At 61.9% G+C, this 57,671-nt stretch carries 49 protein-coding genes; 19 read left to right on the forward strand and 30 right to left on the reverse strand.

The annotated features are described in order from the left end of the window. Positions 1-28: 28 nt before the first annotated feature. Positions 29-1,321: an urea ABC transporter substrate-binding protein gene (gene urtA, locus ACODTZ_RS18010; RefSeq protein WP_037186085.1), complete on the reverse strand. Its 1,293-nt coding sequence runs from the start codon at positions 1,319-1,321 to the stop codon at positions 29-31. Positions 1,322-1,538: 217 nt separating this feature from the next. Between urtA and ACODTZ_RS18015 the strand changes: the two genes are divergently transcribed. The 3 genes from ACODTZ_RS18015 (at position 1,539) to ACODTZ_RS18025 (ending at position 7,096) form a co-directional block, all read left to right on the forward strand. Continuing rightward, positions 1,539-4,925 carry a hybrid sensor histidine kinase/response regulator gene (locus ACODTZ_RS18015; protein WP_489027063.1) on the forward strand — a complete coding sequence of 1,129 codons (3,387 nt, stop codon included), beginning with the start codon at positions 1,539-1,541 and terminating at the stop codon, positions 4,923-4,925. Beyond that, positions 4,918-5,814 (forward strand): response regulator transcription factor, encoded by an 897-nt coding sequence (locus tag ACODTZ_RS18020; RefSeq protein WP_112536734.1) that lies wholly within the window; start codon positions 4,918-4,920, stop codon positions 5,812-5,814. Before ACODTZ_RS18015 ends, ACODTZ_RS18020 begins: the two co-directional genes overlap by 8 nt. Before the next feature lie 97 nt (positions 5,815-5,911). Then, on the forward strand, positions 5,912-7,096 hold the full coding sequence (locus ACODTZ_RS18025) for an acyltransferase family protein (RefSeq protein ID WP_489027064.1): 1,185 nt from the start codon (positions 5,912-5,914) through the stop codon (positions 7,094-7,096). Positions 7,097-7,186: 90 nt separating this feature from the next. On the opposite strand, the gene ACODTZ_RS18030 is transcribed toward ACODTZ_RS18025, so the two are convergent. The 6 genes from ACODTZ_RS18030 to ACODTZ_RS18055 form a co-directional block, all read right to left on the reverse strand. Beyond that, positions 7,187-8,311: a branched-chain amino acid ABC transporter substrate-binding protein gene (locus tag ACODTZ_RS18030; protein ID WP_047514557.1), complete on the reverse strand. Its 1,125-nt coding sequence runs from the start codon at positions 8,309-8,311 to the stop codon at positions 7,187-7,189. 119 nt (positions 8,312-8,430) lie between these two features. Continuing rightward, positions 8,431-8,784, reverse strand: a complete 354-nt coding sequence (locus tag ACODTZ_RS18035; protein WP_018897088.1) for a DUF6867 family protein — start codon at positions 8,782-8,784, stop codon at positions 8,431-8,433. Between the two features lie 24 nt (positions 8,785-8,808). Then, a complete protein-coding gene (locus ACODTZ_RS18040) occupies positions 8,809-9,537 on the reverse strand; it encodes an ABC transporter ATP-binding protein (protein WP_018897087.1) in 729 nt (242 codons plus the stop codon). Next, on the reverse strand, positions 9,537-10,409 hold the full coding sequence (locus ACODTZ_RS18045; protein ID WP_026282746.1) for an ABC transporter ATP-binding protein: 873 nt from the start codon (positions 10,407-10,409) through the stop codon (positions 9,537-9,539). Before ACODTZ_RS18045 ends, ACODTZ_RS18040 begins: the two co-directional genes overlap by 1 nt. Further along, positions 10,409-11,800, reverse strand: a complete 1,392-nt coding sequence (gene livM / locus ACODTZ_RS18050) for a high-affinity branched-chain amino acid ABC transporter permease LivM (protein WP_209191359.1) — start codon at positions 11,798-11,800, stop codon at positions 10,409-10,411. The genes ACODTZ_RS18045 and livM overlap by 1 nt, the downstream gene beginning before the upstream one ends. A 4-nt stretch (positions 11,801-11,804) precedes the next feature. Then, complete coding sequence (locus tag ACODTZ_RS18055) at positions 11,805-12,707, reverse strand: branched-chain amino acid ABC transporter permease (RefSeq protein WP_018897084.1); 903 nt, start codon at positions 12,705-12,707, stop codon at positions 11,805-11,807. Positions 12,708-13,086: 379 nt separating this feature from the next. On the opposite strand from ACODTZ_RS18055, the gene cysQ reads away from it, so the two are divergent. Both cysQ and ACODTZ_RS18065 read left to right on the forward strand, forming a co-directional pair. Then, the gene (cysQ, locus tag ACODTZ_RS18060; RefSeq protein ID WP_413395644.1) at positions 13,087-13,869 is read left to right on the forward strand and encodes a 3'(2'),5'-bisphosphate nucleotidase CysQ; all 783 of its coding nucleotides are present in this window, start codon (positions 13,087-13,089) and stop codon (positions 13,867-13,869) included. A gap of 126 nt (positions 13,870-13,995) precedes the next feature. Next, the gene (locus ACODTZ_RS18065; protein WP_489027065.1) at positions 13,996-15,033 is read left to right on the forward strand and encodes a DUF2793 domain-containing protein; all 1,038 of its coding nucleotides are present in this window, start codon (positions 13,996-13,998) and stop codon (positions 15,031-15,033) included. A gap of 5 nt (positions 15,034-15,038) precedes the next feature. Here ACODTZ_RS18065 and ACODTZ_RS18070 read toward each other — a convergent pair whose 3' ends face one another. Next, positions 15,039-15,788 carry a helix-turn-helix transcriptional regulator gene (locus ACODTZ_RS18070; protein ID WP_489027066.1) on the reverse strand — a complete coding sequence of 250 codons (750 nt, stop codon included), beginning with the start codon at positions 15,786-15,788 and terminating at the stop codon, positions 15,039-15,041. A 399-nt stretch (positions 15,789-16,187) separates the two neighbouring features. Here ACODTZ_RS18070 and sciP point away from each other — a divergent pair, with 399 nt between their 5' ends. Further along, on the forward strand, positions 16,188-16,463 hold the full coding sequence (sciP, locus tag ACODTZ_RS18075) for a CtrA inhibitor SciP (RefSeq protein ID WP_007533628.1): 276 nt from the start codon (positions 16,188-16,190) through the stop codon (positions 16,461-16,463). 313 nt (positions 16,464-16,776) lie between these two features. Then, positions 16,777-17,055 (forward strand): GNAT family N-acetyltransferase, encoded by a 279-nt coding sequence (locus tag ACODTZ_RS18080; protein ID WP_489027067.1) that lies wholly within the window; start codon positions 16,777-16,779, stop codon positions 17,053-17,055. Positions 17,056-17,166: 111 nt separating this feature from the next. Here ACODTZ_RS18080 and ACODTZ_RS18085 read toward each other — a convergent pair whose 3' ends face one another. Further along, on the reverse strand, positions 17,167-17,517 hold the full coding sequence (locus ACODTZ_RS18085; protein WP_018897078.1) for a hypothetical protein: 351 nt from the start codon (positions 17,515-17,517) through the stop codon (positions 17,167-17,169). Between the two features lie 440 nt (positions 17,518-17,957). Between ACODTZ_RS18085 and ctrA the strand changes: the two genes are divergently transcribed. Beyond that, a complete protein-coding gene (gene ctrA / locus ACODTZ_RS18090) occupies positions 17,958-18,659 on the forward strand; it encodes a response regulator transcription factor CtrA (protein ID WP_003542362.1) in 702 nt (233 codons plus the stop codon). Between the two features lie 135 nt (positions 18,660-18,794). Here the strand turns inward: ctrA and ACODTZ_RS18095 are convergent, their stop codons facing one another. Further along, entirely contained in the window at positions 18,795-19,157 is a 363-nt protein-coding gene (locus ACODTZ_RS18095) for a response regulator (RefSeq protein ID WP_018897077.1), read from the reverse strand. 127 nt (positions 19,158-19,284) lie between these two features. Then, complete coding sequence (gene chpT / locus ACODTZ_RS18100) at positions 19,285-19,935, reverse strand: histidine phosphotransferase ChpT (protein WP_026282744.1); 651 nt, start codon at positions 19,933-19,935, stop codon at positions 19,285-19,287. Positions 19,936-20,120: 185 nt separating this feature from the next. Between chpT and ACODTZ_RS18105 the strand changes: the two genes are divergently transcribed. Both ACODTZ_RS18105 and ACODTZ_RS18110 read left to right on the forward strand, forming a co-directional pair. Beyond that, positions 20,121-20,717, forward strand: a complete 597-nt coding sequence (locus tag ACODTZ_RS18105) for a DUF1134 domain-containing protein (protein ID WP_209234770.1) — start codon at positions 20,121-20,123, stop codon at positions 20,715-20,717. A gap of 116 nt (positions 20,718-20,833) precedes the next feature. Further along, the gene (locus ACODTZ_RS18110; protein WP_112980414.1) at positions 20,834-21,994 is read left to right on the forward strand and encodes a coiled-coil domain-containing protein; all 1,161 of its coding nucleotides are present in this window, start codon (positions 20,834-20,836) and stop codon (positions 21,992-21,994) included. Between the two features lie 19 nt (positions 21,995-22,013). Here ACODTZ_RS18110 and ACODTZ_RS18115 read toward each other — a convergent pair whose 3' ends face one another. Further along, positions 22,014-22,835, reverse strand: a complete 822-nt coding sequence (locus ACODTZ_RS18115; protein WP_209234771.1) for a TrmH family RNA methyltransferase — start codon at positions 22,833-22,835, stop codon at positions 22,014-22,016. A gap of 5 nt (positions 22,836-22,840) precedes the next feature. Next, on the reverse strand, positions 22,841-23,227 hold the full coding sequence (locus ACODTZ_RS18120) for a hypothetical protein (protein WP_111564122.1): 387 nt from the start codon (positions 23,225-23,227) through the stop codon (positions 22,841-22,843). Between the two features lie 43 nt (positions 23,228-23,270). Between ACODTZ_RS18120 and ACODTZ_RS18125 the strand changes: the two genes are divergently transcribed. Then, complete coding sequence (locus tag ACODTZ_RS18125; RefSeq protein WP_111564121.1) at positions 23,271-24,305, forward strand: RluA family pseudouridine synthase; 1,035 nt, start codon at positions 23,271-23,273, stop codon at positions 24,303-24,305. A 162-nt stretch (positions 24,306-24,467) separates the two neighbouring features. Continuing rightward, positions 24,468-25,376: an RNA polymerase sigma factor RpoH gene (gene rpoH, locus ACODTZ_RS18130; RefSeq protein WP_018897070.1), complete on the forward strand. Its 909-nt coding sequence runs from the start codon at positions 24,468-24,470 to the stop codon at positions 25,374-25,376. A gap of 52 nt (positions 25,377-25,428) precedes the next feature. On the opposite strand, the gene ubiA is transcribed toward rpoH, so the two are convergent. The 3 genes from ubiA to ACODTZ_RS18145 form a co-directional block, all read right to left on the reverse strand. Then, the gene (gene ubiA, locus ACODTZ_RS18135) at positions 25,429-26,343 is read right to left on the reverse strand and encodes a 4-hydroxybenzoate octaprenyltransferase (protein WP_209234772.1); all 915 of its coding nucleotides are present in this window, start codon (positions 26,341-26,343) and stop codon (positions 25,429-25,431) included. Between the two features lie 114 nt (positions 26,344-26,457). Further along, positions 26,458-28,938 (reverse strand): hypothetical protein, encoded by a 2,481-nt coding sequence (locus ACODTZ_RS18140; RefSeq protein WP_209234773.1) that lies wholly within the window; start codon positions 28,936-28,938, stop codon positions 26,458-26,460. A gap of 60 nt (positions 28,939-28,998) precedes the next feature. Further along, positions 28,999-30,294: an adenylosuccinate synthase gene (locus ACODTZ_RS18145; RefSeq protein ID WP_047514597.1), complete on the reverse strand. Its 1,296-nt coding sequence runs from the start codon at positions 30,292-30,294 to the stop codon at positions 28,999-29,001. A 199-nt stretch (positions 30,295-30,493) separates the two neighbouring features. On the opposite strand from ACODTZ_RS18145, the gene ACODTZ_RS18150 reads away from it, so the two are divergent. Then, positions 30,494-31,405: a DMT family transporter gene (locus ACODTZ_RS18150; RefSeq protein WP_489027068.1), complete on the forward strand. Its 912-nt coding sequence runs from the start codon at positions 30,494-30,496 to the stop codon at positions 31,403-31,405. On the opposite strand, the gene ACODTZ_RS18155 is transcribed toward ACODTZ_RS18150, so the two are convergent. After that, positions 31,402-32,247: a GNAT family N-acetyltransferase gene (locus ACODTZ_RS18155; protein WP_489027069.1), complete on the reverse strand. Its 846-nt coding sequence runs from the start codon at positions 32,245-32,247 to the stop codon at positions 31,402-31,404. The genes ACODTZ_RS18150 and ACODTZ_RS18155 overlap by 4 nt on opposite strands. A 333-nt stretch (positions 32,248-32,580) precedes the next feature. Here ACODTZ_RS18155 and ACODTZ_RS18160 point away from each other — a divergent pair, with 333 nt between their 5' ends. Next, positions 32,581-34,443 (forward strand): SGNH/GDSL hydrolase family protein, encoded by a 1,863-nt coding sequence (locus tag ACODTZ_RS18160; protein ID WP_489027070.1) that lies wholly within the window; start codon positions 32,581-32,583, stop codon positions 34,441-34,443. Between the two features lie 11 nt (positions 34,444-34,454). Here ACODTZ_RS18160 and ACODTZ_RS18165 read toward each other — a convergent pair whose 3' ends face one another. From ACODTZ_RS18165 to ung, 9 genes are all read right to left on the reverse strand, one after another. Continuing rightward, complete coding sequence (locus ACODTZ_RS18165; protein ID WP_489027071.1) at positions 34,455-35,042, reverse strand: LbetaH domain-containing protein; 588 nt, start codon at positions 35,040-35,042, stop codon at positions 34,455-34,457. Then, a complete protein-coding gene (locus tag ACODTZ_RS18170; RefSeq protein WP_489027072.1) occupies positions 35,039-36,367 on the reverse strand; it encodes a hypothetical protein in 1,329 nt (442 codons plus the stop codon). The genes ACODTZ_RS18165 and ACODTZ_RS18170 overlap by 4 nt, the downstream gene beginning before the upstream one ends. Further along, positions 36,364-37,602, reverse strand: a complete 1,239-nt coding sequence (locus ACODTZ_RS18175) for a polysaccharide biosynthesis protein (protein ID WP_489027073.1) — start codon at positions 37,600-37,602, stop codon at positions 36,364-36,366. The genes ACODTZ_RS18170 and ACODTZ_RS18175 overlap by 4 nt, the downstream gene beginning before the upstream one ends. Positions 37,603-37,658: 56 nt before the next feature. Next, the gene (locus ACODTZ_RS18180) at positions 37,659-38,633 is read right to left on the reverse strand and encodes an NAD-dependent epimerase/dehydratase family protein (protein WP_489027074.1); all 975 of its coding nucleotides are present in this window, start codon (positions 38,631-38,633) and stop codon (positions 37,659-37,661) included. Positions 38,634-38,649: 16 nt separating this feature from the next. Further along, positions 38,650-39,858, reverse strand: coding sequence for a glycosyltransferase family 4 protein (locus ACODTZ_RS18185; RefSeq protein ID WP_489027075.1), 1,209 nt, complete (start codon positions 39,856-39,858; stop codon positions 38,650-38,652). 218 nt (positions 39,859-40,076) lie between these two features. Beyond that, complete coding sequence (locus ACODTZ_RS18190; protein WP_489027076.1) at positions 40,077-41,924, reverse strand: polysaccharide biosynthesis tyrosine autokinase; 1,848 nt, start codon at positions 41,922-41,924, stop codon at positions 40,077-40,079. A 155-nt stretch (positions 41,925-42,079) separates the two neighbouring features. Continuing rightward, positions 42,080-42,688 (reverse strand): alpha/beta hydrolase, encoded by a 609-nt coding sequence (locus tag ACODTZ_RS18195; protein WP_489027077.1) that lies wholly within the window; start codon positions 42,686-42,688, stop codon positions 42,080-42,082. A gap of 15 nt (positions 42,689-42,703) precedes the next feature. Next, on the reverse strand, positions 42,704-43,636 hold the full coding sequence (locus ACODTZ_RS18200) for a VOC family protein (RefSeq protein WP_489027078.1): 933 nt from the start codon (positions 43,634-43,636) through the stop codon (positions 42,704-42,706). 139 nt (positions 43,637-43,775) lie between these two features. Next, positions 43,776-44,477, reverse strand: a complete 702-nt coding sequence (ung, locus tag ACODTZ_RS18205) for a uracil-DNA glycosylase (protein ID WP_489027079.1) — start codon at positions 44,475-44,477, stop codon at positions 43,776-43,778. A 160-nt stretch (positions 44,478-44,637) separates the two neighbouring features. On the opposite strand from ung, the gene ACODTZ_RS18210 reads away from it, so the two are divergent. From ACODTZ_RS18210 to ACODTZ_RS18225, 4 genes are all read left to right on the forward strand, one after another. Further along, entirely contained in the window at positions 44,638-46,062 is a 1,425-nt protein-coding gene (locus ACODTZ_RS18210) for a phosphomannomutase (RefSeq protein ID WP_489027080.1), read from the forward strand. Between the two features lie 35 nt (positions 46,063-46,097). Next, positions 46,098-47,525, forward strand: coding sequence for a mannose-1-phosphate guanylyltransferase/mannose-6-phosphate isomerase (locus ACODTZ_RS18215; RefSeq protein WP_489027081.1), 1,428 nt, complete (start codon positions 46,098-46,100; stop codon positions 47,523-47,525). Positions 47,526-47,621: 96 nt separating this feature from the next. Next, positions 47,622-48,935, forward strand: a complete 1,314-nt coding sequence (locus ACODTZ_RS18220) for a UDP-glucose dehydrogenase family protein (protein WP_112980708.1) — start codon at positions 47,622-47,624, stop codon at positions 48,933-48,935. A gap of 18 nt (positions 48,936-48,953) precedes the next feature. Next, positions 48,954-49,976 carry an NAD-dependent epimerase gene (locus ACODTZ_RS18225; protein ID WP_489027082.1) on the forward strand — a complete coding sequence of 341 codons (1,023 nt, stop codon included), beginning with the start codon at positions 48,954-48,956 and terminating at the stop codon, positions 49,974-49,976. A 3-nt stretch (positions 49,977-49,979) separates the two neighbouring features. Here ACODTZ_RS18225 and ACODTZ_RS18230 read toward each other — a convergent pair whose 3' ends face one another. From ACODTZ_RS18230 to denD, 3 genes are all read right to left on the reverse strand, one after another. Next, positions 49,980-51,746, reverse strand: a complete 1,767-nt coding sequence (locus tag ACODTZ_RS18230) for a putative bifunctional diguanylate cyclase/phosphodiesterase (protein WP_489027083.1) — start codon at positions 51,744-51,746, stop codon at positions 49,980-49,982. Positions 51,747-51,919: 173 nt separating this feature from the next. Next, positions 51,920-52,816: an NAD(P)-dependent oxidoreductase gene (locus ACODTZ_RS18235; RefSeq protein WP_489027084.1), complete on the reverse strand. Its 897-nt coding sequence runs from the start codon at positions 52,814-52,816 to the stop codon at positions 51,920-51,922. Further along, entirely contained in the window at positions 52,813-53,799 is a 987-nt protein-coding gene (denD, locus tag ACODTZ_RS18240; RefSeq protein ID WP_489027085.1) for a D-erythronate dehydrogenase, read from the reverse strand. Before denD ends, ACODTZ_RS18235 begins: the two co-directional genes overlap by 4 nt. Before the next feature lie 175 nt (positions 53,800-53,974). Between denD and ACODTZ_RS18245 the strand changes: the two genes are divergently transcribed. After that, positions 53,975-54,307, forward strand: coding sequence for a DHCW motif cupin fold protein (locus ACODTZ_RS18245; protein WP_489027086.1), 333 nt, complete (start codon positions 53,975-53,977; stop codon positions 54,305-54,307). A 70-nt stretch (positions 54,308-54,377) separates the two neighbouring features. Here the strand turns inward: ACODTZ_RS18245 and ACODTZ_RS18250 are convergent, their stop codons facing one another. Continuing rightward, positions 54,378-57,581 carry a multidrug efflux RND transporter permease subunit gene (locus ACODTZ_RS18250; protein WP_113197508.1) on the reverse strand — a complete coding sequence of 1,068 codons (3,204 nt, stop codon included), beginning with the start codon at positions 57,579-57,581 and terminating at the stop codon, positions 54,378-54,380. Positions 57,582-57,671 lie beyond the last annotated feature (90 nt).

Raw genomic sequence — 57,671 nt, forward strand, 5'->3', positions numbered from 1 at the left:
GGCTTTAGAGTGACGGGGTGGTCAGCACTCAGGAGCCCTTGCCGCCGCACTTGCCCGTGGCAACGTTGAAGTTGCCGCAGTTCATGGGCTTGCGCCAATCGGAGATCAGGTCCTTGGAGTCCGGCAGGAAGTCCGACCATTCGTCGCCGACGACAGCAGGGGTCTGCTGGACGATTTCGAACTGGCCGTTCGCCTGGATTTCACCGATCAGCACCGGCTTGGTGATGTGGTGGTTCGGCATGACGGTGGCGTAGCCGCCCGACAGGTTCGGAACCGTGGTGCCGATGATCGTGTCGAGAACCTTGTCCGTGTCGGTCGTGCCGGCAGCCTGGACCGCCTTAACCCATGCGTTGAAGCCGATATAGGCAGCTTCCATCGGGTCGTTGGTCACGCGCTTGTCGTTTTTGGTGTAGGCATGCCATTCCTTGATGAACTTCTTGTTCGCCGGGCTTTCGACCGACTCGAAGTAGTTCCAGGCAGCGAGGTGGCCGACGAGCGGCTTGGTGTCGAGACCGGCAAGCTCTTCTTCGCCGACCGAGAAGGCGACGACAGGAATGTCGGTTGCCTTGACGCCCTGGTTGCCGAGTTCCTTGTAGAACGGAACGTTGGCGTCACCGTTGATGGTGGAGACGACGGCGGTCTTCTTGCCCGCGCCACCGAATTCCTTGATCTTGGAGACTTCCGTCTGCCAGTCGGAGAAGCCGAACGGCGTGTAGTTGACGATGATGTCTTCCTTCGGAATGCCCTTCGAGATGAGATAAGCTTCCAGGATTTTGTTGGTCGTGCGCGGATAGACGTAGTCGGTGCCTTCGAGAACGAAGCGCTTAACGCCTTCCTTTTCCATCAGGTAGTCGACAGCCGGGATCGCCTGCTGGTTCGGAGCGGCACCCGTGTAGAAGATGTTGCGCGAGGACTCTTCGCCTTCATACTGAACCGGGTAGAACAGGATAGAGTTGAGCTCTTCGAAAACCGGCAGGACCGACTTGCGCGACGAGGACGTCCAGCAACCGAAGACGGCGGCGACCTTGTCCTTTTCGATCAGCTCGCGTGCCTTTTCGGCAAACAGTGGCCAGTCGGAAGCCGGGTCGACGACGACGGCCTCGAGCTTCTTGCCGAGAAGACCGCCCTTCTTGTTCTGCTCGTCGATGAGCATCAGCATGGCGTCTTTCAGCGTCGTTTCGGAGATCGCCATCGTGCCGGACAGCGAATGCAGGACGCCGACCTTGATGGTGTCGTCAGCCGCAACGGCTCCATGGAATGCGGCCGTGGCCGACATGACGGCGCCGAGCACGGCACCGGAAACATATGATCGCAGATTCATCTGGTTGATCCCCTCTTCTTGTTCCGACAACAGGCCTGAAACGGCGATTAACTGTTGCTTAAGGGACTATCCGGTGCTGCACTGCGAAAGCGTATACGCGAAATGACGTAGGTGACGGGGCGAAATGTGCAGTTTTGCGTTGCACCGCACTCTTAATCCCCGCACTGTTCCATGTTACGAACGCATGACAAGGGGAACGAAGGGGCCGATTACGGGCATGGCAGCGCGGCAACGCATTATTCCGGTCAGGCGCGAATATAATCGCTGGGTCGCCAACCAGACGCTGGAAGACTATGCGCTGCGCTTCACCGCCAAGAGCGCCCGGCAGTTTTCCTCTCAGCGTATATCGCAGACGGCAATCGGCGCCATCTCCTTCCTGGCGCTGGAGGCGATCGGCGGCGCCATCACGCTGTCATACGGCACCACCAACGCCTTCTACGCCATCATCGTCGCCTCGATCGCCATGCTTGCCATCGGCCTACCGATCAGCCGCTACGCCATCCGCCACGGCGTCGACATCGATCTTCTGACCCGTGGCGCGAGCTTCGGCTATATCGGCTCGACAATAACCTCGCTGATCTACGCCAGCTTCACCTTCATGCTGTTTGCGATAGAGGCTTCGATCATGTCCGGCGCGCTGGAGCTGACCTTGGGCATACCGCTCTGGATCGGCTACATCATCAGCGCCGTCATGGTCATCCCGCTCGTCACCCACGGCGTTAGGCTGATCAGCCGCTTCCAGCTTCTAACGCAGCCCTTCTGGATCGTCCTCAACATCCTGCCCTTCCTCTTCATCGCCGTGATGGACTGGGAGAAGTTCGATCTCTGGCGCGCCTTCTCCGGCATCCGCCATGCGTCAGGCCCACCCGGCACCATCGCCCCATTCGATCTCGTCGAGTTCGGCGCCGCCTCGGCCGTCATCTTGGCGCTGATGTCGCAGATCGGCGAACAGGCCGACTTCCTGCGCTTCCTCCCCCCGGAAAAGCAGACCAAGTGGCGCCACCGCCTCGCCGTCTTCCTCGCCGGCCCCGGATGGGTCATCATCGGCGCACCGAAGCTGCTGGCCGGCTCCTTTCTCGTCGTGCTCACTTTTGCTTCAGGAGTGCCCGCCGACCGCGCCGCCGATCCGGCGCAGATGTATCTCACCGCCTTCGGCTACATGATCCCCTGGCACAACGCCGCGCTGCTGCTAATGGCCGCCTTCGTCATGGTCTCGCAGCTGAAGATCAACGTGATGAACGCCTATGCCGGATCGCTGGCATGGTCGAACTTCTTCTCCCGTTTGACCCACAGCCACCCCGGCCGCGTCATATGGCTGGTGTTCAACGTGGCGATCGCGCTGCTGCTGATGGAGCTCGGCATCTACCGGCTGCTCGAAGAGACGCTCGGCATCTTCTCGATCATCGCCATGGCCTGGCTCTGCACCATCTCGGCCGATCTCTTCATCAACAAGCCGCTCGGGCTTGCTCCTCCGGGCATCGAGTTCAAGCGCGCCCATCTCTATGACATCAACCCCGTCGGCCTCGGCGCCATGACGCTGTCCGCAACCATCGCGCTCATCGCCCATTTCGGCGCCTTCGGCACGGTCGCGGCGTCGCTGGCACCATACATCACCCTCATCGTCGCCCTCATCGCCTCACCCGCGATCGCCTGGGCGACGAAGGGCAAGTTCTACCTCGCCCGCAAGCCGCGCCAGAGCTGGAAGAACCTGACGAACATCACCTGTTCGGTCTGCGAACACCCCTTCGAGCCCGAGGACATGGCCTGGTGCCCTGCCTATGCCGCGCCTATCTGCTCGCTCTGCTGCTCGCTCGACAGCCGCTGCCATGACATGTGCAAGCCCAATGCGCATCTGAACGCCCAGGTCGGCTATGTGGCGAGGGCGGTGCTGCCCGAGACCATCGTCCGGAAGCTCACGACGCGCCTCGGCCGCTACGGTATCGCCGTCATCCTGGCGCTCACCGCCGTCGGCGCCATCCTGGCGATGATCGCCCACCAGGTTTCCGCCGCCTCGCCGGAGACCGCCGAGGTCGTCAACGGCACGATCCTCATCGTCTTCTTCGTCTTCGCCGTCATCGCCGGCGTCGTCTGCTGGTTCTATGTGCTGGCGCATGACAGCCGCGTCGTCGCCGAGGAGGAATCCTCGCGCCAGAACACGCTGCTCCTGAAGGAAATCGCCGCCCACAAGAAGACCGACGCCGCCCTGCAGGCCGCCAAGGAAACCGCCGAGGCCGCCAACCGCGCCAAGAGCCGCTACGTCGTCGGCCTCAGCCACGAGCTGCGCACGCCGCTCAACGCCGTGCTCGGCTACGCCCAGATCCTCGAGCGCGACGAGACCATTCCGACGCCGCGCCAATCCTCAATCAAGGTCATCCGCCGCTCGGCCGAACATCTCTCCGGCCTCATCGACGGCCTGCTCGACATCTCGAAGATCGAGGCTGGCCGCCTGCAGGTCTATTCCAACGAGATCAACATCCAGGATTTCCTCGACCAGATCGTCGACATGTTCCGCCCGCAGGCGCTCGCCAAGGGCCTGACCTTCAACCACCAGCGCGCGCCTGCCCTGCCCCAGTTCGTGCGCACCGATGAAAAACGCCTCCGCCAGATCCTCGTCAATCTGCTGTCCAACGCCATCAAGTTCACCGACGAGGGCACCGTCACGTTCGACGTCGCCTATCGCAGCCAGGTCGCGACCTTCACCGTGACGGACACCGGCCGCGGCATCGCCGAGAAGGACCTGAGCCGCATCTACGAGCCCTTCCAGCGCGGCGAAGCCGACAGCATCCGCCCGATGCCCGGCCTCGGCCTTGGCCTGACGATCACCCAGCTTCTGACCAACACGCTCGGCGGCGAAATTTCGGTGACCAGCGAAAAGGACAAGGGCTCGACTTTCCGCGTGCGCCTGATGCTCTCAGCCGTGCTGCGCGAGATGGCGGCCCCGCCGCAGGAAAAGAAGATCGTCAGCTATGACGGCCCGCGCCGCACCATCGTCGTCGTCGACGACAACGAGGACCACCGCGAGATGATGCGCGAGATCCTCGTGCCGCTCGATTTCGTCGTCCTGACGGCGGCAAGCGGCACGGATTGCCTGACGCTGATCGAAGGCATCCAGCCCGACCTCTTCCTCGTCGATATCCTGATGCCGGGGATGAATGGCTGGCAGCTCGTCTCGCGCCTGCGCGAAGCCGGCCAGACCGCACCGATCGTCATGCTCTCCGCCAACATCGGCGACGCCGCCGCCCATGGCGACAGCGACGACAGCCACAATGACGCGATCGGCAAACCGGTCGATATCCGTCGCCTGCGCGACAAGCTCGCGCTGCACCTCGGCCTCAAATGGCTCTACGCCGAAGCGGCACCCGCAGCACCCAAGAAGACCGAGCAGATCCTGCAAAGTCCCGGCGACGCGCATGTTCAGGAACTGCTGCGCCTCGGCGAGATCGGCTATATCAGGGGCATCGAGGCCAAGCTCGCCGACCTTGCCAAGGTGGAGGCAAATCAGCCATTTACCGAGGAACTTCGATCCTATGTCGCCGCCTTCGACCTGAACGGCTTCATGGCCTTCCTGCACCGCTTCGACGAAAAGGTGGAACACATTGGCTGAGCTCCCGCGCGACATCGTTCTCTTGGTCGACGACTCGCCGGAAGCGCTCGGCTTTCTCACCGATGCGCTGGAGCAATCCGGCTTCTCCGTCCTGATCGCGACCTCCGGTTCGGCCGCACTCAACATCGTCGAGCGCATCACCCCCGACCTGATCCTGCTCGACGCGGTGATGCCCACCATGGACGGCTTCGAGACCTGCCGGCGGCTGAAGGCCAACCCGGCGATCAGCCAGATCCCCGTCATCTTCATGACCGGTCTCACCGAGACCGAACACGTCGTCCACGCGCTCGGCTCGGGCGGCGTCGATTATCTCACCAAGCCGATCAACATCGATGAACTCCGCGCCCGCATCGGCGTGCACCTAAAGAACGCCCGCTCCGCCCAGAGCGCCCGCGTGGCGCTCGACGCCGCCGGCCGCCATCTGCTGGCGGTCAAGGGCGACGGCAACATTCACTGGTCAACGCCCCAGGCCACCCGCCTCGTCAACGCCGCCATGGGCAGCGACGATGGCATGGACACCGTAATCTCGACCATCGCTGCCTGGATGAAGGACCGCACCGCCGCCACCATCGCCGTCGCCCATGGCGGCCAGGACGTGCTGCAGCTCGCCTTTCTGGGCACCATCGGCCCCGACGAATATCTCTTCCGCCTCACCGCCAGCCAGCGCGCCGACGACCAGGTGCTCCGCCAGCGCTTCGCGCTCACCCACCGCGAATCCGAGGTACTGCTCTGGATCGCCAAGGGCAAGGCAAACCGCGACATCGGCGAAATTCTCGGCCTCTCGGCCCGCACGGTGAACAAACATCTCGAGCAGATTTACGTCAAACTCGGCGTCGAAAACCGCGCCTCGGCCGCGGTCAAGGCGGCGCATGTGTTGCATGAGACGTAGGTGAGCGAGCCGCTCACACTTTAGAAAGCACACATGGATATCCTTGGAGGCAACGCCCGCAAGCCGGGCATGGCATCAAGATGATATCCGGCAGGTCATGAAGGACAGGCTTTATTACGTGGATCGGCTGCGGATTTCCGCCTTCGCGATCCTGATCCTCTATCACTCTTCGGCGGCCTTCTTCACCGACATGGGCTGGCTGATCCATAGCGACCGCACCAGCCCCGCGCTCTCGCTCATCATGGAATTCCCACGCGCCTGGCGGTTGGCGCTGCTGTTCTTCGTCTCCGGCATGGGGGCGGCCTTCTCTTTCCGCTCCGATTCCAGCCTTTTGTTCCTGCGCAAGCGCACCATCCGCCTGCTCATCCCCCTGCTCTTCGCCATGGCCGTCCTCGTCGTGCCGCAGGTCTGGTACGAGCGCATGTACGAGACCGGTTATGACGGCTCGCTCATCAATTTCTGGCTGACGCGCTATTTCACCGAGGGGCGCTATCCGACCGGCAATTTCACCTGGGCACACATGTGGTTCGTCGCCTATCTCCTTGTGATGTCGGTGATCTGCTACCCGATCTTTCTCTATGTCAGCCGACCGGGCAACGCGATCATGGCCTGGTTCGAGCGTGTCGCGAAGTCGGGCGCCATCTATCTCTTCTTCCTGCTGCCGCTGGTGCTGAACCTTGCTCTGTCGCCGTTCTATCCCAAGGAAACCAATGCGCTCTACAATGACGGCGCCTGGTTTGCTGTCTGGGCAAGCTGGTTCGGCCTCGGCTTCCTCATCGCCCGCAATCATCGCAACCTGATCGAGTCGATCATCGCCAAGCGCTATCTGAGCGCCGCCATCGCGCTGGCTGTGACGGTCTTCCTCTACGCCTTCGCCTGGCTCGCCCCTGCCGAACGAGCGATCGGCAGCTATGCCGATGAAACCCCGCTCTTCAAGGCCGCGATCTTTCTGCTTGCCTGGTCGATGATCCTGACGCTGATCGGCTTCGCCGCCCGTCATTTCAACCAGCCGGACGCGCGGCTGGTCACGGTCAACCGGCTGGTCTTCCCGCTCTACATCATCCACCAGACGGTGATCGTCGGCGCGCTCTATTATGTGCTGCCGCTCGGCCTGCCCGCCGTGCCGAGCTTCATCATCATCGCGGCCGCAACCTTCGTGTTGTCGAGCCTCTTCGCCATCATGGTGGACCTCATCCCCGGCCCCGCGCGCCTGCTCTTCGGCCTTGAGGTCAGACCATCAAGCAAACCAAGCGGTCGAAAGACGGTCAACGCAGAACGTTAGCGCCCACCTGCACCAGGCGGTTGGGACAGGGTGCCCGAAACGAAAGAAGCCCGGTGCGAGACCGGGCTTCCAAGGTGAGAACGAAAGTTCTTACTTCGCGTCCTGCGGGAAGTAGGAGAACTTGCCGTCTGGACCCTTCTTCCATTCGTACATGACGTAGCCTGGGATCTTCGGGTCGCCCTTTTCGTCGAACGAGATTTCGCCGAGAACGGTCTTGAACGGACCCTTGGCCTTCATCGCTGCGGCAACGGCTTCAGCGTCGGTCGAAGCAGCTGCCTTGGCAGCTTCAGCGATCGTCTGCATCGCGGCGTAGGAGTACAGCGTGTAAGCTTCCGGGTTGAAGCCGGCAGCCTTGAACTTCTCGACGAGTGCCTTGTTGTCGGGGTTCAGCGTTGCGTCCGGGCCGAACGTGTTCAGCGTGCCGGCGACTGCGTCACCAGCGATCGATGCCAGTTCGTTCGAAACGATACCGTCACCCGATACGAGCGTTGCCTTCAGGCCCTGGTCGGCGGCCTGGCGGATGATCAGACCAGCTTCGGTGTGGAGACCACCCCAATAGATGATCGAAACGCCGGCTTCCTTCATCTTGGCGATGAGGGCCGAGAAGTCCTTGTCGCCGACGTTGATGCCTTCGTACATGACTTCGGTGAGACCAGCGGCATTCATGGCCTTCTTGGTTTCGTCAGCGAGGCCCTGGCCGTAAGGTGTCTTGTCGTGAACGACAGCGATCTTGGCGTCCTTGAAGTGGTCGGCCAGATACTTGCCGGCGATGCCGCCCTGCTGGTCGTCGCGACCGCAGGTACGGAACGTGTTCCACAGACCACGCTCGGTGAACTGCGGGTTGGTCGCAGCCGGGGTGATTTCGAGGATGCCGTTTTCAGCGTAAACTTCGGAAGCCGGGATCGAAACGCCCGAGTTGAAGTGGCCGATGACGAACTTGACGCCGTCAGCTGCGAACTTGTTGGCAACCGAGATACCCTGCTTCGGGTCGGACACGTCGTCGCCGAGCACGATCTTGATCTGCTCGCCATTGATGCCGCCAGCAGCGTTGATGTCGGCAGCTGCCTGCTCGGCACCCTTCTGGAGCTGTGCGCCGAACGCAGCGTTCGGGCCGGTCAGCGGACCAGCAACGGCAACCGTGATGTCGGCCCAAGCGTTGCTGCTGAAGGCGACCATCGCCGTCAGAGCCACTGCCGACAGAAGAGACTTCTTCATTATGTTACTCCCAGTTTTTTAGCGGGTTCCGTTCCATTACCCAGCGCATCACCCACTTTACTGCGCCGGGAAACCTGTTCCACTCGGAGAGGTAATTTGTCCCTAGATTCAACCGGCTGTCAATGTTTTGCCTTCCAGGAGAAGGGCGACGTCTTTTCGTAGAGCCAGTAGTAATTATTGACCATCTGATTGGTCCGGCGATAGCGGTATCCCGCCGTCGCGAAGATTAAGAGAAGGACGAAGTCGATGGCGTAGTAGAACACGCTCAGGACAGGCCCGTCGAACAGCGCGTGATGCAGGAACTGCATCGCGGCCGCCAGAAGCACGCTGTAGCCGATGACGATAGGATAGTCGCTCCAGCCATCGGCCGCAGCCTTGCCGGAACGCCATGCCGTCCAGAAGCCGATCAGCACGACGATCAGGCGGATGACGCTGCGAACGCCGGTATCGCCTTCAAAGAAAAGTCCCTGCATATCAAAGTCTCCCCTTCGTCATGCTCAATGCCGTCCGCCTTCGAGATAGGCGGCGCGGACTTCAGGATTGGCGAGCAGTTCCTGGCCGGAGCCCGACATCGTCACCTTGCCGTTGACCATGACATAGGCCCGGTCCGACAGCTTCAGCGCCGCGAATGCGTTCTGCTCGACGAGGAACACGGTGAGCCCCTCATCCTTGTTCAGCTTCTTGATCGCCTCGAAGATGCCCTTGACGATCAGCGGCGCGAGACCCAGCGACGGTTCGTCGAGAAGCAGAAGCTTCGGGCGGGCCATCAGGGCGCGGCCGATCGACAGCATCTGCTGCTCGCCGCCCGAAAGCGTGCCGCCGCGCTGCGTCTGGCGCTCCTTCAGGCGCGGGAACATCGCGAAGATCTTCTCGACGTCTTCCTTGAAGTATTTCAGGTTATCGAGGCCGGCGCCCATCTGCAGGTTTTCCATCACGCTCATGCGCGGGAAAATGCGTCGCCCCTCGGGCGACTGCGCGATGCGCAGGCGGGCGATTTCGTGGGTCGGCATCTTTGTGATGTCGCGGCCTTCGAAGATGACCTTGCCGGCGCGCGCCTGCGGGCTGCCGCAGATCGTCATCATCAGCGTCGACTTGCCGGCGCCGTTGGCGCCGATCAGGCTGACGATTTCGCCCTGGTTGACGTGGACATCGATGCCGGCGAGCGCGCGAATGTTGCCGTAATAGGTTTCAACACCCTCGACCTTGAGAAGTGGCTGACCGGTCATCAGTGCGTACCTCCTTCGAGGTTTTCGACGTCTGCGATCACCTGTTCCACTTCCTCGTCTTCGACACCGAGATAGGCCGCGATGACCTTCGGATCGTTCTTCACATGGTCTGGCGTGCCATCGGAAATCTTCTGGCCGTATTCGAGCACGACGACGTGGTCGGAAATCTCCATGACCACGGACATGTCATGCTCGATCAGGAGCAGCGACGTGCCCTCATCGCGAATGCCGCGCAGAAGCGTGTTCAGCGTCAGCGATTCCTTCGGGTTGAGACCGGCGGCCGGCTCGTCCAGGCAGAGCAGCTCCGGTCCCGTGCACATAGCGCGCGCGATTTCCAGACGACGTTGAGCGCCGTAAGGCAGGTCACCGGCGGGATCGTCGGCGCGATCGATCAGATCGGCCTTCTCCAGCCAGTAGCGGGCAAGCTCGATCGCGTTCTTCGCTTCCGCGCTGTAGCGACCGATCCCGAGCAGGCCGAGAATGGTGTAGCCCGATGCCAGCATCAGCTTGTTGTGCTGCGCGACCAGAAGGTTTTCGAGAACCGTCAGGCCGGAGAACAACCGGATGTTCTGGAAGGTACGGGCGACCTTGGCTTCACGGGTGATGCGAAAGTCCGGCAGACGCTCAAGCAGATGTTCCCTGCCATCCTTGTGGCGCATGGTGATCATGCCCATGGTCGGCTTGTAGAAACCGGTGATGCAATTGAACACGGTGGTCTTGCCGGCGCCGTTCGGGCCGATCAGCGCGGTGATCTCGCCGCGCTTGGCCTCGAACGAGAAGTCGTTGATGGCCATCAGGCCGCCGAACTTCATCGACAGGTGCTCGACCTTGAGCAGGGTATCGCTGGACATGTTGGTTTCCTGAGGGCTCATCAGCCGTGGCCCTCCTTGGTGAAGCTTCCCGATACCGATTTCCGTTCTTTCAGGAACGCCGTCGGTTCACGCGATCCAACGAAGCCGCGCGGCTTGATCAGCATGACGACGACCATCGCCAGACCAAAGAGCAGCATGCGGTAGAGTTCCGGCGTGAAGTCGGGTCCGAAGATGAGCTTCAGGAACTCCATCTCGCGCAGCATCTCGGTACCGCCGATCATGACGATCGCCGCGATCGCGATGCCGGTCAGCGAACCCATGCCGCCGAGAACGACGATGGCGAGGATGACGGCCGATTCCAGGAAGACGAAGGATTCAGGCGAGACGAAGCCCTGGCGAGCGGCGAAGAAGGAGCCGGCGAAACCGCCGAACATCGCACCCGTGGCGAAAGCCGTGAGCTTGGTCGTCACCGTGTTGATGCCGAGCGAACGGCAGGCGATTTCGTCTTCGCGGAGCGCTTCCCAAGCTCGGCCGATCGGCATGCGGCGCAGGCGGATCGTCACGTAAGCCGTCAGCAGGCACAGCGCCAGGATCAGATAGAAGAGGAAGATCTTGTAGTAGGCCGACGAGATCGGCAGGTGGAACAGCTTGGCGAAGCCGTGCGGGCTGGCATCGAAGGGGATGCCGAACAGCGTGGCCTTCGGAATGCTGGCGATGCCGAACGTGCCCTTGGTCAGATCCGTCCAGTTGATGATAACGAGGCGGATGATTTCACCGAAGGCCAGCGTCACGATCGCCAGGTAGTCACCGCGCAGACGCAGGACCGGGAAGCCGAGGATGATGCCCCAGAGACCGGCGAGAATGCCCGACAGCGGCAGCAGAACCCAGAAGGACAGGCCGAAATAGCTGGAGAGCAGCGCGTAGGAATAGGCGCCGACGGCGTAGAAGGCGACGTAACCGAGATCGAGCAGACCGGCGAGACCGACGACGATGTTCAGGCCCCAGGCCAGCATCACGTAGATCAGGATCTGGATACCGAAGTTGTCGACCCACTTCAGCGAGCCCTGCGCACCGACCAGCGCCACGATGACGACGGGATAGAGCACAAGCGCCAGAAGCGCGATCTTCAGGAAGTGGGCGTGGAAGAAGCCCTTCTTGTCGGAGATATCGAGCTCGCCGCTGCGCGCCTTGGCAAGCTTGCGGGCATCGAGATGCGGACGCAGGAACACCACGATCGCGAACCGGCCGACCGCCGCGATGGCGACGAAGACCGCGAGCAGGCCCCAGCGCTGCACCACGACGAGTTCGTTGCTGATGTTCTGCTGCGTGCCGAGACCGACATAGAGAACGAACATGCCGAAGGAGATAACGGCTGCGAAGATAGCTTCTTTAATACCCTTCTGGACAAGTCCGGATGCGGGCTTGCCAGGGGCGTTTTCAACATTTGCCATGACGTTAAACCTTCTCGACTTCCGGCCGGCCCAGGATACCTGTCGGCTTGAAGATCAGCACGAAAGCGAGGATGGCGAAGGTCGCCACATCCTTGTAGGCGATGGTGAAGTAGGCCGACCACAGGCTTTCGATCAGGCCGATCATCAGACCACCGAGAACGGCGCCCGGAAGCGAACCGATACCGCCGAGAACGGCCGCCGTGAACGCCTTCACGCCAGGCACGAAGCCGTCGTTGAAGTTCACCACGCCGTAATACATCAGGTACATCGTGCCGGCGACGGCAGCGAGTGCGGCGCCCATGATGAAGGTCACCGAGATCGTCTGGTCGACATTGACGCCCAGCAGCGCCGCCATCTTGCGGTCCTGCTCGGTGGCGCGCTGCGCGCGGCCAAGCGCCGTATGATTGACGAGGTACCAGAAGACGGTGAGCAGCACGGCCGTGATGATGATGATCACGATCTGCTTCAGCGAGATCGTGACACCACCGATATTGTAAACGCTGCTGATCAGCGGCGGGATCGGCTTGTTGCGCGGACCCTGCGTCACCTGGATGAAGTTGGACAGCGTGATTGACATGCCGATCGCTGTGATCAGCGGCGCCAGGCGGAACGAACCGCGCAGCGGGCGATAAGCGACGCGCTCGATCGTCCAATTCCACAAACTCGTCATCAGCATCGCGATAAGCAACATCAGCAGCAGCAGAACCGCGACCGGCAAACCAGCAAAAATCGATGTGAGGACGAGAAAGACGATAAGGGCGGCGAAGCCACCGATCATGAAAATATCGCCGTGGGCGAAGTTGATCATGCCGATGATGCCGTAAACCATCGTATAGCCGATAGCCACAAGGCCATAGATGGATCCAAGAGTCAGCCCATTGATGAGCTGCTGGACAAAATATTCCATATGTCTTTCCCCTGGACACAGAACCGTGAAAAGCCTGCGTCTCTTGTTATTAGAGCCCTTGTTGAGCCCTTGATTAAAGATTTCATACTGCTTTCAAAGCAAAAGGGAAGCGCAAAATTTCAAAGCTCCAAAGTTCTTTGCCGTTTTGGTGAAAATGACTTTTTGTCGTTCAGAAAGTTGATTTTTTCAACACAATCCGGCCTCTGACGCCACTTTTCACCGCAAATTCACTTTTCCCTGGGATCTTTAGCCTTCGCCGATGGATGGAAAATCGTCAAAGCACACCTGCGTCCTTTTGCGACGGCGGACAAGCCGTGCAATGAAGCGTGAAAACGACTATATGAGAAGCATGATGGAGAAGGGATCGAACCGACCCGCGATGCTCGAAACATTTGAACGCGCCGCCCTTGAGGCTGGCAAAGCGATCATGGATGTGTACCGCGCCGGCTGCACTGCGGCCAGCAAGGCTGACAACAGCCCTGTCACGATCGCCGACGAGCAGGCCGAGCGGATCATTCTGGCTCATCTCTATCGCGATTTTCCCGATATTCCCGTCATCGCCGAAGAATCGGTCGCGGCCGGCATCGTGCCGGCGGTCGGCTCGTCATTCTTCCTGGTCGATCCCCTGGATGGCACGCGCGAATTCGTCGACAAGCGGCCGGAATTCACCGTCAACATCGCCTTCATCGTCGATGGCCACCCAGCTGCCGGCATCGTCTTCGCACCGGCCCTAGGCGTCGCCTTTCTAGGCGAGAACGGAACGGCCGAGAAGCTGCATATCGGCCCGGACTTCCGCGTGGAAAAGCGGCTGCCGATCAACGTTCGCCTCGCCAAAGCCGAACGCACAGCACTCGCCAGCCGTTCGCACGACAGCCCGCAGACCGCGCGTTTCCTGGCCGAGCAGGCCATCTCGGAGTGCAAGAATATCGGCTCGTCGCTGAAATTCTGTCTTCTGGCGGAAGGAGAAGCCGACGTCTATCCGCGCTTCACCCGCACCATGGAGTGGGACACCGCGGCCGGCGACGCCATCCTGCGCGCAGCCGGCGGCTGCACCGTAACCCTCGACGGCCGACCCCTCACCTACGGCAAGACGCGACAGGCCCACGATGCGGATTTCGCGAACCCCGATTTCATCTCCTGGGGCAACGCCCCCCGGCTCTGAGCGCGGGGATATCTTTTGCAAATATCCATGTGAAATCAGCGCCCGGCCCCGCGCGCTGTCCCCGTTTCCCGACGGGCCTCTACGATTTGCGGCAGTGAAACCTGCCGCGAACACCGGAGCTCGATCGTGTCGGACCAGACCAACAACCTCGCCTTGCCATACATCCTGCCCTCCCAGGCGCAGAAGCACGTGCCGCATAACGAGGCGCTGCAGCGCCTCGACACCGTGGTCCAGCTGACGATCATCGCCGAACGGCAAGGACCACCCGAAACACCAGCCGAAGGCGACCGCTACCTCGTCGGCGCCGATCCCGAGGGCGCGTGGCTCGGCCGCCACGGGCTCATTTCCGTTTGGCAGGACGGCGCATGGGCCTATCTCTCGCCAAACCCCGGCTGGCGCGCCTTCTTTCTCGATACTCGCCAGCTCCGCGCTTTCGACGGCACGAAATGGAACGTCATCTCGCTCGATGCGGATGGCGCGCTTCCGATGATTGGCATCAACGCGACGGCAGATGAGATCAACCGGCTGGCAGTCGTCTCCGAGGCCAGCCTCTTCAGCCACGCAGGACAAGGCCATCAGCTGAAGATCAACAAGGCCGACCCGTCTCAAACAGGCACGCTTCTCTTTCAGACCGATTGGTCGGGCCGCGCCGAGATGGGGCTTGCGGGAAGCGATGCCTTTTCGATCAAGGTCAGCGGCGATGGCAGTGATTGGTCGACAGCGCTCGTCGTGGCGCCTGACGGCGTCGTGCGCATGCCCTCGCGGCCGATCGTGCGGGCATCGCCCGCTGCAGGTATCACCTCCCCGCCACCGGCAAGCCGCACCGGCTTTACGGATCTCCATGCGGGACAAGGCGGCTTTGAGCTCGGCACCGCCGTGCCATCTGGCTCCGGCGCGCGGCTGATCGTGCCTGCCGACGGCTTCTATCTGCTGTCGCTGTCGGTCAGCACCCTCACCTCATCAGGCCACAGTGTGGCGATCGAAATCAACGGTGCCACGGTGATAGCCAGCGCGAGCGGCCCGGCCTCGGCATCGCCGACCGGGCAAAGCACGACGACGATCGCTTGGCTGAACCAGGGCGACTGGCTCGCATTGCTTCACACCGGCACTGCGCAATATGAATTTGGACCGGCGAAGACCGAACTCTGCGCCGTCATGCTCTAGGGATGTTAAAGCAGGCGGTAGCGAAAGGCCCGGGCAACCGCCTGCATCCGGTTGACGGAATCGAGCTTGCGCATCGCGCTCTTAAGATATCCGACCACGGTGTGCGGCGAGAGCTCAAGTATGATGGCGATCTCGTCGCTGCTCTTGCCCGCAGCCGACCAGCGCAGGCATTCGATCTCGCGGCTGCTGAGGTTCTCCAGCGGCTGCTCGGTCACCTGCATGCGCGCATAGACATCGAGAAACTCCATGGCGCTGAACACATGCGCCATCGCCTCCTCGCGCGAAAGATCCGCCCGTGCGCCCGAAAACGCGAAAATATAAGGCTGGCGATCGGCGTCATGCAGCACGAAGGCAAATGTCCGGCGAAATCCGAGCTCGCGAAACAGGCCGGTAATCCGCTCGTTTTTCGGGTTCGTCACGCTGCTTTCGAATGCGCTGACACCAAACGAAACCGGCAGGCTCGATTTTCGGAGCTCCGAAACAAGCGCACTATTGTGAAACAGGTCGTCTTCGTCATAGGCGGCAACAAGGCTGTCGGGCCAGTTGCTGAAAATGTGGTTTCCCGCAAAGCCGCCATTGTCGCCATGGGGAAAACCCGCGAAAAAATAGTGGTTGAAACCCGCCGCTTTCGCGAGACGCGCGAGGCGTTCCTTGGAATCGGCTGGGGGATCGGCTGGCGATCGACTGGATTTCTCAGGCGATAAAAAAGCAATATTCACCGCGCCGTCTTGAACGGCACGTTCCTCATTCCGCATCGATTTCGTCCTTCAAAGGCTAAACTTGCCTGAAAACGCTCTTCTGGCAGCAACAATCAAAGTATAGGAAAAGAAAAAACGGTCACTTCGACGTTATTCGAGGCCTGACATTCTATTCCCAACGCGCGCAGAACAAACAATCGCGACGACACGCGACGTTCTATCTGCCCCTGGGGAGGCTTATAGTTTGCTGAGGATCAGACAACTAATATTCATTGTGCATGGCTCCCATGCACTCATGACAAATTTACGCAAGGAAAGCCCGCGCGTGGGACACCGAATAGCGCCGTGATGCGACGCGGTTAAATTTATTATCAAAGTGTTACGACGCGTTTAGGCAATTTTTAAATGTGACAAGCTAGAGTGGCTCTCGTGGTCTTGAGTTGTGTAGAGAGTCCAATGACCGAAATGATACGTCCCCGAGTGAAATATGTCATCGGCCCCGATGGCAGCCCGCTGACGATTGCGGATTTGCCGCCGCCGAATACTCGGCGCTGGGTAATTCGCCGTAAGGCAGAGGTTGTCGCAGCTGTGCGCGGTGGCCTGTTGAGCTTGGAAGAAGCTTGCGAACGCTATACCCTGACCGTCGAGGAGTTTCTCTCCTGGCAGTCGTCCATCAACAGCCATGGTCTTGCCGGCCTGCGCACCACGCGCATCCAGCAGTATCGCCATTGATTAATTATTGAAGTTGATTCCATTTCAGTTCGGGCCGACCGCACATCGCAGGATGTGAAGCCGGCCCGAAGCTTTTGCTGCTTTCCGGCGTTTATTTTATTGCCGAACTGAACCGACGCTCTGAAGTGCGGCCACCGTCCACAAAGACCACTCGGACAGCGGCTGCGCGAGCAAGGCTCGATATCTTCCTTTCGCAAGCGCCGAACCACCTGCCTCCCCTTTCATCGAACAATCCGTCACCGTGAGCGGCCTTTGCTTTGCGCCGGTGCCATGGCACGTTTGCTTCAACGCTATCGAGAGGAAGGCAGTCGGGATGAAGATCACCAACGAAGAAAATGCATCGGGCGGCCGTTACGTCGCCGAGCTCGAAGGCCATGAGGCCGAAATGACCTATTCCCGCACAACGCCGACGCTCATCATCATCGATCACACCGGTGTTCCGGATGCGCTGCGCGGCAAGGGCGTCGGCCAGGCGCTTGCGCTGCATGCGGTCGAAGCCGCCAGAACCGGTGGCTGGAAGATCATTCCGCTCTGCCCTTTCTTCAAGGCGCAGGCGCTTCGCCACGACGAATGGCGCGACGTTATCAACTGATCTTCCAAAGTCGAGAAACGCCAAAAGCCATGTATGACGGACAGCACGCCCGTCATGCATGGCTTTTATGAGATGACACCCCAGATGCCCGAAGGCATCGGCCATCTTGGCTTAGGCTCTTGCCCGAACCGCCCCGTCGCGCTCTTCGAGCGCGGCAGCGCGTGCATATTCCGCCTGCATCTCTTCGAGCGTCTGCTCCAAGGCCTCTTCCTGCATCCTCAGTTCCTTGATCGAAACCTGAAGATTGTCCGCGCGCTGGCGTGCTGCCTTCGCGAAGGTGGGATAGGCGAAGTGATTCGGGTCGGAAATGCCGGACTTCTTTTCCTCGACGACGATCTGGCTCTCCAGATCCTTCGTCATACGGTCAAATTCAGACATCATCATCTGCAATTGCTGCAGCTGACGACGCTTTTCGTTCACCTGAAACTCTTTCAGACGAACTAGGCTCTCACGCGACTTCATACGCATTACTCCAGTGATGCGAGACCCCGGCTTCACTTGAAACCGCCCATTAGCTGCCGCTGTCATGCGACTTGCCCAAAAAATTTCCCTCGGCGTTAACAAAAACCTACCGCTGGTAACCTTTCGTTTACGGGCATCGTTAATGATAGTGCCGATGATTTAAGGGTCGGTAAACACAACTACGCGATTTCCGGTCCGTTTCATTGGTGAGTCGAATGAATCGCTTGCCGGCCTTTCTTAATGTAACAGTTGAGAAGAGGGCCTTGCGGATTCTCGTTGGAAAACAGCGGAATGGACAAAATATTTAATAAATTGATTACCTCTTGCCAGAGTGAATCAGAATTTGTTAACCATTTCGTGGCAGCTTCCAAATCACGCAGTGACATATCTGTATCGCGTAGGGGCCAGACCACCTTTCGGCGGCGGTAAAGGGGATAAGAATGCGGGTACTACTCATCGAAGATGACAGCGCGACAGCGCAGAGCATCGAACTGATGCTCAAGTCAGAAAGTTTCAACGTCTACACCACCGATCTTGGTGAAGAAGGCGTCGATCTCGGCAAGTTGTATGATTATGATATCATCCTTCTTGATCTCAACCTTCCAGACATGTCCGGATATGAAGTGCTCCGCACTCTCCGCCTGTCCAAGGTTAAAACACCGATCCTGATCCTCTCCGGCATGGCCGGCATCGAGGACAAGGTTCGCGGTCTCGGCTTCGGCGCCGACGACTACATGACCAAGCCTTTCCACAAGGACGAACTGGTTGCTCGCATCCATGCGATCGTCCGTCGTTCCAAGGGTCACGCCCAGTCGGTCATCATGACCGGCGAACTGATCGTCAACCTCGACGCCAAGACCGTCGAAGTCGGTGGCCAGCGCGTTCACCTGACGGGCAAGGAATACCAGATGCTGGAGCTGCTTTCGCTCCGCAAGGGCACGACGCTCACCAAGGAAATGTTCCTGAACCACCTTTATGGCGGCATGGACGAGCCGGAACTGAAGATCATCGACGTCTTCATCTGCAAGCTGCGCAAGAAGCTTGCAAACGCTGCCGGCGGCGCAAACTACATCGAAACCGTCTGGGGCCGCGGCTACGTTCTGCGCGAGCCGGATGGCGCCGAATACGCCGAAACAGCCTGATATCCGATTTCGGTCCCTACGCCGATCATCCTTAAGATCCCGCCTTCACGGCGGGATTTTTTGTGTCCATGAACACGTCCGGAACGACAAAAGCCGCCCCGAAGGCGGCTTTTGCATGTGGATCGAATGGGAATATCAGGCGGCGATGGCGCGATTGCCGAAGACCGCGGTCAGGATCTTGCGGTCGAACGGCTTCAGCAGGAAGTCCGTGGCCCCTGCCCGCTTGCCCATCATCAGCTTCTTCAGGTCGGCCTCGATCACGCAATAGTAGATCTTGACCTCCTTGCCGCCTTCCATGGCGCGAACCGCCACGATCAGATCAAGCGCGCCATCCATGGATGAATCGACGATCAGGTAATCGGGCAGCTCCACCTGGCAATGGGACAATGCTTCGCTGGCGCTGGAGGCTTCACTGACCATGAAGTCGAGTTCCGAGAGAATCCGCTTCCCGACTTTACGAACGACGTCCGACGAATCGGTGATCATGAACCTTTGCATCGCTGCTCCATTGCCCAGCTTCTGTCCCGGCGGGCATCTTCACGGGCAAGGATAGAAACATTCGGCTAAGGAAGTATTACTTCGATACAAGCAATGTGCCGGGAATCTGTCCCGGCGCTGTTTTAGATCAGGCCGGAATGACTTCGGCGGTGAAGACGATCTCTTCGGCGCTGGCGCTATGGCCAAGCTTCATGCCGCACTCTTCCGCGAGCAGGACTGCGTAATAGGGCTGGATCGTGTGCGCGTCGATCGCTTCTTCGATCTCGCCCGTCGAAATCTCCACGAACTTCGGCGGCAGGCGCATCAGCTTGCCCTTGGCGACGAGCGTGAACTTCGCGTCGAATTCCGGGTTCTCGAGCGTGATATCGATCTGGCCACCGCGCGGAATGGAAGAGTAGGCAACCAGGAACAGGTTGAGCAGCAGCTTGACGCGGTTCTTGGCGATGATGGCGCGCGGTCCGTTCCAGACCACTTCGGTCTTCTTCTCGGCGGCAGCGAAATCCTTGGCGGCGCGCTCTGCTTCGCCGGTATCGATCGAAGCGCCGACAGAGCCGGAAGCGCCGAAGGCAAGGCGTGCGAATTTGAGACGAACCGACGCGTTCAGCGCGCTGGTGCGGATAAGATCCATGGCGTCTGCATCGGCGCCGCCCTCGTCGAGCAGTTCAAGGCCGTTGTTGATCGCGCCGACGGGCGAGATGACGTCATGGCAAACACGGCTGCAGAGAAGCGCGGCCAGATCTGGGCCGGTCAGGGTAAGGTTTGGATTCTTCGACATCATTGTCTCCAAGAGGGCGGTGATTCATTCCGCCACACATATTGCTTCATCATTGCACGAAGTTTGCGAGCGTACTCGGCGCCATAATGACACCATATTTGGTAAACCGATTGTTAAGACCATCCGCGCAAAATGATAGAAACGCCGGAAACGGCACCATGTATCGACCATGATGAACGGATGACACCATGCGCCCCTCAATCCTAGGAAGATTCCTGGCCGACTGCCGGCGGGTATCACTGCTCGCGATTTCGTGCCTGATGCTCGTCGCGACGCAGGCCGCGGCCCAGCAGGCAAGAAACGACCAATACTCGGTTCAGGAAATCGTCGACGCCGGCCACTCCTTCTTCGGCTCCACCAGCGGCGGCCTTGCAAAGGCGGTCGAGGCAGCCTTCCAGAAGTACGGCTTGCCAAACGGCTACATTCTCGGCCAGGAAGGCTCCGGTGCCTTCATCGCCGGCCTCACCTATGGCGAGGGCCAGCTGAACACCAAGAACGCCGGCGAGCATCCGCTCTACTGGCAGGGTCCCTCGCTCGGCATCGACTACGGTGGCCAGGGCACGCGCGTCATGATGCTGGTCTACGACCTGCCTTCGACCGACGCCATCTACGCCCGCTTCGGCGGTGTCAGCGGCCAGGCCTTCGTCATCGCCGGCTTCGGCATGACGCTGCTCAAGAACAACAACGTCCTCGTCGTGCCGATCCGCACCGGCGTCGGCGCCCGCCTCGGCCTTAACGTCGGCTATCTCAAGATTACCCCAAATCCGACCTGGAACCCCTTCTGATATTGCCGTCACGGCGAACTCTGTGTCGCCGTGACCCATCCGCCACTTGCCCTAACGGCGTTGGCCGCTTAATCATTGGCTGACGCAAATCAACTTCTGGAAGCAGTGGCCTCGCCGTGATCGAATACGCGCTCTTGTTCGGATTGGGCTTTCTGGCCGCGGCGTTCCTGGTTTTCCTCGTATCGCCGGCCGTCCATCGCCGTATCGTCTGGTATACGGAAAACCGCATGCGCGCGACGATGCCGCTCAGCCCCCAGGAAGTGCGTGCGCAAAAGGACATGGTCCGCGCGCTTTATGCCGCCGAAAACGCCCGCACCACGCAGGATCTGATTCGCGAACGCGAAAAGTCGATGTCGCTGCAATTGAAGCACGACCAGATCGCCCGCGACGCCGGCCACTTCGCCTCCGAGATCAGCGCGCTTCAGGCCCAGATCGCCGACATGAGCGTCGAGGCCGCCGAATTGCGCTCGCATTTGCGCAAGGACGAGAACTATATCAGCCAGCTGAAGACGAGCCTGCATATCGCCGAACAGGCCAGTGCCGCCAAGGAAGGCGAGCTCGACGCTCTTCGTATCCGCCTGAACAAGATCGTCGAGCAGACCGACAATCTGAAGATCGACATGGCCGCGCGCGAGACCGAGCTCGAAAACCTCAATTTCAAGCACAGCGGACTGCGCACCGAACGCGACGAGCTTCGCCAGGACGTCGGCCTGCTGCAGAAGCGCGCCAAGGATGCCGAACAGAAGCTGACGCAGCAGGAACACGCTGTGCTGCGCCTGGAAGACCGCGCCGAGCGCGACAAGGCGACCCTTGCCGACAAGGAAGCGCTTCTGACACGCCGGCAGCAGGACCTGACCAAGCTCAAGGATCAGGTGAAGGCCGCCAATGCCGACATGCGCAAGGCGAACCGCGCGCTTCGCTCGGCGGGCCTTGCTCCCCTCGTTCTCATCCCGCCGCAGGAAAAGCCCGTGCCGGAAGAAACCCCGATCTCAGAACTCGATACCGCCGCGGTCGCAGCGCGCCTTGCCGAAGAAGTACGCGCCCGCAGCGCCGCCGTATCCGAGGAAATCCTCGCCGCCAGGCTGAACACCTCCAACGACGGCGCTATCCGCGAAGAGATCGCAACCATCGCCGCCGACATGGTGGCCCTGACCGCCATCAACGAAGGCAAAGCCTCGCCGATCCGCGAGCTGCTGCCGGAGACGGTGGAGACGAAGGAAGGCGAGCGCATCGACCTCGCCCAGCGCGCCGCCACGATCCTGTCGCAGCCCGGCTAAGACCAGCCGCCAGCAAATCTCAGATACGCTTGGCCGTGGAAGACATGGCAAACAGCGCGATGCCGGTTGCGGTCGCGACATTGAGGCTATCGAGCCCCGGCGATTGCGGAATGCGGGCGCTGCGGAAGCGTGACAGTACCGCCTGCGGCAACCCCTCGCCTTCCGTGCCAACGACCAGCGCCATGCGCTCGGAGGCCGGAATGGAGCGGATATCGACCTCGCCGCGCGGCGACAGCGTCCAGATCGCGAAATCGCGCTCGGCGAGTTGGGTGAGCAGATCAACCGCGTCACCGCCACGCTGATAGGGAACGCTCAACACGGAGCCTACCGAAACGCGCATCGCCTTGCGATAGAGCGGATCGCACGAGGTCTCATCGAGGAAGATCGCATCGGCATCGAAGGCCGCCGCATTGCGGAACATCGAGCCGGCATTGTCGTGATTGGAAATGCCGCAGCCGACCAGCACCAACGAACGCTCAGGCAACCGATCGATCAGTGCGCCAGCCTGTGGCTGTCGTCGCCCCAAGGCCAGCACGCCGCGATGCAGATGGAAGCCGACGATACGGTCGAGCACATCCGCTTCCGCGACGTAGACGGGGACGTCTTCCGGCAGGCGCTCGAGAATATCGGCGACGCCCTCGACACGGTTGCGCAGCAAAAGCACCTTCTCGGCCGCGAAATCGCCGCCTGCCCGGTGCGCCTCGGCTAGCATGCGCAGCACGACGGTGCCCTCGGCGATGAACCGGTTATGCCGCCCCGTCAGATCGCGTTCGCGAATGTCGCGAAACTCGGCGATACCAGGGTCGTCGGCATTGTCGATCGCAATCAGCCGAGGGGCCATCGTTCTCAGCCGCCGTTGACGGTCACGTCGGCAATGATGCTTCCGGCCTTGATGTCGAACACCAGCGCCTTGGCCACGCCCTCGGCGGTCTTGCCGAAGAACATGATCTGGCCGCCCGAAAGCGAAGAGGACTGGAGAACGAAGCCGGCAGGCAGGTTTGCCGTCACCGAAACCGGCGCATCCGACGGAATTCCGGCTGATGTAATCGCGGCCGGCTCCTTGGCCGGCGCCCGCATCGTCTTGTAGACAACCGCGCCGAAGACCGCCATAAGGCTCACGAACATGATGAAGCCCGAGACGATCTGCAGGCGGATCATCTTGCGTCGGACATTTTCCATTGCCGGATCGAGGGGCTTTTCTTCCTGATCGTCTTCTGGCTGGACATTCGTCATATATGGCGTTCCATTCTATAAAATACTTCGGAGAAGAAGCGTCTTGAGCGACCCCTTTAAACAAGCAGCCGGCAATATGAAAGTCCTGACGGCGGATGAACATGCCGAAGGCCGGCTTGATGCGTGGATGACGGCTCAGCTCGGCGAGGAATTCTCCCGCAGCCGCATCAAGGTGCTGATCAAAGAAGGCCAGGTCACGTCGAAGGGATCAGTCGTCGCCGATCCGCAGAAGAAGGTTCGCCCCGGCGACGTCTTCGAGATCAACCTGCCCGAGCCCGAGGACCCAACGCCGAAGGGCGAGAATATCCCGCTCGACATTCTCTACGAGGACGACGACCTGATCGTCATCTCCAAGCCATCGGGCATGGTCGTACACCCGGCCGCCGGCAACTGGACGGGAACGCTGGTCAACGCGCTGATCTATCACTGCGGCGACAGCCTGTCGGGTATCGGCGGCGTGCGCCGTCCTGGCATCGTTCACCGCCTCGACAAGGACACGACGGGCGTCATGGTCGTCGCCAAGAACGACGTCGCGCACCGCCACCTCTCCGCCCAGTTCGCCGACCACGGCCGCACCATGCCGATCGAGCGCGCCTACCAGGCCGTCGTCTGGGGCCGTCCGCGCACATTGACGGGGAGCATCGACGCGCCGCTCGGCCGCGACACCGGCGACCGTACCCGCCGCGCCGTCAAGCGCCCGGGCACCGCCGATGCCGATGAGGCAATCACGCATTACGAGGTGATCGAGCGCTTCCACGAGACGCCGGATGCGCTGTCGCTGGCCTCTCTCGTTGAGTGCCATCTGGAAACCGGGCGCACCCACCAGATCCGCGTTCACATGGCCCACATCGGCCATCCCCTGCTCGGCGACACCGTCTATGGCGCCGGCTTCAAGACCAAGGCCAATCTTCTGCCGGATGCGGCCAAGAAAGCGGTCAACAGTTTCGGCCGCCAGGCGCTGCATGCCTACATGCTGCAGTTCGAGCACCCGCGCAGCGGCGAACTCATGCGCTTCGAGGTCCCTCTGCCCGACGATATGGTGGCGCTGGTCGACGCCTTGCGCAATGCCGAACTGTAACGGCATCGTGAACCGGGCTTGAGCCTTGAACTACGGTATTGCCACACTTATCTCTACACTGACTTCGTGCGGGCTTTGACAAAGCCGCACGTTCCCGGTTCGCCTTCAAGACGCAGGGACGCGTCCAAGCGGGGATCGGAATTCAGATAGGAGGGTGCAAGAATGGCCCGAAGCAGTTTGCCGTCCATTACCGCCGGCGAAGCCGGTCTCAACCGTTATCTCGACGAAATCCGCAAGTTCCCGATGTTGGAGCCGCAGGAAGAATACATGCTGGCAAAGCGGTATTCCGAACACGGCGACCGCGAGGCTGCGCATCGTCTCGTCACCAGCCACCTGCGTCTCGTCGCCAAGATCGCCATGGGTTATCGCGGCTACGGTCTGCCGATCGGCGAAGTCGTGTCCGAAGGCAATGTAGGCCTGATGCAGGCCGTCAAGAAGTTCGACCCGGAACGCGGTTTCCGCCTGGCAACCTATGCCATGTGGTGGATCAAGGCCTCGATCCAGGAATACATCCTGCGGTCCTGGTCGCTCGTGAAAATGGGCACCACCGCCAACCAGAAGCGTCTGTTCTTCAATCTGCGTCGCCTGAAGGGCCGTATCCAGGCCATCGATGAAGGTGACCTGAAGCCGGAACACGTGGCCGAGATCGCAACCAAGCTGCGCGTCTCCGAGGAAGAAGTGATCTCGATGAACCGCCGCCTGTCCGGCGACGCATCGCTCAACGCGCCGATCAAGGCGTCGGAGGGCGACAGCGGCCAGTGGCAGGATTGGCTCGTCGACGATCATGACAGCCAGGAAGACGTGCTGATCGAGCAGGACGAACTCGACACCCGCCGGCGTATGCTGGCCAAGGCGATGAGCGTTCTGAACGACCGCGAGCGCCGCATCTTCGAGGCACGCCGCCTCTCCGAAGATCCGGTAACGCTGGAAGATCTGTCGAGCGAGTTCGACATCAGCCGCGAGCGCGTGCGCCAGATCGAGGTCCGCGCCTTCGAAAAGGTCCAGGACGCTGTCCGCAAGGACGCGCTCGACCGCGCCAAGGCCGTCCGCGTCGTCGAAGCCACGGCGTAAGCGAACCAATCCCAAAATACAAAGGGCGGGTCTCACGACCCGCCCTTTTCGTTTACAGGGTTCCCAGCACTGCCGCGCCCGCCAGCAGCAAGCCCGTCAGGATATTTGCCAGGAACAGCCGATAATTCACCTCCGGGCGAACAAGGTCGATCCGCCGGGTCTGCCACGCAAGATGGGCGGCAATCACCAGAATTCCGAGCATATAGGGCAGCGACATCCCGAGCAGCCAGCCGCCGAGCGCCCATGCGCCAACGGCCAGGCCGTAGAAGACGCCAATGATCGCCTTGCCATGCCGGCCAAACAGGATCGCCGTCGATTTCAGCCCAAGCCGGGTATCATCCTTGACGTCGACATAGGCGTAGACCGTGTCGTAGCCGATCTGCCATGCGATCGCCCCGCCCCACATCAGGATGGCCCCAAGCGGGATGTGTCCGGCGACCTCGGCCCAGGCCATCAGCATGCCCCAGTTGAACGCCGCGCCAAGAACGGCCTGTGGCCAGTGCGTGAAGCGCTTGCAGAGCGGATAGATGAAGACGAGCGGAACGACACAGATCGCGACCAGCCGTGTGTAGGGCGAAAGGAAGAACAGTAGCGAGGCCGCCAGCGCAAGCTGAACGGCCAGAAAGCTCAGTGCCTGCAGGATGCCAATCTGGCCATTCGCCAGGGGCCGGAAGCGCGTCCGCTCGACATGGCCGTCAAACTTGCGATCGGCGATATCATTGACGGTGGACCCGGCGCTTCTCATCAGCAAGGCGCCGAGCGAGAATATCAGCAGCTCCCGAATATCGGGGAAGCCGTGCGATGCCTGAATGAGTGCCGCCCAGCAGGGGAAAAGCGTGAGCCATATCCCGACGGGACGATCCAGCCGCGCCAGACGCGTATAGGGTCGCCATGCCCTGGGAAGCCTGCGCTCCACCCAGTCGTCGAGGTTGATATCGCTCAGATCCGGGCGGCTTGCAGCGGTCATCTTGTCCAAACTCCAAATCCAGAAGGCCCGGCAACGAAGTGGGCCGATCTCGTCAAAAAGGGCAAGTCTTGCGACCTGCCCTTTCCTGTATCTGTTCAGTCTGGACGACCAGCCTTACTGGCTGGTCGAGACGTCGCCGGCTGCGTTCCATTCGCGGATGGCGGCGTTGAAGGCTTCGATGCCAGTCTGGCCTTTCTGCATGGTCAGAAGCGCGCGGCGGCCGTTGCGGTAGGTGATCGGGATATCGATCCAGTCGCGCGTCGACAGAAGGTCGAGATTGGCCTTGCGGGCATCCGGGTAATCGTTGAGCGCGATCATGTGGAAGTCATCGGTGATCTTCGCCGGCACCGCGACGAGCGCATCACCACGATCCTGCTCGGTCCGCTTCATCGAAATGCGCTGAACGCTGTCGATTGCGCCACCTTCGAAATTCGCCGGCAGGGAGAACACCATCTCGACGATGTGGCTGGCCGGGAGCGAAGGATCGGAATTGCGCTTGAAGTTGATCTGCGCCGTGAGGTTCCGCTCGGGCACTGTCAGCGTGCCCTGGACGGAAGCTTCCTGCTTACCATCGGCGCCGGCCTCATGGTGCAGGCTCCAGACGATTGAACCCTGGATCGCCGTCGGCGAGCTCTGGCCGATGCGCTCCTCATAGAGGAACATCTTCTCGCTTGAACCGGCAGGCGCGGTCTGGCCGGCAGCGGGCGGCGTCGCGGAGGCTGCGGCATCCGGTGCGGCCGTGCCGGAAGCGGCGGCAGGCGGTGTCGTGCCTGCGGCGGCCGGTGCGACCGGGTCCGCGGACGCGACGTTCTGCTCGGCGACGGACTTGCCTTCGGCGACCTGCGTGCTCGGTGCCGCGGCCGGGCCGCTGTCGACCTCGGTGCCATCGGCCATCAGCCGCTGCGTGAACTTGTTGCCGGCGGCCGAACCGTCGGCGGGGGCGGCGCCGTTCTGCGCGGCATCAGGCGTTGCAGCAGCCGGTTTGGCATCGCTCGTCTGGTCGGCGGGCGCTGTCGTGCCTGCGACAGGCGGAGGCGTCTGCGCGGTCTGCGATGGAGCTGCGCTGACTAGGCCCTTGACCATTTCGGTCAGCGCGGCCTGGTGCGTATAGGCGGCATAACCGCCGCCGCCGACAACGCCCAATGCGATCAGAAGCGCGATGATGGAACCGATGCCGAAACGACGGCGCTTCGGCTCCATACGGAAATTCTTGCCCTGGAACTTCGAGGCGATGTCGTCGTCGCTGTTGCCAACCGACAGGCCATCGTCATCCTCGGCAACGACGCCGCGATTGTCGTAGCCACGAAGCCTTGTTGCTTCCTGCCAGTCGTCGCCGGCCAGAGGCTCGTTCTTCGGCGTCGGTCCGCCATGAATTTCGGAGAAAAGATCGACATCCTCGTAGGATGTGGCAGCCGGTGTCTTCTTGTCGTTGTCGATCGGCGGCAGGTCGTCGAACGCGGCCGCTTCCCAGGAGAAGCTCTCATTGGCAGCCGGCATCTTGGCCGGTGCAGCCGGCACGGGTGCCGACGCGTAGTCGATGCTCGACACCACCTCGTCAAAGGCGCGCGCAGCATCATTGGCGGCAGGTGCTGCATGCGAAGTCTCGGAGAACTGGCGCAGCTCTTCGAGCGCCCAATCCGTCGGTTCAACCGTCTTCGTGGACGGTTCCGGCACTTCTTCCGCCGGCTCGTTCCAAACCGGATCGAAATGACCGGCGGCGTCGGCATGAATGGGATCGTCCTGCGTCTGCTCGACGAACTGATGCGGCGGCTCGAAAACCGGAACCGGCTCGACGAGACGGTTGCTCAGGTCGAAATCGCGGGCAACCGGCTGCGCGCGCGGCGCGTCGTCGATGACAGGCTCAGCATAGGGCTCAACGTCGGGCGCGGCAGCGAAATCATGGCCATGCGTCTCGCGCGCGGCGTCATACTGGTCCTCGACCGGCAGCTGCCACGGCTCGACCGTCTCCGGCTCAGCGGCGGACACATGCGGCGCTTCCTCGAACACAGGCTCGTCATGCGAATGCGCGGGCTCGTGATAGACTTCAGGCTCGGGCTGAACTTCAGGCTCTTCGTGAACGTCGGCGGCATGCACCGGCGCCGGCTCTTCGTAGACCGGCTCCTCATGCGCGACTGGCTCGTCAGCAACCGGAGCCTCGGGCTCGACGGGCGCTTCATAAGCCGGTTCCTCGTAAACGGGTTCTTCGTGCGCGGGCGGCTCGTAGGCGGGATGCTCGTAAGCCGGTTCGGCCGCCGGTGCCTCTTCGGCCTGTTCGGCGACCGGCTCAGGTGCTGCGGCAACCTCGGGCTCGGGCGCGACTTCGGGCTCCGCAGGCGCTTCCGTCACCGGCTCGGCGACGGCGACCTGATCCTCTGCCGGCAGCGCATCGGCATGCTCGGCTTCGACCTCACGAATGGCGGCTTCGAGCTTTTCCAGCTGGCGCTGCAGCATGGCCTCGGGCGGACGCGGCTTCATGTTCTCGAGCTGCCGCTGTACGGCACCGCGAGCACGCTCGTAAACCTTCACCCGCATATCGGGAGTGTTGTCGGTCAGGCCGTCAACCGCCCGCCGGATAACTGCGATAAAATCCGCCATACGTACTTTCTCTAAGAGTGTGGTTCGCCGCGCGAACCACACAAATAATCATATAAAACCTTAATCCTCAAAAGGATCGGTCACAAGTATGGTGTCATCACGCTCAGGACTTGTAGACAGAAGAGCGACGGGGGCGCCGATCAGCTCTTCAACCTGGCGGACATACTTGATCGCCTGGGCAGGAAGATCGGCCCAGCTGCGCGCGCCGACGGTCGATTCCTTCCAGCCCTCGAGCGTGATGTAGACGGGCTCGACGCGCGCCTGGGCAGCCTGGCTCGCCGGAAGATAATCGATCTCCTTGCCGTCGAGCTTGTAGGCGACGCAGATCTTCAGTTCGTCGAGACCATCGAGAACGTCGAGCTTGGTGAGCGCGATGCCCGTGATGCCGGATGTCTTCACCGTCTGGCGAACCAGAACGGAATCGAACCAGCCGCAGCGACGCGGACGGCCGGTATTGACGCCGACTTCGCGGCCGACGGTCGAAAGATGCTTGCCGACTTCATCGTTCAGCTCGCACGGGAACGGACCTTCGCCGACGCGGGTCGTGTAGGCCTTGGTGATGCCGAGAACATAACCGATCGCCGTCGGGCCGAGACCGGAGCCTGCGGCAGCCTGACCGGCAACCGTGTTCGACGAGGTGACGAACGGATAGGTGCCGTGGTCGTTGTCGAGCAGTGCGCCCTGCGCACCTTCAAACAGGATGCGGGCGCCGGCCTTGCGCTGGTCGTCGAGGATACGCCAGACCTGGTCGACATAGGGCAGAACCTGGTCTGCGACGTCGTTCAGTTCCTTCTCCAGCGATTCCACCGAGATTTCCGGCAGGCCGAGGCCGCGGCGCAGCGCGTTGTGGTGCGTCAGAAGACGATCGATCTTGGCCGGCAGCGCTTCCTTGTCGGCGAGGTCGATGGCGCGGATCGCGCGGCGACCGACCTTGTCTTCATAGGCAGGGCCGATGCCGCGGCGGGTGGTGCCGATCTTGGTGCCGCTGTTGGATGCCGCGTCTTCACGGAAGCCATCGAGATCGCGGTGCAGGGACAGGATCAGCGGCGCGTTGTCGGCGATGCGCAGAATCTCGGGCGATACGTTGACGCCCTGGGCACGCAGCTTCTCGACTTCGGCGACGAAATGATGCGGATCGACGACGACGCCGTTGCCGATGACGCTGAGCTTGCCGCGCACGAGGCCCGACGGCAGCAGCGCCAGCTTGTAGCTGACACCATCGATGACCAGCGTATGGCCCGCATTGTGTCCGCCCTGATAGCGCACGATCACATCGGCACGTTCCGAAAGCCAGTCGACAATCTTGCCCTTGCCTTCGTCACCCCATTGCGAACCGACCACAACTACGTTCGTCATTCACGTCTTCCTGTTAAAGGCGGATTTAACCGCTCCCTGCTCAAACCCGCGCATCTATAAGGCTTTGTTTTTGGGAAAGCGACCCTGTATTGCCGTCTGAATTGGCTTTTTACGTGACAAATCAGCTATTGGCAGGCTATTTGCCGCCGTAGTCGGAGGAAGTTCTGCGCCCGCGCAGCCGACCGGGAGAGAATCGGCCGTGCAGTTTGCCGCCTATATATGCCTTGTCGTTGCCGCGATGTGCTGGGGTGGCAATACCGTTGCCGGAAAACTGGCGCTCGGTCACGTCAGCCCGATGATGCTGACATCGCTGCGCTGGTTCGTCGCAACCGCGATCATTGCCGCCATATCCGTGCCGCAGCTGAAACGCGATTGGCCGGTCGTGCGCAAAAACCTCCCTCTGCTCTTCTTCTACGGCATCGTCGGCTACACGCTCTTCAATGCCATGCTTTATTCCGCGGTAAAATATACGACCGCCATCAATGTCGCAATCGAGCAGGCAGGCATCCCGATGCTGATATTCCTGCTCAACTTCCTGTTCTTCCGCACCGGCGTGTCGCTCGCGCAAATCCTGGGCTTCGTGATGACCTTGCTCGGCGTAGCGTTGACGGCCGCCCATGGCAGCCTGACCACGCTTCTGGAGCTCGGCCTCAACACCGGCGACGGCCTGATGCTGGTCGCGGTCGCCGCCTACGCCGTCTACACCATCTTCCTGCGATGGAAGCCGCCGCTCGACTGGCGCACGCTGATGGCCGTACCCGCACTCGGCGCCACCATCAGCGCACTGCCGCTTCTGGCCTGGGAGGCATCGAAGGGCGCGGCTGAGTTCCCCGATGGAACCGGATGGCTCATCACCATCTACACGGCGATCTTCGCCTCGCTGATGGCCCAGGTGCTCTACATCAAGGGCGTGGAATGGATCGGCGCCAACCGCGCGGCACTCTTCATCAATCTCGTCCCGGTCTTCGGCACGCTGTTTTCAGTCGCTCTGCTCGGCGAAGCGCTGCAAACGTTCCACATCGTGGCACTGGTCTTGACGCTCGGCGGCATAGCCATCGCCGAAAAGGGCCGCCCCAATCGAGTGACCCCAGCGACGTCGGACGCGCGCTAGCCCAGCTCCAGCGTGGTGACACCGAAGACATTCTTCAGCGGGACGGTGGGAACAGCACCGCGATACATGCGAGATGTCTCGAACACCGGCTCCAGCCCCATGCCGACGGCAAGCGCCACGGCGTCGCGATTGTCGGAGGGGATATCGATGAACACCCGCGCGCCCTTCGCCTCCTGCCCGAGCGTGGAGAGCAGTGCCGCGGCGCTATCCGCATCGGCGGCAAACAACGGCCCGATCTTGTATCCGTCATAACAGCGGCGGATCGTGCCATAGCCACGGATCTTGCCGCTCTTGCGAACGACGGCCGTGCGCCGGTGCTTGCGGTTGGTGCACCATGAGGTCACGAAGGCCGGGCGCTGCGCCGAAAACACGCTGGCATCATAGCGCACCAGCCCGTCCAGCTTGTCGGTCACAGGCGTTGCTGTCAGCGACGACGACGGCAAAGAGCCGATCACGCCGCCATAACGAACCGTTTTGTAGGCTTCATCGAAGCCGGCCTTGCGGTAATTCTCCTGCTGGGCGACGACGCCGTCGAGCCCGATGCTGCGGCCATTCGCAGACGCGATGCCGGCATCCCAGATCGCCCTGCCGTAACCCTTGCCGCGAAATTCCGGGTGAACCATGTAGAGCCCGAGAAAGGCCAGATCGTCGCCATACTTGACGACGGAGATCGAGCCAACCGGGACTTCGCCGACCGCGCCGACGAAAAACCCCGATGGATCCGCGTCATGAAAGGGAAGCGAATCGTCGAGACCTGGATTCCACCCCTCCTGCCGCGCCCATTCGAGCACTAGCTCCAACTCACCGGGCCGCATGGGGCGAACGGCAAACTCCGAATTCATGCAATCTTCCCAATCAGGCCCACGGCGAGCGCACACAGGCGGCGCAATGTGATGAAATCAAGTCTAGCGGCCGCAATACGCGATCGATGACCAGGAAACATGTTCTCTACGGAAGCGATCTGCATCGATCGACATGACGTCGGACACAGAAAACCTTCCGGCCGGAATCATCATGGAACAAGGAAACTGTAATCTCAAGATAATTACTTAAGAGACCATGAAGCTCACTAGGCTTTGCGAGGTCTGAACGGAAAAGAACTTGCACTGACAGGTCATCCCCGTCTCCCGGCACTGAATTAGGATATTTTTCCCAGTTCTTACAGGAGACCCGCAATGCTTCTCGGTATCGGCCTTTCGACTGCCCTATCCCCCGCTCAGCGACACTCCAGCCCTCGCGCCATCATCGCATTCGGCGACAGCCTCACCGAGGGCGCCGGCGCATCGTCCCGCGACCATGGTTTTCCTGATATCGCCGCCAGCCTCTTCGATCCGCCGAGAACGATTATCAATCGCGGCATCGGCGGCCAGACCTCGACCGAGATCGCGGCCAGACAGGGCGGCGTGCCGCTCAAGCTTGCCGTGGCCGGCGGCAATATCAGGAACCTCTATCCGCATACGCGCGACTGGATGGACCGGTTCGAGACCGGCATCGTCAACGGCCTCACGCATGAATGCATCAACAAGGGCACCGACGAAAACGGCCTGCCCTATGGCGACATCAGGATCCATGGGACGGCAACCGCCGGCTTCACCGACATCGGCCGGCAGATCTACGGCGCCATCACGGCCAACCACGCGGCGGAACCGGGCAGCCCCTGGACGATCTCAAGCGAAATCCAGATGATCGCCGGCTCCACCTCAGGCATAGCGGGCATGCGCCTGCCGCTGATCGACGCCAACGAACTCGGCGGCTACCTCGCCGAAATCGCCGCGCCGGCTTTCGCCCTTGATGGCACGCGAAGCCACGTATCGGCGACGGCGACCAACACCCACAGCTTCATCCGCTCCACGCATCTGCTCGACATCATCCCGGGAAGTGCCATTGACATCACGCTGCGCATATTCCCCGGCCAGTTCGAACAAGGCGCGACCGCGACAGCGCTGCAGCTGACACCCGGCGATGGCGAAATCCCCGCCTATCACCCGGAGTTCTCGCGGCTCTATCGTTTCGATCAGGATAGCGACGGCTGGCTGCCGCGCATCCAGGACGGCCACGCGGCGCCGGTCGCCACGCGCGACGGCAGGCTGATCGTCGAAAACGACGACGCCGGCGTGCTGCGCGGCTGCGAACTCGCCATCGCCGAAATCCCCGGCGGCCAGATCATCACAGGCGGTAAGACCATCCACCTCGCCTTCGACATCGAGATCATCGACGGCAGCGGCCAGATCCATGTCGGCGGGCTCGCCGCACCGGGCGGCGGCTGGGCGACGACGACATCAGGCGGCGATCCGACACGGCCGATCTCGGCGAGCGGCCATTACGAACTGGTCTTCACCGCCGGCAATCTCGCCAACGCAAACCCATCCTGCGGGGCAATCGCCTTCCTCAGCAGCGGCAGCCTTGTCAGCTGGTCGCTCGACAATATCGTCATCGAATGGGGCGACGAGACCCCGCAAGTGGAGGTCCTCTATCGATCGATCGAGGCGCTGCACGGCGCCGATGGCGCCATCGGCCTACACGGCACGCTTGCCGGGGTGGAGGGTACGCTGACGACCAATGGCGGCACGCGCCACCTGTTCACGCGCAGCCATGCGGGCGGCGCCATGCCTGTCGCATACGCCACGCCCTTCAACCCCAGCGATGCAACCACCGGCCAGATCCAATGGCTATGGGCCGGCCGCAACAATGCGGTCACGCCCGAGACCGTTCTCTCCGACATCGCGGCCATGGCATCCCATGTCCCCGGCGGCCGCTATCTGATCGGTTCGATCCTGCCGTCGTCCGCCGACACCCCCGCAACCCGCCAAACGATCGCCACCCTGAACGCCAATCTGGCCACCCTCTACGCGACACGCTTCGTCGACCTCCATGCCGCACTTGCCGCCGCCGCCAATCAAACCATCGGGGACCAACAGGACATCACCGCAGGCATCATCCCGAGGTCGCTTCGCGCCGACGCCCTGCATCTGAACGACCAGGGCTATGCAATAGCCGCCGCAGCCTGGGTGTCGGCAACCACGGCTATGGGCTGGTGACGCGCGCGCAGCTATGGGCTGGTAACCCGAGCACGGATCGGCCGCGCCGGATTGCCCACATAAACGGCCCATGCGGCAAGATCGCTGAAGGCAACGCCCCGCGCGCCAAGCACTGCCCCCTCCCCGATCAAAACTCCGGGGCCGACAAAGGCTTCGGCGGCAACCCAAGCGTTCGCGCCAACGGTGATCGTTCGAGCAATGAGCTGGAAAGACGCATCATCGATATCATGCGACCCGGTGCACAGATGCGCCCCCTGCGAGACCACCGCGCCGCGCCCGATGCGAACAGGCGCAATGCAGTAGACGATCGCCCCGCGACCGATCAGCGTGTTCTCCTCCATCATGAGATGTGGCGGATACCAGATCCGCGCCGATCCATGCACCCGTGCATTGCGGCACAATCGCGCCCCAAACAGCCGCAACAGAAACGCCCGCCACCGATGCAACGGCGCGGGCGTCCAAGCCGCAAGCAGCGCCCAGGTAATCCCCCAAGCGACACGCAGCGCGCGATGCCTGACGCCAAAACTCGGCCCGCCCTCACGCGATCCGGACTTCGAGGCGTCGAGTATGCCGAAATTCTCCTGCGCGTTACCGCTCATCGTCTCAACCGCTCTTGATAGAGCAGCGCCGGATAAGCTTGATCCCGGACCGGCCGGGAGAGCGCCAGTAGGACTAAGATCTGGCAAACGAACAACGGCAGCACGGCGCCGACGGGGCCGCGCAGCAGGATCGGCAGCGAGGAGGCGATAACGATACGCAACACGCTGACGCCACCAAATACGCCCCATTTCGCCATCAGCACCGACCGCAGCAGCATGGCCGCAACGCCCCCGCCCAGCGCGACGCCGGCAAAGCCGAAATCCATGTAGAGATCGCAGCCGACAAAGAAGGACAGGTTCGGCGTCCCGTACATGCCCGCCGCAAACAGCTCGTTGCCGACATCGAGCCCACCCACGACAGGCTTCCCGGGCCAGACCGCGCGCGGCACGAAGAATAACAGGATGGCGGTGAGCTTCTCGCCCCACATCTGATCATGCGCCGACATGAAACGCACCGCATGAACCGCCATGTCGAAGACATCGACCGAGGGAAGATCAAAGAAATTGCCGAAGACGGATATCTCGGAGAGATCGCCGAGGCCATCCAGTCCAAGCCGCGTGGTTATGTTCAACACCGGAAACAGGACCGTCAGCGCCAACAGTCCGACGACGTAAAACCACGCAGCCGGAACCCGGCCACCGCAAAGCGCCAACAAGACCGGCCCCCAGACCGCCAACAGCATGAAGCGCGGCGCATTGAACGGATTTCGCGCGACCGCCAGCAAGACAATGACGAGAAGCAGCGGCACGAGGGAAATCAGTCGCGATCGGGACACATGAAACCGCACCGCGACAAGGCAAGCCGTTACCGACTGCAGGCCGAGAAAGAACAGGCTTCCGATGAAGGCCTGCGCGGGATCCTGCTCCAGCCGCGACGACAACAGCCGCTCCATGCCGCCTTCGGACATGACAAACGATGCGAAGGCGAGTCCGTTCAAGGCCAGCAGAACCGGCATAGGCAATGTCGAACCACCCGCTTCGGCGGCTGGCTCATCTCGCTCCATCGAGACAAACAGAAACGGCAGGCAGAAGAGCACAACTATCAGCATGGCTGAAATGAACTCGTGCGGCTCATAGGCATAGGCCGTGATCGCCGTCGCGCCGCCGATCCGGTCCCCATGCATGCGCTGCAGCGGTGAGATCACGAAATAGACAAAGAGACAGAACCAGAAGACATCGCCGATCTGGAACCGGCGCGACCGAATGCGATACAGCCCGACCAGAACCATGAGGAACATCGGCAGTGTCAAGAGAACGACGAAGAGGCTATCGGCGAAAGGCAGATTGGCGAGATAGAGCGCAGCGACTGTCCAGAGCCTGATCATGCGCTGACCCGCAGGATCCTGCGCCCGTCCACTCGCCGGAACACCGAGGCCCAGATCACCAGCGCCCCGACCACATGCGTCACCACCTCCGCCACCGCCAGCCCGACAAGCCCAAGCAACGCCCCGAGACCGGCGCTCGCTGCAAAGCCGATCAACATGGCCAGCACGGCGGCAAGGGCCACGACGCGAAAGCGGCCTAGCCCTTGGGCTGTCTGCGCCAGCGTCTGCGACAGCGCGCCGGTCAGCACCCCGACAGAAAAAAGCGCCACCACCAGACCCGATTGCGCAAAGGCGCCGCTCAACAGCAAGAAGCAACCGCCGCCAGCCAGCATCAATCCAAGCGTCAACGCGATCGCAAGCAGCGTCGCCAGCTGCTGCGCCTCAAAGCCCGCTCTTAGTGTGCCACTCTGCCGAAGAGCGCGGACCATATCGGGAAAATGCGCTCGCCGCACGAACTCCAGCACCTGCGAAGCAGCAGCCGCGATCTGCCTGCCGTAGACGAAAAGCCCGACACCCGCTTGCCCCAGAACCGCAGCGCAGACCACGATCTGAAACCGAAACGACAGCTGCCCGGGCAGGATCGCAAGGAGCACGCTCAAGCCCTCGCGGGCAATCGCGCCGCAATCAGCGACGCTGACCGAAACCACCCGCATCGGGCAACCCAACCGCCAAAGCACGACCAGTTGCGCGACGACCGCGACGGCGTAGCCAAGCGACAGCGCCACCCCGAGGATCATGCCCGCATCGCCAGATTGAGCGCCGGCCGCGACCAGCGCAATGGCGGACGAGATATAGGCGAGCATTCCGGTCAACCCGCTGATGCCGCTGAGCCCCAGCCCATCGAAGATTCCGGCCGCATTGAACGCCGAGATCAACAGCGCCGGGATGGCGGCCGGAATATAGGCCCGCGAAAATCCGTCTCCGCCAAGCCATGCATAGATGAGCGCCGCCACCGACAGCACGAGCGCAACGCCGAGCCGAACAGCCGACGCCTGCCAGTAACAGTGCCGCGCCACGTCCCGCATCTCGCCGTCCCCCGCGAGCGAAATCCGCCTTGCGACCACCACGGGCACGCCGAAGTCGACGGTGATCAAAGCCAGGATCGCAAAAGAGAAATGCGTCGCGAACGCCGCCAAGAGATCGAGCGATCCGCGATGGATCAGCCATGTCTGCGCCAGGAAGATCGATCCCTGCCCAACCACGAAGCTCAGGATCAACAACGCCGCGTTGGTCAAGCCGCGCGGCCTCCCGCCCATGGCGGAGAGCCTCTCGCATCGGGGAAAGCCGCTTCTCACGCAGCGCTCCGCAGAAGCTGGCTCTCGATCCACGCATAGGTCTTTTCCAGGCCATCCATCAGGCGCTGGGTCGGCCGCCAGTGGAGCGTTTCGGCAATCAGCCGATTGTCCGATCTGCGGCCGCGAACACCCATCGGCCCAGCGACATGCCGTTTGTGCAGCCGCTTGCCGGCGATCTCGCACACCATATCGACCAAGCGGTTGATGCTCACCATCTCATCCGAGCCGATATTGACCGGCCCGGCAAAATCCGAGCGCATCAGCCGGAGCGTGCCCTCGATGCATTCGTCGATGTAGAGGAAAGATCGGGTCTGCAGGCCATCGCCCCATATTTCGATCTCGCCGCCATGATCGGCCTGCGCCACCTTCCGGCAGATCGCCGCCGGCGCTTTTTCCCTACCGCCGTCCCAGGTTCCCGATGGGCCGAAGATGTTGTGGTAGCGGGCGATGCGGCAGGTCATGCCGTAGTTGCGGGCATAGGACTGATATAGCCGCTCCGAGATCAGCTTCTCCCAGCCATATTCGCTATCCGGCGCCGCGGGATAGGCGGAGGATTCCACGCAGTTCGGGTTGTCGGGATCCGACTGGTTGACGGCGGGATAGACGCAGGCCGAGGACGAGAAGAACACGCGGCCAACCCCGCGTCGGCGGCATAGATCGGCGACGTTGAGATTGATCGTCGCCGAGTTGTGGATGATGTCGGCATCGTGTTGTCCGGTAAAAATATAGCCGGCCCCGCCCATATCGGCCGCCAGCTGGTAGACCTCGTGGAAACCGCGATCAATCACCCGTTCGCAGACGTCGATCTGCCTCATATCTCCGACGATGAACTCGTCGGCCACGCTTTCCTCATAATCAGGAAATTTGAGATCGACGCCGCGAACCCAGAAGCCGTCGCGCTTCAGGCGGGCAACGAGGTGGCTGCCGATAAACCCTCCGGCGCCGCAGACAAGTGCAGTCTTCTCCAGCATGCAACGCCCCCCAGCGCTAGATTGCCTGTTTCTCCGTCTGATAAAGGCCGGCGAAAATCGCCTCGAAGCGATCTGTGATCGGCTCGATCGCGAAATTGGCGCGGGCATAGGCAAGGCCGTTAGAGCCGAGCCGGCGACGCAGCCCAGCATCGTCAGCAAGCCCACGAAGATTGTCGACGAACGCCGCCGCATCACCAGGATCCGACACAAGACCGGCATCGGCGCGCTCGATGAGCCGCCGCGCCAGATTGTTGCGTGGCACGGAGGCCAACACTGGCCGCCCGCATCCAAAATAGGTCAGCACCTTTGATGGCACGCAGAAGGCCCCAGCGCCCTCTTCGATCATCGCGACCAGAATATCGGCTGAGCCGAGCACATCGGGCAGTTCGGCAAACGGCACCCAAGGCTTTACGCGCAGATTGCTGACACCTTCCGCCGCCGCCTTGCGCGCCAGGTTTTCGGCAATCGCGCCCTCGGAATGAACGTCGATCGCAACAGGCAGCACTTTCGCCGCCTGCAGCAGCAGATCGGGATTGTGCTTGTAGCCGAGCGTGCCGGCATAGACTGCCCGGATCGGGCCATTGCCGCTTTCGCTCTCGGACGCTGCCCGTTGGGCTAAGCACATATCCTCGAGCGGCGCCCAGTTCTCGATGACGGATATCCGATCGGGCGTGATGCCGTTCACTAGGAGATAACGAACGAAGTCGTCGGTAATCGCAACGACATGATCGCTCGCCCTTAGCAGGCAGAACTCCAGCCGCTGATACCGTCGCGCCACCGCATTCCCGATCAGCGGAAACGCAGCGGGCAGGAAGCGGCCGATGGCCTCGCTGTAGATATCCTGCAGCCAGAACACGAACCGCGCTCCGCAGGCGCGCGCAGCCTTGTGAATGACGGCCTGCGTGTCGAGCGGTGCATTGGCGGAGAGCACGATGTCAGGCCGGAACCGCCTGATCTCACTGGCCACCAGCCGTCCGAACTCGATCTCCTGCGCACGCCGCTTCAGGAAGCTCGATTTCTGAAATGGCTCGGACAGCGAAAGACCGACGATACGAAACCCGGGCGGATCGTCCGGCCGCGCGGCGAGATCACCCTTCGGCGTCTGGAAGCTTGCGGAATAGACGTGCAGAACCTCGTATCCGCGCCGCGCCAGCGAACGCGCAAGCTGAACCTGAAACGGATGACCGGAATAATCATGGACGAGAATGCGCCTTGCACGGACCATGCGTCGCTCTTCAACGAATGAGTGAAATCGCTATTTCAAATGCCTGCAATCAAGCGCCACCGAGAAAAGCCGGGGCGCAGCCATGACGCGAATAAGGTTGCATTTATGAATAGATTAAACCTTTAGTAACACAATCATCGTGTCAAGAAGACCACGTCGATAAACGCCTGGATTGCGCCTAAAGAGGTAGACCATCGGGTCAACGGGCACTGCTGAGACTACCCCGCATAGGCCGTGCGCCACAGAGGCTTGGCCTTGAAGCTGAACCAGTCGCGCTGGTCCTGCCCGTTCAGCACCGCGATCACGGGCGTGCCGCCACCGACATTCCCCTTCAGCGCCGCCACCGCCTTGCGCGCGACGTTCTGCGGCGTCCGCGCCCAGCGAACCACGAAGAGCGCGACATCGCAGAGTCTCGCCAGATAGAGCGCATCCACCGCCGCCTCGACCGGCGGCGTGTCGATGACGACGTAGTCGAAATGCAGCCGCGCCCGAGAGAGAAGCGCCCGCACCCGCGCGCTCATCAGCAACTCGTCGGTCGCAAACTCCGCCGGCCGCGCACCCAGGATAACGGAGAGGTTCGTGGCGTGATCGACGGCCACCATACTGGCGAGCCCGGGATCGGCCTCGCCGCGCAGCAGATTGACGAAAGCGGGTGTCGGCTCGCGGTCGACGTGGCGGTGAATGCTGGGCTTCCTGAGATCGCAGTCGATGAGCAGCGTGCGCTTTCCCGCAAGCGCGTAGGTGCGCGCCAGCGCCGTCGCGAGCGTCGATTTGCCCTCCCCCGGAAGGCTGGAGGACACCATGATGACGATGCCCTCCTCACGGGCATCCTCCAGCACAGGATGTCGGTTGAGAAGCGCCTGCTCGACCGAAACCCTGATACGCCGGATCGATTCTGAAAAGACCGAGAGCGGCGCCGTCATGATCCGATCCGAGAGCCCGCGCCCATGCGGCCGCTCCAGCTCGCCACCCTCCTCATGCGGCACGACCGACGCCAGCTGGATGCTCAGCACCGCCTCGACCTGATCCTCCCCAGTAAATCCGCCAACGAAGAACTCCCGCAGCAAACCCGCCCCGATACCGAACCCAAGCGCGACGAGGCTCATGACGGCAAGGACAGCAGCAACCCTCGGATAGGACGGCTCGATCGGCGGCAAGGCCTCCGAAATCACCCGGCTGTCGGCCAGTTGCAGGCTGGCCTGCGCCTCGAAATCCTGCAGTCGCGTGAGGAGGTTCTGATATTGCGCCCGCGCAATCTCAGCCGATTGCTGCAGGCTGTAGAACTGCGTCAACGTCTCGGACGGTGTGGGCAGCTGCGGCGTGCTTGTCGGTGACGCGGCGGCCCGATTGAGCTGCGCATCTGCGACGCGCAAACCCATATTGCCGTTGCTGAACGCATCGCGCATGCCGGCATTGGCGGCAAGGAAGGCATCCAGCCGCCCTTCGTGGCTCGCAAGGCTGTCCTTGGCGGCACTCACCCGTGCCTGCAGGCTGTTGCGTGCCGCGATCGTGCTCGCCACCTTGGCGTCGATCTGATGCCTGATGTAAACCGACGCCACGCGATTGGCGAGAAGCGCGGCCTTCGCGGCATCCTCGGACGTGACACCAATGGTGATGAGATAGGTCAGCCCCTCGCGACGAACACGGACCGCCTCCTTTAACGCGGCCAGCGTCTCGCGCTCGACGGCATCCGTGGTACCGGACGACGCGCTACTGAGGCGAGCAAAGATGCCCGTAAGATAGCCGGATCGCGGCGCGAATTCCGGGTCATCGGCCAACTTGCCCTCGCGCACGACATCGAGAAGAACGGCATCGGACTGCGCGATCCGTACCTCTCCTTCGACGCGCGCATTGTCGGAAGCATTGGCGATTGCAGCACTATCCGGCGCCAACAGGTTCTTGGCGCTGGTATCGACCACGACAAGCGCCTGCGCCGTATATCGCGGCGTCAACACCGTCAGGACGATGGCGGTCAAAGCGAGAATGGCTGCCGCGGTGGCCAAGACCACCCATATCTGGCGACGGAAAAGGCCCAAGATCATCCTGAGGTCGGCAATATCGCTCATACGAATGCATATCCTCGGAAAATGAGATCTTATACCCGCTCCAGTATCAATGGTGAAAAATTACCACAGAAGATTGAAGGCATGACCCTAGATCAAAGTGGTAGCGCGTCGGAAGCCATCGGGCAGGCCGCAAACGGCCTGCCCGATGATCTGTCCTATCTGTATGGCTCGAAGAGCGCCTTGATCGCATCGACCTCGTTCGGCCGGATCTCGTGTCCGCCCGGATGCCATACGGTCGTCACGGCAGCCTTCTGGCGCTCATAGTAATCAGCCAGCGCCTTGGTAACCGGCACGGGGCTGATCGGATCGCGCTCGCCGGCGGTGATCAGCACCTTGCGTCCGGCCAGACCGGCATTCGCCTTCGGCTGGAAGGGAATGAGCGGATGCATGAGTGCCGACGCATCGAAAAGACCCTTCTCGATCAGCACGTTGGCGAGAATGTTGGCACCGTTCGAAAAACCCAGTCCGAGGATGGCTGACGCCTGGTGCTCCCTTGCGAGCGCGCTGACGTAACCAGCCAGCTTGTCGGTCGCCCGCGCCAGATCGGCCATGTCGTAAACACCCTCGCCGGTGCGCTTGAAGAAGCGCGCGGCGCCGTATTCCGACACATCCCCACGCGGCGAGACAATGGTTGCCTCGGGCAGAAGCTGCCGCGCGAAGTCGAAGAACTGGTTCTCGTCTCCGCCCGTCCCATGCAGGGTGAAGAGAATAGGCTTGCCCGCGGCACCGGCATGCAGCCGGTGCACATATCCATGATCGGTCATATCGATATCCTTAGCTTATGCTTCCAGCGGTTCGAGATGCTGTTCCAGCAGCGAGCGCAGATGCTCGTGCTGCGTCGGCAGCTTCAGCGCTTCGCCGAGATGCGCCGTATCCTCGTCCCGGTCGAAGCCCGGTTCGTTGGTGGCGATTTCAAACAGCACGCCGCCCGGCGTGCGGAAATAGATCGCCCAGAAGTAATCGCGGTCGATAACCGGCGTCACCTGGTATCCGGTATCCATCAGGGCCTTGCGGACCTCCAGTTGCTTCGCGCGGTTTTCGACGGCGAAGGCAACGTGATGCACCGAACCGGCACCCGGAAGCGCCCGCGAGATGTTCGGCATCGTCTCGAGATCGATCAGATGCGCGCCGTTGCCGCCGGGGATGGTCAGGCGCTTGACGCCATCGCGCTCGTCCTGGACCTGATAGCCCATGAACTTCAAGAGTTCCGATGTCACGCCGTCGTCGCGCAGCCGCATGGCAACCGAGTGGAAGCCGCGGATCGCATGATCCTGATCAACGCCGCCGTGCGTCCAGGGCAGACGGGCATCGTCCTTGACCTCGACCAGCGCAAAGCCGTCACCGTCGGGGCCTGCAAAATTCAGCCGCTTCTCACCGAACGTTTCCTCGGTCTTGAGACCGGCCACATTCAGCTTGGCGAGGCGATCGCTCCAGAAGCCGATCGAACCCTGCGGAATGGAATAGACCGTCGTTCCCACTTCGCCGGTGCCCGGACGACCCTGCGCCATCTTCGGGAACGGGAAGTAGGTCATGATCGTGCCCGGCGCGCCGTTCTCGTCGCCGTAATAGAGGTGATAGACGTCGGGCGCGTCGAAGTTGACGGTCTTCTTGACGCGGCGCAGGCCGAGCGCGTTGGTGAAGAATTGATTGTTCGTCTGGGCGTTCGCAGCCATCGACGTAACGTGGTGAAGACCCTTGATCTGGTCGAGCATTTGAGACCCCTTTCTGGCCCGGCTGGCGGGCTGTTCGATGGGTCATAGATGATCCTTATCAGCTCGTTGGAATAGTCCCACTCACCGGAACGCATTGTCTACTTTTAGTGAACGACGGACACATGTCGTTCATCGCAAGCTATTCATCGGCAGGATTCTCGGGAAGCTGCCAGTCAATCTGCGAACGGCCATGCTCCTTGAGAAAGGCATTCGCCTTGGAGAAATGATGGCAGCCGAAAAAGCCGTTATGCGCCGAAAGCGGCGATGGATGCGGCGATTTGAGAACGAGATGCCTGGATGTATCGACGAACGCCGCCTTGCGCTGCGCATAGGCACCCCAGAGTATGAAGACCACCGCATCGCATTCGTCGTTGACCTTGCGAATGACGGCATCGGTGAAGGTCTCCCACCCCTTGCCTTGATGCGACGCGGCCTGCGCCTCCTCGACCGTCAGCACGCTGTTCAAGAGCAGAACGCCCTGCCGCGCCCAATGCTCAAGAAAGCCGTGGCGCGCCGGCGTAATGCCGAGATCGGCCTGCAACTCCTTGTAGATATTGACCAGCGACGGCGGAATTCTGATACCGGGCTGCACGCTGAAGCACAGCCCATGCGCCTGGCCCGCGCCATGATAGGGATCCTGTCCCAGGATCACGACCTTCACATCGTCGAGCGGTGTCAGATCAAGAGCCCTGAAATATTCCGATCCCTTAGGAAAAATCCGTTTCCCCATCTGCTTTCGCTCGATAAGGAAGCTTTTCAGCCTTTGCATGTAGGGCTGTTCGAACTCTGTGGACAAGGCGCTCTTCCAGCTGTCTTCGAGTGCGATGGTCTGTTCATTCATGCAATTGCCTCCACCGGCTCGCCAAAACGAGCTGTAAACTTGCGTCGAAAAGGGATTTGGCGGACATTTTACCGGTCGCCGGCCATCAAAGTTTACGAACTTTGGGTAGTCTGCTTTTAAAACACGGTCGAATTCAAGCGTTGCCGAGGGCTTATTCAGAATGAAATTTGGGACAAGCGGGCTTCGAGGCCTTTCCGAGGATCTGAAGGGCCGGGCATCGGCGCTCTATGCGACGGCATTCGGCCGCTATCTCCTGGAAAGCGGCCGAGGAAAGGCGGGTGATCCCATTCTCGTCGGTCGCGATTTTCGTGATTCCAGCCCTGAGATATCAGCCGACTGCATCAAGGCGCTCGGCAAACTCGGCTTTGCGATGATCGATTGCGGCACGGTCCCGACGCCGGCGCTGGCGCTCTACGGCCTGCATCTCGGCGCCGCCTCGCTGATGATCACCGGCTCCCATATCCCCGCCGACCGCAACGGCATCAAATTCTATCGGCCGAACGGCGAGATCGACAAGGCCGACGAAGCCGCCATCACGGCCGCCGCCGCCGATCTCGACCGCACCGGCTTCGAATGGCCGCTGAGCGACGTTCGGGCCGAGGATCGGTCGGCCGAGTGCCTCGACCTGTTTACGAAACGCAACGCCAGCCTGCTGCTCGCCAATGCGCTTGCCGGCCTGAAAGTCGGCGTCTACCAGCACAGCACCGTCGCCCGCGATCTCATGGTCGACCTGCTCAAGCACTTCGGCGCCGAGGTCAAGGCTTTCGCCCGCTCCGAACACTTCATCCCAGTCGACACCGAAGCCGTCTCGGAAGAGACCGTCGCGCTGCTGAAACAGGCGGCAACCGACCATGGCCTCGACGCCATCGTGTCTGCCGATGGCGATGGCGACCGGCCGCTGGTCACTGATGAAACCGGCACGCCGCTGCGCGGCGACCTGCTCGGCCTGATCGCCGCTAACTTCCTCGGCGCCGATGCCGTGGTGACACCCGTCACCTCCAATTCAGGCATCGAAGCATCAGGGTCGTTCAGCGTCATCCGCACCCGCGTCGGATCGCCCTTCGTGATATCAGGGATGCAGGAGGCGCTTGTCGCGGGCAAGATCGGCGTCGTCGGCTTCGAGGCCAATGGCGGTACGCTGGTGGCGAGCGATTTCGAGGTCAACGGCACGACGCTGCTGGCCTTGCCGACCCGCGATTGCTTCCTGCCTGTTCTGGCGACCCTGGCGCAGGCGGCCGCGAACAAGCGCCCCCTGTCGGTTATCGCATCGGGCTACGCGCTCCCCTTCGCCGCCGCCGACCGGCTGGAGAATTTCCCGGTCGAGACCAGCGCCAAACTGATGGCCTACTTGCGTGCAAGCCCGTCCAATCTTTCCGACTTCCTGCAGCCGATCGGCCAAGTCGAGAGCACCAGCGATATCGACGGCCTGCGCGTGACGCTTGCCGACAAGCGCATCATCCACTTCCGCCCCTCAGGCAATGCGCCAGAGATGCGCTGCTACGTGGAAGCGGAGACGGAAGCTGCGGCCACCGACCTTCTTGCCGCCGGCCTCAAGCGCATCCGCGCCTGGGCGAGCGCAAACTGATCAACGATTAAAGACCATTTCGAGGACCAATGCAGATGACGCAGAAGATCGTTCCGGTAATCATGGCAGGCGGCAAGGGCACGCGCCTGTGGCCGCTGTCGCGCGCTGCCGCCCCCAAGCAGTTCATCCGCTTCATCGGCGATACCACCCTTTTCCAGGACACATTGCTGCGCGTTTCCGACAAGACGCTCTATGAACCGGCAATCGTCATCACCAACGAAGAGTTCCGCTTCCTCGTCGCCGAGCAGGCTCGTGAACTCGATCTGACGCTGTCGAGCATCCTTCTGGAGCCGATGGCACGCAACACGGCCGCTGCCGTTGCCGCCGCCGGCGCGCTGGTGCGTGACCGCTTCGGCGAGAGCGCGATCATGCATGTGCTCGCCTCCGACCATGAGATCGACGCCGATGACGTCTATTTCGACGCGGTGCGCGCCGCGATTGCCGCCGCATCCGCAGGCAAGCTCGTCACCTTCGGCATCAAGCCGATGGAACCTGCAACCGGCTACGGCTATATCGAAGGCGGCGAGGCGCTGCCGAGCGGCGCACTTTCCGTCAAGCGCTTTATCGAGAAGCCGCCGCTCGCGAAAGCCGAGGAGATGCTGGCATCGGGCGGCTTCTACTGGAACTCCGGCATGTTCATGTTCCCTGTCGCCAAGCTGCTCAGCGAAATGACCACCTTCGCCCCCGATGTCCTCAAGGCCGCTGGTGAAGCGGTCGCTCAAGGTGTCAAGGATCTGGACTTCATCCGTCTCGACAAGGCGGCTTTCGCAGAAAGCCCCGATATCTCGATCGACTACGCCGTCATGGAAAAGACCAAGAACGCAGCCGTCGTTCCCTCGCCCTTCACGTGGTCGGATCTCGGCAGCTGGGATGCGATCTGGAAGAGCGGCAATCCTGACGAAAAGGGCAATGTCGCCGCCGAAAACACCACCGTCGTCAACACCCGCAACTCGCTGGTCATGACCCACGGCGTGCATCTGGCGGTCAATGGCATGGACGACGTCGCTGTCATCGCCAGCGAGGATGCCGTCTATGTCGGCCACCTCAAGGACAGCCAAGACGTCGGCGCCATCGTCAAGATGCTGGCCTCGAAGCCGGCGACATCGAAACTCACCGAGACGCACCCGACCTCCTACCGTCCCTGGGGCGGCTACACCTCGATCTTCAACGGCGACCGCTTCCAGGTGAAGCGCATCTTCGTCACCCCAGGCAAGAAGCTCTCGCTGCAGAAGCACCACCATCGCTCCGAGCACTGGATCGTCGTCAAGGGCACGGCGGAAGTGACGATCGGCGAGAACGTGCAGATGCTGCGCGAAAACGAATCGGTCTACATTCCGCTGGGCGAAGTCCACCGTCTGGCCAACCCGGGCAAGATCCTGCTCGAACTGATCGAAGTCCAGACCGGCTCCTATCTCGGCGAAGACGACATCATCCGTATCGTCGATGAGTTCGGCCGCAACTGACCTCTTGGTTGTCTTGAACTTATAAAATTACCTCTGTAACACCGTCATGGCCCCGTCGACCGACGAGGCTGTGATCGGTGTTTGAGGGAAACTTCCATGCGTATTGTGATGATCGGCTCGGGCTATGTGGGCCTCGTCTCGGGGGCCTGCCTCGCGGATTTCGGCCATCATATCACCTGTGTCGACAAGTCGGCCGCCAAGATCGACGCGCTGGAAGCAGGCCAGGTACCGATCTTCGAACCCGGCCTCGACACCATCATCGCACAGAACAGAGCCGCCGGACGCCTGGATTTCTCCAAGGATCTCGCCGCCCCCGTGGCCGCCGCCGACGTCGTCTTCATCGCGGTCGGCACGCCTTCGCGCCGCGGCGATGGTCATGCGGACCTCAGTTACGTCTATGCCGCCGCGCGTGAAATCGCCGCATCGGTCGAAGGCTTCACCGTCGTCGTCACCAAGTCGACGGTTCCCGTCGGCACCGGCGACGAGCTTGAGCGCATCTTCCGCGAAGAGTTTCCCGACAAGGACATCGAGGTCGTGTCGAACCCGGAATTCCTGCGCGAAGGTGCTGCCATCACCGACTTCAAGCGCCCCGACCGCATCGTGCTTGGCACCGAGGAGCCGCGCGCCATCGAGGTCATGCGCGAAGTCTACCGCCCGCTCTACCTCAACGAAGCCCCGCTCTATTTCTGCGAGCGTCGCACCTCCGAGCTGATCAAGTACGCCGCCAACGCGTTCCTGGCCATGAAGATCACCTTCATCAACGAGATCGCCGACCTCTGCGAGCAGATCGGCGCCGACGTGCAGAAGGTCGCCAAGGGCATCGGCATGGACAAGCGCATCGGCGACAAGTTCCTGCATGCCGGCCCCGGCTACGGCGGCTCGTGCTTCCCCAAGGATACGCTGGCACTGGTCAAGACCGCGCAGGATCATGACAGCCCGATGCGGCTGATCGAGACCACCGTCGCCATCAACGACAACCGCAAGCGCGCCATGGGCCGCAAGGTGGTCGCCGCCTGCGACGGCAACGTGCGCGGCAAGAAGATCGCCATCCTTGGCCTGACCTTCAAGCCGAACACCGACGACATGCGCGACGCGCCCTCGATCACCATCATCCAGGCGCTGCTCGACGGCGGCGCCACCGTCCACGTCTACGATCCCGAGGGGATGGATGCGGCGAAAGACTTGCTCGGACCGGTCGTCTACGGCAAGGATCCTTACGAGATCGCCGAAGGCGCCGATGCGCTGGTGCTGGTCACCGAATGGGAGGAGTTCCGCGCGCTCGACTTCAAGCGGCTGAAGACCCTTGTCAAGACGCCGGTGCTGGTCGATCTGCGCAACATCTATCCGATCGCCGAAGTCACCAGACACGGCTTCAGCTACTTCGCGGTCGGCAAGAAGAGCAAGGCATAACAACAGCAGGGCATGAGCATGCGGTATTTCATCACCGGAACGGCCGGTTTCATCGGCTTCCATCTCGCGCGCCGACTTCTGCAGGACGGCCACGAGGTCACCGGCTTCGATGGCATGACGCATTATTACAACATCAAGCTCAAGCACATGCGCAACGCAGCGCTTGCCCAGTTCCCGGCCTTCAAGCCGGTGACGGCGATGCTGGAGGATCGCGCAGCACTTGAGCAGGCGGTCACGGCCGCCAAGCCCGACGTGATGATCCACCTCGCCGCCCAGGCCGGCGTGCGCTACAGCAACGAGAACCCGCAAGCTTATCTGAACTCCAACCTGATCGGCTCCTGGAACATCCTGGAGATCGCCAAGAACACCGGCGTCAGCCACCTGATGCTGGCCTCGACCTCCTCGATCTACGGCGCCAATCCGACCGTTCCCTTCCACGAGACCGATCGCGCCGACGAACCGCTGACCTTCTACGCCGCCACCAAGAAGTCGATGGAGCTGATGGCGCACAGCTACGCTCATCTCCACAAGATCCCGACCACCGCCTTCCGTTTCTTCACGGTCTACGGCCCCTGGGGCCGGCCTGATATGGCGCTCTTCAAGTTCGTCAAGAACATGCTGGAGGGCCAGCCGATCGAGATCTACGGCGAAGGCAAGATGAGCCGGGATTTCACCTATATCGACGATCTCGTGGAGGCCGTTGTGCGTCTCTCGGCCGTCGTCCCCGCCGAGACCAATCGCGTCGCGTCCGAGAAGGTTGAGACGCTGTCACGCCAGGCGCCGTTCCGCGTCGTCAACATCGGCGGCGGCCAGCCGATCAGCCTGCTCGACTTCGTCGAAACGGTTGAGAAGGCCCTCGGCCATCCGGCCAAGCGCGTCATGCTGCCGATGCAGCAAGGCGACGTACCGCGCACCTATGCCAGCCCCGACTTGTTGCAGGCGCTGACCGGCTATACGCCGAGCACGTCCCTCGAACAGGGTGTGGCGGCTTTCGTGGAGTGGTATCTCGAAGCGCGCGGTGAACTCGGCACGGCAAGCTGATTATCAGCTCGTAACCAGAGCGGAAAACTTGCGGTCGATCTCGGCAGCCGGCACCGGCCTGCTCAGCGCAAACCCCTGCAGCGCATCGCAGCCGAGCTTGGCCAGTGTCGCGGCATGCCGCTCGGTCTCGACGCCCTCGGCGATCACCTTGACGCCGAGGGCCTTGGCAATCTCGATGATCGACTTCACCACCCGCCGCTGCTCGTCGGACGTATCGATCGCGTCCACCAGCTGGCGGTCGATTTTCAGGCGCGTCGGGCGCAGCCTGACGAGGCCGATCAGCGAGGCATGGCCGGAACCGAAATCGTCGATCTCGATCTCGATGCCCATCAGCTTGATCCGGTCGACGCTCTGCATCATCTCGTCGTCGCAGTCGTCGAGAAAGATCGTCTCGATCAGCTCGAAAACGATCGAATTATCAGGGATATCAAGCGCTTCCAGATCGCTGATCAGCAGCGGATCATAAAGCCGCTGGCCGGAGATGTTCACCGAAATCCTCGGCACATCGAAGCCATGCTGCTCCCATTCACGGCGATCCCTCAGGACGTGGCGAAGGATCGAAGCGTCGATTTCGGCGGTCAACCCATGCTCGTCGGCGACCTTCAGGAAATCCGCCGGCGCCAGAATGCCGCGCTCCTTGTGCCGCCAGCGCGCCAGCGCTTCGAGCCCGACGATCTCCCGCGTCCGGGCGTCGAATTGCAGCTGGTAGTAAGGAACGATTTCGCCCGCCGTCAGCGCGAGCTTGAGCTCCTCGGCGATCCGCCGCTTGCCCATCAGCTCGTCCTTCAGCCGCTGCGTGAAGAACTCGATGCGGTCGCGCCCGCCGCTCTTGGCCGCGTATAGCGCCATGTCGGATTCGGCCAGAAGATTGGTATCGCCGCGATCGGCCGACCATGAAATGCCGATCGAACTGCCCGATTGCAGCATCTCGTGGCCGAAGCGAATCTTCTTGCGCAGCCGCTTCTGCACACGGCGCGCGATCTCGCGCAATTCGTCAATGCTCTCGAAATTCACGAGCACGATGACGAATTCGTCGCCGCCGATGCGCGCCGCCATGCCAGTCTCAGGGAGCACCGCGGCGATCCGCAAGGCCGCTGCGCGCAACACGGCGTCGCCGGCGGCGTGGCCGTAACTGTCATTGATCTGCTTGAACTCGTCGAGATCGAGATGCAGCACCGCGAGCGTCGAGATGGTTTCGTCTTCCGCGAGTTCGGCGATCCGCTTGTCGAAGAAGCGTCGGTTCGGCAGGCTGGTCAGGTAATCGTGTTCCGCCGCATGCTCGATCAGCGCCGTGCTCTCCTCGAGCGCCAGCGCGCGGGCCTCTGCCACCTCGCGCTGCCGCGCGGCTTCAGCGTTGAGAAGCACGTCGGCGGTCACATCCCATTCCGCGCCAATGAACGACGGCGCCCCCTCCTCGCTCACATAGAAATGTGCGCGCGAGCGGATGTAGCGGATCTCGCCATTCGGCCAGATGATCCGGAACTCCGAATTGTACTGGCCGCGCTTGGCAATAGCGTCGTTGAATTCCTGGGTGGCACGCGCGCGATCATCGGGATGGATCGCGTTCGACCAGATCGAGGTCGGCACGGGCCCGCTCCGCTGGCCAGTGCGGTAGAGGCGATGCATCTGCACGTCCCAGGAGATCTCGTTCGATCGCAGGTCATGCTCCCAGACACCGATCTGCGACGCATCGAGCGCAAGCTCCAAACGCCGTAGAAGATCTTGAAACTCCCGCTCCGAGCGTATGGAGTTCTTAGATGCCAAAGCCATTCATGCCTCACGCCACGTCAAAGCGAAATCCATCCCCACTGCCCGGCGGCAACCACAATCACCTACCAGTGATTGCCAAGCGTGACATTAATTAGAACACCCTAAAAATCTATCAATGATTGCATGCCAGCGCGCCAGCACTATTTATTGTTCGTCAGGGATCGTACCGACTGTCAGGATTTTCCGCCTTCTCGGCCCGACTTCCGCTCCAGCTGCAACAGCAATCCGCTGTGATCCGTATCGCCTTTGCCATCTTCGACGAACGCGGCGAACTCGGCGCGCACAGCCTCGGTCAGCGGCAAGGTCAGCGCCAGGCTCTTCGCCTCGGCGACGATATTGTTGAGATCTTTCAGCTGCAGCCTCGAAGGGCCGGCGCCGCCGAAATTGCGCTCCACCATACGTTGACCGTGGATCTCAAGAATTCGGCTCTCGGCGAAGCCACCCCGGATCGCGCGGCGAAACGCTTCCGGCGAGCCGCCGCCAGCCTCGACCAGCATCATCGCCTCCGCAACCGCACCGATGGTGATCGCCACGATCTGCTGGTTGCCGAGCTTGGCGAGTTGGCCCGTGCCGCTTGGCCCCACATGCGTCACCCGACCGAGCGCGGAAAACACGTCGCTCAACGCATCGACGACGTCCGCGCTACCACCCGCCATGATCGCCAGCGTACCGGCCGAAGCGCCGACGACGCCACCGGAAACAGGCGCATCGAGATGGCGGATGCCGCGCTCGGCAAGCTTAGCGGCATGTTCGCGCGCAGCCTCCGGCGTGATCGAGCTGCAATCGATGACGACCGCGCCGGGTGAGAGCGCCTGCGCCACACCCTGTGAGAACAGCACATCGCCAACTGCATTGCCATCGCTGAGCATGGTGAAGACGACCGACGCGCCCTCAACGGCCAAAGCCGCTGTCGTCGCAACTGCGGCACCATCGACCCTAAGCGCTTCGGCCTTGGCGATGTCGCGGTTCCAGGCGGTGACGGCAAACCCGGCGTCGAGCAGACGCCGAACCATCGGCGCGCCCATCAGCCCCGTGCCCAGAAACGCGATCGTCCGTTGTTGACTGCTCATTGAATTCCGCCTTCCATTTCATCTTCTATATGAACGCGAATGATCTCTTCGAAGCTCGTCTCGGCGACGAAGCCGAGGCGCGTCGCCCGCTCCGGCGCGAAGGCCCGCGCCCAGCCGCCGACGATCCTCATCACCAGTTCGTCCGGCTCCCGCCGGATCAGCGCCACCGCCTTGTCGCCCGCGATCGCGCGCAAGGCCTCGATCTGCTCGCCGACCGAGGCGCTGACGCCGGGCATGGTCAGGCTTCGCTGCGCGCCGAGCGGTTCGAGATCGATGCTGGCGGCGTGGATCAGAAAGCCGACCGCCGAGCGCGGCGAGGCATGCCAGTGGCGCACCGTATCCGGCACCGGAAGAATGGCCGGCTGGCCTGCCAAAGGCTCGCGGATGATACCGGAGAAGAAGCCGGAAGCGGCCTTGTTAGGCTTGCCCGGCCGGACACAGATCGTCGGCAGGCGAATGCCGATACCGTCGATGAAGCCGCGCCTTGTATAATCGGCGAGCAAAAGCTCGCTCATCGCCTTCTGCGTGCCGTAGCTCGTCAGCGGCGTCAGATTGAAATCGTCGGGAATGACATCGGGCATCGGCGCGCCGAAGACGGCGATGGAGGAGGTGAAGACCACGCAGGGACGATAGCCATCCTGCAGATGCGCCAGGCGGATCGCCTCGAACAGCGCCCGCGTCCCCTCCAGATTGATGCCGTAGCCTTTCTCGAAATCGAGCTCGGCCTCCGCCGAAACGATGGCCGCCAGATGAAAGATGATATCCGGCCGCGACCCGACGATCAGCGCCGCCTGCCCCGGCTGCGAGATATCGGCCGCACTCGCATCCACCCGCCCGGCAAAGCCGACAGGTGCTGCCGGCGCCACGACATCGACCAGCGTCAGGCGCCCGATCGCCTGCCCGGACAGTTGCCCGTGGGAAACCAGCCGTTCGGTGAGCTTGCGCCCGATCATGCCGGCAGCGCCGATGATAGCGATATGCATGGAACCTCCTCCCGTGACAGGCGGCGAAGCAGCAACCACCCGTACCCCTCACAATTGATAGGGCCGCCCGCGCCGATGCAAGCTCAAAAAGCCATGCTGCATTGCAAACAAAATGCTGGACATATCGCGCCGGATCCGTGAACCCGAGCCGACGAAACGCGTAAGGATACCCACGATGAAACTTCCCCCGCTCCCCTACACCTCGCTCGACTGGCATGCGCTGCCGGCCACCGAACACAAGGGCGAAACCGGAACGGCGATATGGAGAACGCTGAACAATGGCGATGTCCGCATGCGGATCGTCGAGCTTTCGCCGGGCTATCTGGCGGACCACTGGTGCGACCGTGGCCATATCGTCTACGTGCTGGAGGGAGAGGTGACGAGCGAGCTCAAGGACGGCCGCAGCTTCGTGATGAAGCCTGGCATGGGATACACGGTCTCCGACCACGGCGACGCCGCCCACCGGTCCAGCACGACATCCGGCGCCAAGATGTTCATCATCGACTGACCGCTCCTTCAAAACGAGAAAGGGCGGAACTCGCATCCCGCCCTTTGCTCTATTTACTTGTCTCGAAAGCCTATTCGGCCGCCATCCGGATGACCTCGGCTCCACCGTGGCCGTTGTGGTCGTCGTCCTTGTGCTGCACCAGCGGACGGTTGCCCGCCAGCTTGCGGATGAGGACGTAGAACACCGGCGTCATGAAGATGCCGAAGAAGGTGACGCCGATCATGCCGGAGAACACCGCCACACCCATGGCGGCACGCATCTCCGCACCAGCGCCGGTCGAGACGACGAGCGGCACGACACCCATGATGAACGCCATCGACGTCATCAGGATCGGGCGCAGACGCAAGCGGCTGGCCTCGACCGCCGCCTGAACAGGCGTACGGCCTTCGAATTCCAGCTCGCGGGCGAATTCCACGATCAGGATCGCGTTCTTCGCCGACAGACCGACAAGCACGATCAGGCCGATCTGGGTGAAGATGTTGTTGTCTCCACCGGTGAGCCAGACGCCGGTCAAGGCCGCCAGCACGCCCATCGGCACGATCATGATGATCGCGAGCGGCAGCGTCAGGCTTTCATACTGGGCAGCCAGCACGAGATAGACGAGCAGCAGCGCCAGCGGGAAGACGAGCACGCCCGAGCTGCCGGCCAGGATCTGCTGGTAGGTCAGATCCGTCCACTCGAAGCCGATGCCCTTCGGCAGCGTTTCGTCGGCGATCCGCTCGATGGCTGCCTGTGCCTGGCCGGACGAGAAGCCCGGTGCCGGGCCGCCATTGATATCGGCGGCGAGGAAGCCGTTGTAGCGGGTCGTGCGTTCCGGTCCCGTCGTGGCATCGACCTTCAGCAGTGCCGACAGCGGGATCATCTGCCCCGAGGCCGAACGCACCTTCAGCTGGCCGATATCATCGGCATGAGCGCGGAACTGCGCGTCTGCCTGCACGCGGACGCTATAGGTGCGGCCGAATGCGTTGAAGTCGTTGACGTAGAGCGAGCCGAGATAGATCTGCAGCGTTTCGAAGACGTCGGTCACCGACACGCCGAGCTGTTCGGCCTTGGCGCGATCGAGGTCAGCATAGAGCTGCGGCACGTTGATCTGGTAGCTCGAGAACAGGCCGGCCAGTTCAGGCGTCTGGTACGCCTTGGCGAGGAAGGCCTTGGTCGCTTCGTCCAGCGCGTTGTAGCCCAGGCCCGCCCGGTCTTCGAGCTGCAGCTTGAAACCACCCGTCGTGCCCAGACCCTGGACCGGCGGCGGCGGGAACATGGCGATGAACGCATCCTGGATCGCGCCGAATTTCTGGTTGAGCGTCATGGCGATCGCTCCGCCTGACAGATCGGGCGTCTTGCGCTCCTCGAAGGACTTCAGCTTTACGAAGACCACACCGGCATTCGAGCCGTTGGTGAAGCCGTTGATCGACAGGCCGGGGAACGCGATGGCGTGTTCGACGCCGGGCGTTGCAAGGGCAATGTCGCTCATCCGCTTGATCACGTCTTCGGTGCGGTCGAGGCTGGCGGCGTCGGGCAGCTGCGCGAAGCCGATCAGGTACTGCTTGTCCTGCGCCGGCACGAAGCCGCCGGGAACGGCGTTGAACAGGCCATAGGTCGCACCGGCAAGCGCCAGATAGATCACCATGACGATGCTCTTGCGCGACACCAGACCGCCGACGCCCTTACCATAGGCATTGGAGCTGGCGCTGAAAGCGCGGTTGAAGCCGCGGAAGAACCAGCCGAAAGCGAAGTCCATGCCGCGCGTCAACCAATCCTTCGGCGCATGGTGACCCTTCAGAAGAAGTGCCGCCAGAGCCGGGGAAAGCGTCAGCGAGTTGATGGCGGAAATCACGGTCGAGATGGCGATCGTCAGCGCGAACTGGCGATAGAACTGGCCGGACAGGCCGGTGATGAAGGCCAGCGGCACGAACACCGCCACCAGCACCAGCGCGATCGCGATGATCGGGCCGGACACTTCCTTCATGGCCTTGTACGTCGCATCGCGCGGCGAAAGGCCATTCTCGATGTTGCGTTCGACGTTTTCGACGACGACGATCGCGTCGTCCACGACGATACCGATCGCAAGCACCAACCCGAACAGGCTGAGAGCGTTGATCGAGAAGCCGAAGACATACATGACCGCGAAGGTACCGATGATCGAGACCGGAACCGCGATCAGCGGAATGATCGAGGCGCGCCATGTCTGCAGGAACAGGATGACGACAATGACGACGAGCGCGATGGCTTCCAGCAGCGTATCGACGACCTTCTCGATCGAAGCGCGGACGAACTGCGTGGTATCGTAGACGATCTCGTATTTCACGCCTTCAGGCATCGCCAACTGCAGCTCGTCCATGGTCTTGATGACCTGGTCCGAGATGGTGATGGCGTTGGAGCCAGGCGCCTGGAAGACGGGGATAGCGACCGCCGACTTACTGTCGAGCAGCGAGCGCAGCGAGTAATCCGAGGCGCCGAGTTCGACGCGCGCGACATCGCGCAGACGCGTGATCTCGCCATTGGCGCCGCTCTTGACGATGATGTTGCCGAACTCCTCTGGCGTCTGCAGACGACCCTGGGCGTTCACGTTCAGCTGGATATCGACACCGGTGAGGCTCGGCGACGCACCGATCGTGCCGGCAGCCGCCTGCACGTTCTGGGCGCGGATGGCATTGGTGATGTCGCTCGCCGCCAGATTATGCTCGGCCGCCTTCTGCGGATCGATCCAGACGCGCATCGAGTAGTCGCCCGACCCGAAGATCTGCACCTGGCCGACGCCCTCGATGCGGGCAAGCCGGTCCTTGACGTTCAGGACGCCATAGTTGCGCAGATAGGTGATGTCGTAGCGATTATCCGGCGATGTCAGGTTCACGACCATCATCAGGTCGGGCGAACTCTTGACCGTCGTGATGCCGAGCGCGCGCACTTCCGTCGGCAGACGGGGCTCCGCCTGTGAGACGCGGTTCTGCACCAGCTGCTGTGCCTGGTCGGGATTGGTGCCGAGCTTGAAGGTCACCGTCAGCGTCATCACGCCGTCGGATGTCGCCTGGCTGGACATGTAGAGCATGCCCTCGACGCCGTTGATCTGCTCTTCAAGCGGCGTTGCGACGGTTTCGGCGATGACCTTCGGGTTGGCGCCGGGATAGGTGGCGCGCACGACGATCGATGGCGGAACGACCTCAGGATATTCTGAAATCGGCAGCGATCGCATGCCGATCAGGCCGGCGACCACGATGAGGACCGATAGCACCCCGGCAAACACCGGGCGGTCGACAAAGAATCTGGAGATATTCATTTCAAAGCCCTCTCCGGGATGAAATTTGAGATGCAACGACCCTCTCCGGCGGTTGGGATACCGCCGGTAGGGGTAGAACTGGATGCTGTA

It is taken from the genome of Rhizobium sp. FG113 (genome assembly GCF_057809895.1).

Coding starts and splice junctions, on each gene's coding strand:
- urtA (WP_037186085.1), bottom strand. CDS start 1,321: ATGAATCTGCGATCATATGTTTCCGGTGCCGTGCTCGGCGCCGTCATG.
- ACODTZ_RS18015 (WP_489027063.1), top strand. CDS start 1,539: ATGGCAGCGCGGCAACGCATTATTCCGGTCAGGCGCGAATATAATCGC.
- ACODTZ_RS18025 (WP_489027064.1), top strand. CDS start 5,912: ATGAAGGACAGGCTTTATTACGTGGATCGGCTGCGGATTTCCGCCTTC.
- ACODTZ_RS18030 (WP_047514557.1), bottom strand. CDS start 8,311: ATGAAGAAGTCTCTTCTGTCGGCAGTGGCTCTGACGGCGATGGTCGCC.
- ACODTZ_RS18035 (WP_018897088.1), bottom strand. CDS start 8,784: ATGCAGGGACTTTTCTTTGAAGGCGATACCGGCGTTCGCAGCGTCATC.
- ACODTZ_RS18040 (WP_018897087.1), bottom strand. CDS start 9,537: ATGACCGGTCAGCCACTTCTCAAGGTCGAGGGTGTTGAAACCTATTAC.
- ACODTZ_RS18045 (WP_026282746.1), bottom strand. CDS start 10,409: ATGAGCCCTCAGGAAACCAACATGTCCAGCGATACCCTGCTCAAGGTC.
- livM (WP_209191359.1), bottom strand. CDS start 11,800: ATGGCAAATGTTGAAAACGCCCCTGGCAAGCCCGCATCCGGACTTGTC.
- ACODTZ_RS18055 (WP_018897084.1), bottom strand. CDS start 12,707: ATGGAATATTTTGTCCAGCAGCTCATCAATGGGCTGACTCTTGGATCC.
- cysQ (WP_413395644.1), top strand. CDS start 13,087: ATGCTCGAAACATTTGAACGCGCCGCCCTTGAGGCTGGCAAAGCGATC.
- ACODTZ_RS18070 (WP_489027066.1), bottom strand. CDS start 15,788: ATGCGGAATGAGGAACGTGCCGTTCAAGACGGCGCGGTGAATATTGCT.
- sciP (WP_007533628.1), top strand. CDS start 16,188: ATGACCGAAATGATACGTCCCCGAGTGAAATATGTCATCGGCCCCGAT.
- ACODTZ_RS18080 (WP_489027067.1), top strand. CDS start 16,777: ATGAAGATCACCAACGAAGAAAATGCATCGGGCGGCCGTTACGTCGCC.
- ACODTZ_RS18085 (WP_018897078.1), bottom strand. CDS start 17,517: ATGAAGTCGCGTGAGAGCCTAGTTCGTCTGAAAGAGTTTCAGGTGAAC.
- ctrA (WP_003542362.1), top strand. CDS start 17,958: ATGCGGGTACTACTCATCGAAGATGACAGCGCGACAGCGCAGAGCATC.
- ACODTZ_RS18095 (WP_018897077.1), bottom strand. CDS start 19,157: ATGCAAAGGTTCATGATCACCGATTCGTCGGACGTCGTTCGTAAAGTC.
- chpT (WP_026282744.1), bottom strand. CDS start 19,935: ATGATGTCGAAGAATCCAAACCTTACCCTGACCGGCCCAGATCTGGCC.
- ACODTZ_RS18105 (WP_209234770.1), top strand. CDS start 20,121: ATGCGCCCCTCAATCCTAGGAAGATTCCTGGCCGACTGCCGGCGGGTA.
- ACODTZ_RS18115 (WP_209234771.1), bottom strand. CDS start 22,835: ATGGCCCCTCGGCTGATTGCGATCGACAATGCCGACGACCCTGGTATC.
- ACODTZ_RS18120 (WP_111564122.1), bottom strand. CDS start 23,227: ATGACGAATGTCCAGCCAGAAGACGATCAGGAAGAAAAGCCCCTCGAT.
- rpoH (WP_018897070.1), top strand. CDS start 24,468: ATGGCCCGAAGCAGTTTGCCGTCCATTACCGCCGGCGAAGCCGGTCTC.
- ubiA (WP_209234772.1), bottom strand. CDS start 26,343: ATGACCGCTGCAAGCCGCCCGGATCTGAGCGATATCAACCTCGACGAC.
- ACODTZ_RS18140 (WP_209234773.1), bottom strand. CDS start 28,938: ATGGCGGATTTTATCGCAGTTATCCGGCGGGCGGTTGACGGCCTGACC.
- ACODTZ_RS18145 (WP_047514597.1), bottom strand. CDS start 30,294: ATGACGAACGTAGTTGTGGTCGGTTCGCAATGGGGTGACGAAGGCAAG.
- ACODTZ_RS18155 (WP_489027069.1), bottom strand. CDS start 32,247: ATGAATTCGGAGTTTGCCGTTCGCCCCATGCGGCCCGGTGAGTTGGAG.
- ACODTZ_RS18160 (WP_489027070.1), top strand. CDS start 32,581: ATGCTTCTCGGTATCGGCCTTTCGACTGCCCTATCCCCCGCTCAGCGA.
- ACODTZ_RS18165 (WP_489027071.1), bottom strand. CDS start 35,042: ATGAGCGGTAACGCGCAGGAGAATTTCGGCATACTCGACGCCTCGAAG.
- ACODTZ_RS18170 (WP_489027072.1), bottom strand. CDS start 36,367: ATGATCAGGCTCTGGACAGTCGCTGCGCTCTATCTCGCCAATCTGCCT.
- ACODTZ_RS18180 (WP_489027074.1), bottom strand. CDS start 38,633: ATGCTGGAGAAGACTGCACTTGTCTGCGGCGCCGGAGGGTTTATCGGC.
- ACODTZ_RS18185 (WP_489027075.1), bottom strand. CDS start 39,858: ATGGTCCGTGCAAGGCGCATTCTCGTCCATGATTATTCCGGTCATCCG.
- ACODTZ_RS18190 (WP_489027076.1), bottom strand. CDS start 41,924: ATGAGCGATATTGCCGACCTCAGGATGATCTTGGGCCTTTTCCGTCGC.
- ACODTZ_RS18195 (WP_489027077.1), bottom strand. CDS start 42,688: ATGACCGATCATGGATATGTGCACCGGCTGCATGCCGGTGCCGCGGGC.
- ACODTZ_RS18200 (WP_489027078.1), bottom strand. CDS start 43,636: ATGCTCGACCAGATCAAGGGTCTTCACCACGTTACGTCGATGGCTGCG.
- ung (WP_489027079.1), bottom strand. CDS start 44,477: ATGAATGAACAGACCATCGCACTCGAAGACAGCTGGAAGAGCGCCTTG.
- ACODTZ_RS18210 (WP_489027080.1), top strand. CDS start 44,638: ATGAAATTTGGGACAAGCGGGCTTCGAGGCCTTTCCGAGGATCTGAAG.
- ACODTZ_RS18215 (WP_489027081.1), top strand. CDS start 46,098: ATGACGCAGAAGATCGTTCCGGTAATCATGGCAGGCGGCAAGGGCACG.
- ACODTZ_RS18220 (WP_112980708.1), top strand. CDS start 47,622: ATGCGTATTGTGATGATCGGCTCGGGCTATGTGGGCCTCGTCTCGGGG.
- ACODTZ_RS18225 (WP_489027082.1), top strand. CDS start 48,954: ATGCGGTATTTCATCACCGGAACGGCCGGTTTCATCGGCTTCCATCTC.
- ACODTZ_RS18230 (WP_489027083.1), bottom strand. CDS start 51,746: ATGGCTTTGGCATCTAAGAACTCCATACGCTCGGAGCGGGAGTTTCAA.
- ACODTZ_RS18235 (WP_489027084.1), bottom strand. CDS start 52,816: ATGAGCAGTCAACAACGGACGATCGCGTTTCTGGGCACGGGGCTGATG.
- denD (WP_489027085.1), bottom strand. CDS start 53,799: ATGCATATCGCTATCATCGGCGCTGCCGGCATGATCGGGCGCAAGCTC.
- ACODTZ_RS18245 (WP_489027086.1), top strand. CDS start 53,975: ATGAAACTTCCCCCGCTCCCCTACACCTCGCTCGACTGGCATGCGCTG.
- ACODTZ_RS18250 (WP_113197508.1), bottom strand. CDS start 57,581: ATGAATATCTCCAGATTCTTTGTCGACCGCCCGGTGTTTGCCGGGGTG.